Origin of the sequence: Gardnerella massiliensis, assembly GCF_003408845.1 — a bacterium.
Lineage (GTDB): Bacteria > Actinomycetota > Actinomycetes > Actinomycetales > Bifidobacteriaceae > Bifidobacterium > Bifidobacterium vaginale_H.
In genome coordinates this window covers 1-57671 of the sequence record NZ_LRTV01000008.1, presented here as the reverse complement: position 1 = coordinate 57671, position 57671 = coordinate 1, and the positions used below count along the sequence as shown (strand labels likewise).

Genomic DNA, 57671 nt, shown 5'->3' with positions numbered 1-57671 from the left:
GGTCCTCTCGTACTATGGGCAGGTCTCCTCAACATTCCAACGAGCGCAGAGGATAGAGACCAAACTGTCTCACGACGTTCTGAACCCAGCTCGCGTGCCGCTTTAATCGGCGAACAGCCGAACCCTTGGGACCTGCTCCAGCCCCAGGATGCGACGAGCCGACATCGAGGTGCCAAACCATCCCGTCGATATGGACTCTTGGGAATGATCAGCCTGTTATCCCCGGGGTACCTTTTATCCGTTGAGCGATGCCACGTCCGTACGCCGGCACCGGATCACTATCTCCGACTTTCGTCCCTGCTCGACCCGTCAGTCTCACAGTCAAGCCCGCTTGTGCGATTACACTCAACACCCGATTGCCAACCGGGCTGAGCGGACCATTGAGCGCCTCCGTTACTCTTTAGGAGGCAACCGCCCCAGTTAAACTACCCGCCAGGCACTGTCCCTAACACGGATAACGTGCTGAGGTTAGACGCCAGATATGGAAAGAGCGGTATTTCACTATTCGACTCCACGCAAGCTAGCGCCCACGCTTCACAGCCTCCCGCCTATGCTACACGATCCACACCTAACGACAATACCAAGGTATAGTAAAGGTCCCGGGGTCTTTTCGTCCTTCTGCGCTTAACGAGCATCTTTACTCGTACTGCAATTTCGCCGGGCTCCTGGCCGAGACAGTGGGGAAGTCGTTACGCCATTCGTGCAGGTCGGAACTTACCCGACAAGGAATTTCGCTACCTTAGGATGGTTATAGTTACCACCGCCGTTTACCGGGGCTTAAATTCACCGCTTCACCGAAGCTAACGGATCCTCTTAACCTTCCGGCACCGGGCAGGCGTCAGAGCGTATACAGCGGCTTACGCCTTCGCACGCTCCTGTGTTTTTGGTAAACAGTCGCTACCCCCTAGCTTGTGCCACCCCCAACAGCTCAACAGCGTAAAACCATATCACCATCAAGGGTCTCCCTTATGCCGAAGGCACGGGAGTAATTTGCCGAGTTCCTTGGCCAGGATTCGCCCGATCGCTTCGGTATACTCTACCAGACCACCAGTGTCGGTTTAGGGTACGAGCGGAATCACACCTCACGTTGAAGCTTTTCTCGGCAAGCAGGATCACCGGAATCAGCCTTACAGCCTACCCATCACGCCTCAGCTTAACATCCCCCGGATTTACCTAGGAGACAGCCCACACGCTTAGCCACGGAAAACCACCTCCGCAGCCGGCTACCTACCCGCGTCACTCCCACGCTAACCTACTACCAATACAGTCCCAACACAAACAAGCCAACAACCCCGAAAGGAAGCCAACTCGCAAATGAAGGTTAGTACTCTCAGATTCAGTTCGAACGGTGTAACACCGGTACGGGAATATCAACCCGTTCATCCATTCGACTACGCCTGTCGGCCTCGCCTTAGGACTCGACTCACCCGGGGACGACGAACGTGGCCCCGGAACCCTTAGTCATTCAGCGGACGGGATTCACACCCGTCTCTCGCTACTCATGTCTGCATTCTCACTCCCGTACAGTCCACGACAAGTTCACACTGCCGCTTCACCCCATACAGGACGCTCTCCTACCCCGCATGAACAAAATTCATGCAGTCGCGTCTTCGGTGGCGTGCTTAAGCCCCGCTACATTGTCGGCGCGGAACCACTAGACCAGTGAGCTGTTACGCACTCTTTCAAGGATGGCTGCTTCTAAGCCAACCTCCTGGCTGTCTATGCGACTCCACATCCTTTCCCACTTAGCACGCGCTTCGGGACCTTAGACGACGATCAGGGCTGTTTCCCTTTTGACGACGGAGCTTATCCCCCGCCGACTCACTGCCGTGATAAACCTAACAGGTATTCGGAGTTTGGCTGCTATTGGTACCCGGTATGGGCCCGCAAGCATCCAGTAGCTCTACCCCCTGTAAGCAATAACACGACGCTGCACCTAAATGCATTTCGGAGAGAACCAGCTATCACGGAATTTGATTGGCCTTTCACCCCTAACCCCAAGTCATCCCCCCAGTTTTCAACCTAGGTGGGTTCGGTCCTCCACACGGTCTTACCCGCGCTTCAACCTGCTCAGGGCTAGATCATCCCGCTTCGGGTCCAGGACATGCGACTCAAACGCCTTTTAAAACTCGCTTTCGCTACGGCTCCCCCACCCGGGTTAGCCTCGCCACATACCACTGACTCGCAGACTCATTTTTCGATAGGCACGCCGTCACCCCACAAAGAAGGCTCCGACGGATTGTAAGCGCACGGTTTCAGGAACTATTTCACTCCCCTCCCGGGGTGCTTTTCACCTTTCCCTCACGGTACTAGTACACTATCGGTCAGACAGGAATACTTAGGCTTACCCAACGGTCTGGGCAGATTCACGCGGGATTCCACGAGGCCCGCGCTACTTGGGAATAAACATAAAGAGACATCGCACGACAAGCTACGGGGCCATCACCCTCTACGGCTGGGAATTCAATCCCATTCACCTAGCACGACATTTTATCACTCTCCTCAACCCCGTCAGAGGCTGAACAGTCAATCCCACGACCCCGAATGCGCAACACCTGACGGTTATCACACGCACCCGGTTTAGCCTGATCCGCTTTCGCTCGCCACTACTCACGGAGTATCCTTTCCTGCAGGTACTGAGATGTTTCACTTCCCTGCGTACCCCCCACAAAAACTGTGGTGACCACCCATAACAGTGGCCGGGTCTCCCCATTCGGAAATCCTCGGATCAAAGCCCACTCGGCAGCTCCCCGAGGCATATCGCAGCCCGTCACGTCCTTCATCGGTCCTGTCTACCAAGGCATCCACCATACGCCCTTACCAGTGACAAACACTAAAGTAAGAACCCATCAGCAAAATTCTCTAGACAAAAAATCATCACACTAAACGATCACAAAACGATCAAGCGACTCCAACAAAAGGAGCCGGTTGAAATTGATAAAAGCAAAAAAATCGAAACAAAAAGTTTCGCATTTTACTCGCGTCCACTATCCAGTTCTCAAACCACCACAACACCAAGAACCCAAGCCAAAAACAATAAAAGCCTCAACCTGAAATCCAAGGGCCAGGACCGCAACCCCCAAAAAAATGGAGGGGTGGCAATCCGGGAACCCAAAAGCATGCCCAACAAACTCATTTAAAAACATTAACTATTGATTTCCACACCAGTAACCACACTCAACCGAGCGTGCACAAAAACTCCGTAGAAAGGAGGTGATCCAGCCGCACCTTCCGGTACGGCTACCTTGTTACGACTTAGTCCCAATCACGAGCCTCACCTTAGACGGCTCCCTCCAAAAAGGTCAGGCCACCGGCTTCGGGTGCTGCCCACTTTCATGACTTGACGGGCGGTGTGTACAAGGCCCGGGAACGCATTCACCGCGACGTTGCTGATTCGCGATTACTAGCGACTCCGCCTTCACGTAGTCGAGTTGCAGACTACGATCCGAACTGAGACCAGTTTTAAGGGATTAGCTCCATGTCACCATGTCGCAACCCGTTGTACTGGCCATTGTAGCATGCGTGAAGCCCTGGACGTAAGGGGCATGATGATCTGACGTCATCCCCACCTTCCTCCGAGTTAACCCCGGCGGTCCCCCGTGAGTTCCCGGCATAACCCGCTGGCAACACAGGGCAAGGGTTGCGCTCGTTGCGGGACTTAACCCAACATCTCACGACACGAGCTGACGACGACCATGCACCACCTGTGAACCTGCCCCGAAGGGAAACCACATCTCTGCAGTCGACAGGCACATGTCAAGCCCAGGTAAGGTTCTTCGCGTTGCATCGAATTAATCCGCATGCTCCGCCGCTTGTGCGGGCCCCCGTCAATTTCTTTGAGTTTTAGCCTTGCGGCCGTACTCCCCAGGCGGGACGCTTAACGCGTTAGCTCCGACACGGAACCCGTGGAATGGGCCCCACATCCAGCGTCCACCGTTTACGGCGTGGACTACCAGGGTATCTAATCCTGTTCGCTCCCCACGCTTTCGCTTCTCAGCGTCAGTAACAGCCCAGAGACCTGCCTTCGCCATTGGTGTTCTTCCCGATATCTACACATTCCACCGTTACACCGGGAATTCCAGTCTCCCCTACTGCACTCTAGCCCGCCCGTACCCGGCGCAGACCCACCGTTAAGCGATGGGCTTTCACACCAGACGCGACGAACCGCCTACAAGCTCTTTACGCCCAATAATTCCGGATAACGCTTGCGCCCTACGTATTACCGCGGCTGCTGGCACGTAGTTAGCCGGCGCTTATTCGAAAGGTACACTCACCCGAAAGCTTGCTCCCAATCAAAAGCGGTTTACAACCCGAAGGCCTTCATCCCGCACGCGGCGTCGCTGCGTCAGGGTTTCCCCCATTGCGCAATATTCCCCACTGCTGCCTCCCGTAGGAGTCTGGGCCGTATCTCAGTCCCAATGTGGCCGTCCGCCCTCTCAGGCCGGCTACCCGTCGAAGCCTAGGTGGGCCATTACCCCGCCTACAAGCTGATAGGACGCGACCCCATCCCATGCCACTAAACACTTTCCCAACAAGACATGCGTCAAGTTGGAGCATCCAGCATTACCACCCGTTTCCAAGAGCTATTCTGGAGCATGGGGCAGGTTGGTCACGCATTACTCACCCGTTCGCCACTCTCACCAACCAGCAAGCTGGTCAGATCCCGTTCGACTTGCATGTGTTAAGCACGCCGCCAGCGTTCATCCTGAGCCAGAATCGAACCCTCCACGAAAAAATTCAATGAAGAGCCAAAATAAGGCTCCAAAAAATAAGAAAAAGACGAGACATTCTTTAAGGAAAGAACATCCCAACAAAAACCTCACCACCATTTAACCATCTCTCAGGCACCCCACAATCTGTGAGGCAGGCAATGAACTGGCAATAATTAACTAATAAGTAGTACAGACACGCTCTTGAGTTCTCAAACCACCACCACACCAGCCGGCCCATCAACCTCAACCGAGGAGAACCAGCCGCGCTGAGCAGCAAGAGATAAACTTACACCAACCCACGCTAAAACGCAAACCCACCAAAAACAAACACCCCAAAACCATTGAAAACAAGCCAAAACACCGGCGTGTCGAAAACAGTAAAAAACCAGAGAAAAAACCAACAACAAACCAACAACCCAACCCAAAACCAACAAAAAATAACCAAAAACAACCCCAAAAACACAAAACCCGGGAGTGTCGCACTAATCTCACAACCCACACCCCCAAACAAAACAACAACAAAGACACAATCAAAGTAAAATCAAAACAAAAAAGACACAACCAATACAGGAATAAAGTAAAAAACGAAATAAAAGCGGAAAAACAAAAACCACAGAAGATATATATATAAACAATTAATAAGAAACTAAAAATGCGACGTTAAATAAATCGAAACAAACTTACGCTATAAACTTACGCAACAAACCAAAATAACAAATCTGCGCTATAAACTTACGCAACAAACCAAAACAATAAACCAAAACAACAAGCTTACGCGTCAACGGATAATCCGAAGCACTTCGCCAACGCCTCAATATCAGGCTCGCCATACTTCTCAACCAACTGCATCCACCGCAATGCATTATCTTCACCAAATCGCGCAGCCTTGCGACGGTAAGAATCCACAGTTAAGAATCGCGGAGGAATCGACTTGCTGTTGTACTTATCCGCAACCATCACAATCTCTTGCTCAAGAGTACGAGGCATATAATCAGCCGCCGGCAAAGGAAGATTCTGCGAAAGAACCTGCTCACGCGTTAAACCAACCCCAGTATGATTACGCGCAAACTGAGCAATATCCTCACTAAAACCGCGTTCAACTAAATAGTTATAACCACGCAACCCATGCAAAATGTAGTGTGGACCATCAAAGCGCAATTCCCCAGCAAACTTATTAGACCCGTCCTTCTCAAGCACAAAATAAGTGCCAATATCATGAATCAAACCGCCAACCAAAGCCGCATACTCGTCAACATATTGGCACGGAGCGGAACCGCCTGTAACCGAAGGCAACGTAAGATACGCCTCACCGATAAGTTCGCTCATACACTTCTGTGCAAGCTGAGCGCGCTCACGCAAAGCAGCACCCATAGGATTAGCGCAAGATTTGGCATTTAATAACATATTGCAGTGATGCGCAATCTGCCAAGAAATAGTTGCAATAACAGCACAATGCCCATGAATAACATCGTAAGCGGCGCGAGAAGGCGCAGTATCGCGATGCAACTGCTCAACCTGCTCAAAATCAGGAATATCAGCAAGTTTTATTGCATCGCAATGAGTTAACGACAATGATTCATTCATCACCGCGTCACCACTAACAGCGCCACCACACACCGCGTTATCACTCATATTAGCCAGCTATCCTGTGCAATCCTGTTTCGCTTATTAGCGAGTCTCGCCAAGACCAGCAGCCTCGTCACCACCAGCAGCCTGCGCCGGTTCTTCCGCACGTTCAGCATCTTCCACGGCTTGCACAACAGCGTGAGTTACGTTCGCTGCATCAAGACTTACTTCCGCCTCACGAAGTTCACGAGATTGAGAAGATTGCGAAGACTCACGAGACTGCGAAGACTGAGCATCACCCGCCTTCGCCGGCAACTTCAACGATACAGGATTAATTTTACCCGTATTCACCAGTTGTTCGTCAGCAAGTAGCACGTTCGCAGCGGCAATATCGCGCGCGTTCATTACCGCAGTCTGCTCCGCATCAGTTGGTCGAGTATCACTCACCATATCAACAGGCGTTTCTGCTGCCGAAGCGCCTTGCAAAGATTGCACAGCACGAGGGCTACATTCCTCCCTTTGCAAACGCGGAGGTCTACGCGTAGAAACAAACAGTGGCTGCACTTCCACAATCGGATTGTACGGCGCCAAACCAAACCACTTAACCGGAGTTCCCGCAATATGTCGAATCGCATACTTCATTTTCAGCGATAATGCGCCACGCACAGAAATATTCGACTCCGGCATCAAAGCCTTGTGCAACAGCACGTAACGAATCGGACCAATATCCGGATCCGCATCCACCTTAGGATACACCGATTTTTGTCGCGGAAGCTCACCCGTGTGCGACAAATCATGCATAATTTGGTGCAAATAAGCTGGTATAGAAGGCGACACCTTAAATCCAAGCTTGATTTTTACGCGGAACAAATAATCCGTACCAAAATTTTCCACGCAATACTCTCGCGTAAACGGCGCGTCATCAGTCTCTACTGACACAGCCCACCAAGCGCGTGCACGCTTAGGATGGTCTGCAAAGATTGAGAAGAAAATACCAGTATCAAGACGCTTCATTTCACGATCGGACGTTAAGTACACAATATTGTCGGCAAAATAAGGGATACGGAAATCTCCGTGCAACTTGTCAAGTACCGGAAGAAAATCTTTCGGTTTCATGTGCAAACGTTGCGAACGCTCAATTTTTGTGCCATCTTTCCACGTAACCATAATTGTCAAAATGGAAAAACCAAGCAGCATCGTAAACCAGCCGCCGTGCATAAACTTTGCCATAGAAGCGACAAAGAACATGAATTCAATCATGAGGAACACTATGGCAAATATTAACGCTCCAAGACGCTTCTTTTGATACCACATGTGTACGGTAAGCAAAATAGTCGTTGCCAGCATGGTAAGCGTCAAAGCCAAACCGTATGCGCCGGAAATGTGTTCGGAATCACGGAACACGGCAAGAACAGTAAGCGTTGCAACGCAAAGTACTACGTTTACTACAGGAATATAAAGCTGTCCGCGTGTGCGCGCTGGATATCGTACCTGCAAGTGCGGCATCCAGTTGAGGCTAGTTGCTTCCGAAACCATGGTATAAGCGCCAGTAATCAAAGCTTGAGAGGCGATAATACCCGCAGTAACAGAAAGAATAACAGCCACATAGCGTACGTTAGGCTCAAGCATTTGGAAGAACGGATTTAATCCTTCAAGCGACCATAATGCTTTATCGTTCTGGTGCTGCAACATCCAGGCGCCCTGGCCGAAATAGTTGAGTACTAAAGCAACTTTAATAAACGGCCACGTTGCGTACACGTTTCCGCGACCAACATGACCCATATCGGAGTACAAAGCTTCAGCACCGGTTGTGGAAAGGAAGATAACGCCCATCACTGCTAAGCCCTGCACATTGTGTGGGCTAAACAGGAATTTCAAACCGTAGATTGGATTAAGCGCCTCAAATATCGTCCAATCTTGGCCAATATTGACAATGCCAACTAACGCAAGGAAGGCGAACCAAATCATCACAACGATGCCGAATACTTTACCAATGCGTTCAGTACCGCGTTGTTGCACAGAAAAAAGCAGCACGATGATAATAATCGTAATCATCAGCGCTAAATTCTCATTTTCTAAGAACACTGGTCGGAATGCTTCGATAGTGCGCAAACCTTCCACTGCGGAAGAAATGGAAACTGCTGGAGTTAGCACAGAATCTGCCAAAAACGCAGCGCCACCAATCATGGCAGGTATGGCAAGCCACGCACCTTTTCTGCGCAAAAGCGAGTACAGTGCAAAAATTCCGCCTTCGCCCTTGTTGTCAGTTCGCATGGCAACAAACACGTATTTTACTGTAGTGATAAGCGTAATTGACCAAAAAAGCAGCGACAGCATACCGTAGACGGCTTCACTGTTGATATTTTGCAATCCGCCTTGCCCCGCCAAAAAAGTTTGTGCGGTATACAAAGGCGAGGTACCAATATCGCCGTACACGACGCCAAGTGCCACAATTGCCATACCGAGCGTGAAACGATCAGAGCTAGTCTGTACTTTTGCCCACCATCGTCCTAACGGTCCTCGAACAGCGCTAGCAACAAGTTTTTCCGCTTCTTTCACTTCTTGCGCTTGCTGTTGAGCTATAACTTCACGCTCTTCTCGGGTTGTTGTTTTATGCGAGACTTTCGGTGCCTTCGTAAAGGACGCTGCTCGCAATATAGCAGCCTTAGAGCCTTTTTCGGAATCTTTCGCGCCGTTGCGAGGATCCTTAGCGCCATCGGTTGACGGCGCAGCAATGCGTGACTTCGTCATGCTGAATTGTTCCTCCATAGGTAAGGTTTCTTCTTGCTGCCAACAAGAAGCCGCATAAACCTTGTCCCTTCACAGTTTTATTTCCGTACTTGGATATTGTATACAATAATAGCTATATCGTGCAAAAATCTTACGAAATCGTTGAAAAATAAGGGTTCCGATTAGGCGTAATTTTGGAATCCGTACTTTTAGAATCCGTAATTTTAGAATCCGTAAATTTTGCGCGTATTTTCACGCGTCACTTTAGCTGCGTGTTCTAAAGATACGTCCAGAACTTCCGCAAGTGTTTCCAAAGTGTACGGCACCATATAAGGTGCGTTTGGCCTTCCGCGGTAAGGCATTGGCGTTAAGTATGGTGCGTCGGTTTCGACAGTTATGTGACTTTCGCCTATAACTTGTGCAGATTTACGCAACGCTTCGTTGCCTTTGTAGCCTATGGTCCCGGAAAAACTTGCGTACCAGCCGTGTTCTTTTAATATTTCGGCTAAATCCGTGCCGCCTGCGTAGCTGTGAAATACTGTTCGTTCCGGAGCGCCATCCTGCAATAAAATTTTCACTATATCTTCGTGTGCGTCGCGATCGTGTATTTGCAAGGGTAAGTTTAATTCTTTTGCGAGCGCAATATGGTCGCGGAAGGCTTCGCGTTGTGCGGATCGTGCCGCTTCTCCTGTGCGAAAGTAGTCTAAGCCGGTTTCGCCAATTGCTACTACTTCTTTCGGATGCGTCACAGCTAGCGAGCGCAGGTGTTGCATTGCTTCGTCAAATGGTATGTCGTGGTACGGCTTGTAGGTTATTGGCAGCCCGTCTGGGCCTTGCGCGCCTCTGTGCCCGTGCAATACTGCTTCGTTTGGGTGTATTGCGATTGCTGCGCGAACTGAATCCGCATGCGAAGAAGCAAACGCAATAGTTGGTTCCCAATCTGGGTATTCGCAGCCAACTTCTAACATGTGGGAAACGCCGGCGGATTTTGCTTGCTCAACCAGATCGTCCGGAGTTGGCTCGACTATTAAGTCGCGCCCTTTTTCTGCTAATTCTTGATTGAGATTATGCGCAAAGTCGACGACGCTGAGCATATGCGTGTGGTCGTCCGCAATTGTTACGCCGTTTTTTACTAGATTTTCCCATACTGCAGATTGCGTGGTTAAAACCGGCGCCCAATTATGTTCGCGATGATGTTTACTCATACGTACTAGTTTAGTCAATCAATTGCGTTTTGATTTACAATCTCACTCAATCGATTGGCGAATTGCAGCATATTGCGATTCTACAAGACGATAGTAGGCACCTTTTGTGGCCATGAGTTCTGCGTGCGTACCGCGTTCTATTATTTGCCCGTGGTCAATTACGCAGATTAAGTTGGCTTTTTCAATAGTTGATAATCTGTGCGCGATTACGAATGACGTGCGATTTTTAAGTAGCTGAGCTAATCCAGCTTGTAGTGCTTCTTCCGTACGCGTGTCAATATTGCTGGTTGCTTCGTCGAGAATCAGGATTCGCGGGTCCGCAAGTAGCACTCGCGCAAACGATATAAGTTGCCTTTGTCCTGCGGAAAGTGTTGCACCTCGCTCCTCAATTTCTGTATCGTATCCATTTGGTAAGTCTTCAATAAATTCGTGCGCGTGAACAGTTCGAGCTGCAGCCTCGATTTCTTCGTCAGTTGCGTCAAGTTTTCCGTAACGAATGTTTTCGCGCACAGTTCCGCTGAAAATAAAGCTGTCTTGCAGCATTACGCCCATTTGTTTGCGAAGTGAGTTTAAGGTTACTGAGCGCACATCGTGCCCGTCGATGGTAATGGATCCTTCTGAAACATCGTAGAATCTGGATAGAAGGTTTACTAGCGTCGTTTTTCCGGCGCCCGTCGGCCCCACTAAAGCAACTGTTTGCCCAGGCTGCACATGCAAATCAACCAGGTTTAAAATCGGCCTTCCGCCTTCTTCATAACGGAATACAACGTCGTTTACGTCGACTTTTCCACGAATTTGCGGCAATTCTTTAGCGTCCGGCTTATCTACAATATTTGGCTTAATTCTCAAAGTTTCAAAAATTCGCTCAAGATATACCGAACAAGTTACCAATTGCGTGTAAAAGTTTCCAATATTTACTACCGGATCCCAGAAGGTAGTCGAATACCATACGAACGCTATAAGCGTGCCTGTGCTCACGTTCATTCCGCCTAGGTTCGACACTCCAACGTAGTAGAGCAGCGATATTGCTGCGGTTTCAATGATTGAAGCTCCCGGCCAAAGCAGCATTTGAACCCTAACGTTTCGCATCCAAGCGCTTCTTACTTCTGATTGCTGTTCTTGGAAAGTTTTGTATGCCACGGATTCTCTAGCAAAAGTTTGCGTTGTTTTTACGCCTGCGATTGATTCGTGCAAGTACGCGTTTAAATTACTTTGCTTATTCGATAGTTTTTTAGACGCTTTTCGTTGCAAAATTTGCAAAGTGCGCGTCCAAATTATAAATATTGGGAATAGCACCAGGCTCCACAACGCCATTCGCCAATCTATAACGAACATTGTTATTAGTGTAATAATCAGCACAAAAACGTCGGAGAATACGTTAATAAATCCCGAAGAAAGCGTGTCCGAAAGCGTGTTTATGTAGTTTACTATGCGAATCAGAATCTTTCCGTGCGGACGCGAATCAAAATAATCAAAAGATAGCGATTGCACGTGCGTAAAAATATCGCGACGCATATCTCTAATCATCATTTGGCCGAGGCGCGTAATTGCAAGCGTTCTGTACGCTAATCCCAGCTCGTACAGCACAATAAGCACCATAAAAACCGCAATAATTGCGTACAGGTACGTGTAGTTTTTATGCGGCAATACTACGTCGATTAGCATTTTTGTGATCATTGGCATTGCCGTCATAATTATGCTGCCGCTTATAACTACCAGAATTACGAGCAGGAGTTTAGTTGCGTACGGTTTCATGTATTTTTTAACGCGCATAAGCTCATGCACGTTCACATGCTCTTCTTGTTCTTCGTCTTCGCGATAAGTGTTTCGTTGCGCCATGCCTACTCCCCCTTCGTTTCGAATCCTGCGGACTTGCCGCTTTGCAATCCCAGCTGCTTTCTGTAAATCTCCCAGTACCTTCCGTGCGCTGCCACAAGTTCTGCGTGCGTGCCACGTTCGACGATTTTGCCGTGATCTAGCACAACAATCATGTCTGCATCTTTTACGGATGAGATTCTGTGCGCAATAGTGATTACGGTGCGCGTGCCGTCGAGTTTCTTTAGCTCCTGCTGAATATGTTCTTCTGTTTCCATGTCTACAGCCGAAGTTGTGTCGTCCATAATTAAGATTGCTGGGTTATTTGCTAAAGCGCGAGCTAAGCTAAGCCTCTGTTTTTGCCCTCCGGAAAGTCCGACTCCGCGCTCTCCTACTACTGTTTCGTAGCCTTCTGGCATACTCATAATAAAATCGTCAGCTGCTGCAATTCTTGCCATTCTGCGAATCGTATCGTCTAATTCTTTGCAATTTTCTTTATTTTGAAGCAAACCAAAGCCAATATTTCCTGCAATCGTGTCCGAAAATAGGAAAGTTTCCTGCGCTACTATGCTGACTTCGTTTCTTAAAGTTTCTAGCGGCCATTCGCGCACGTCTTTTCCGTCGATTAAAACGCGCCCACTCGATGGATCGTAGAATCTTGCGATAAGACTTACAAGAGTTGATTTTCCAGCTCCCGTTTCGCCAAGAATGCCCAGTTTGCTTCCGGCAGGAACGCGTAAATCAATATTTTTTAAGATTGGCGAGTCTTGATCGTCCGGGAATGCAAAATCAACATGCTCAAAAGTGATTTCGCCTTTGATTTTTACGCTTGCGTCCGCTTCTTTTGGAAGATTAATATGCGATTCTTGCGTAAGAAGCTTGCGAATATTAACGCATCCTGCATTAAAACGCTGCCAGTCGTTAATAAGCCAGCCAACCATTCTAACAGGCATATTAAGCATCCAAAGGAAGCTGTTAAAAGTAACGAATGTGCCTAATGTCATGCTGCCGTTTAGCACGAGCCATCCGCCGAAGCCTACGGTTATAAGCTCTAGCACAAATCCCATGCCGTCTAGCCACGGCATGTATTTTTGCGTGTTTTTTGCAAGCGTAATATTTCGTTTAAAGTAGTCTTCGTTACATTCGTCGAATTTTTTGGTTTCGTAAGCCTCGCGCACGAAGGCTTTTACCACGCGGTTTCCTTCAATATTTTCTTCTACCATTGAGTTCATGCGTGCGAAAGATTCGCGAATTGCAAGGAATTTTGGCCTAGCTTTTTTGCCCATAATTCTTGCGAGCAGGAACAAGAATGGCGTTATTGACATAAGCGCTAAAGCAAGCTGCCATTGGATTGAAAACATTATTACTAACGCAAGCACAAACATTACTAAGCAATCCAGCGCCATATAAGACACCCAGCTTAGAATATGGCGAATCGCATCCGTATCCGACGTCATTCGGCTCATAATATCGCCTGTGCGCGTGTGATTAAAGTACGTAAAATCTAAAGAGTGCAACTTTTCATACTCGTCGCTTACGAGGCGGTACACAGCGTTTTGGCCGAATCTTTCCATTTGAAGCTGGTAAATATATCTTGAGCCTACGCGAATAATCATCATTGCAACCATGAGAACGCATACGCTTATAAGTAGATTATGCTGTTTGCCAATAATGATTTTGTCGACTATAAAACCCGAAAGCAATGGCATTGTCATTGCCATTGTGTCGTTAATTGTAAAAAGTATAAGCGATACGCCTACTCTCCACATATCTGGCTTGCAATATTGCAATACCCAGCGCACGTTATTCGCGTCTTTGCGTTGATTTGGGTTGACATACATGCGCCGAGTGCTCCTTTGTTTACTATTTTGCTTTTTGAAACTCAATCTTAAATTTATAGTTTAATCGACAGCTCTTGTTTGGCGTGGCGCGAGTTTCGTAGCGAGCGCTTATTCCTCACGGCATAGCCGTTCGGCTGATTTGGCATGTGAAGCACACCGTGCTTCACAATTGAGCCAAATCACGCTTTGAAGGAGCTTGAAATCCTGTTGATTTCAAGCTCAGTCAAAGCACAAAAGCATGTGGCGTGCAGCCAAAAGACCACACGCCACATGCTGTAAGTTAAGCAATCAGCTTAGTAAACTTGCGCGAGTTATCGCTACAAATTTACTCACTTCTGCCAACCAATGTTTTCAACAAAAACGTTAGCATATCCAGCAGGACCGCCGTTAGCGAAGCCCTTCTTGTATGCCTGATAGGTTGGAGGAGCAGAAACTGGGAGTGTACCATACTCGGCGAAAGCCATGGACTCACCCTTGTTGGCCAATGCAGTCTGTTCCTTGTAATCGTAAGTCTTACCAACCTTGGCAAGCAGGGCATCAATCTTCTTGCTGCCAGTGCCAGTAAAGTTGGAATCGCTCTTAGAACCGTAGACCTGGGAAGCGGCTGCCAAGAAGCTCAATGGAGATGGGGAAACCCAAGCCATTGGAAGCACCTGGAAGTCGAAGGAGCTTACAGTCTTAGAGAACTTAGATGCAGGCTTGTTTACAGTCTTGCACTTCATGCCAGCCTTCTTCATCATGGCCTGGAATGCGTTAGCAAGAGCTGCCTGAGTGGAGTCGTCGCCGAAGAAGGTGAATGAGAACTGAACAGTCTTACCATTCTTAGCGTAGTAGCCGTCCTTACCCATCTTGTAGCCAGCAGCTTCAAGAGTCTTCTTAGCGTTTTCTACGTTGAACTTACCATCAGCTGGAAGGTTGTTCTTGTAGCCAGCCTGGAACATGGAGAGAAGCTCAGAACCTGGCTGCTCGCTCTTCCAGTTCATGCCCTGGAACTGAATCTTGTTGTAGGTAGCAACGTCGAATGCCTGAACAACAGCCTTACGAACTGCCTTATCCTTGAATGCGCCAGCCTTTGCGTTTAAGTTAATAACACGAATCTTGGTGCTGTAGCCGTAACGGAGCTGAGCGCCCTTAACGCTACGAGCGGCCTTGATCTTATCCTTGGTGGAGATGGAATCCACGGAATCGATTTCGCCGTTCTGGAAGGCGTTCATTGCAGCGGTATCTTCCATACGCTTTACAACAACCTTGTCAAGCTTTGCCTTCTTGCCCCACCACTTTGGATTGCGCACGAAAACAACCTGGTCTTCGGTTGCAGACTGAATCTCGAATGGACCTGCACCCCACTCGTTGTGAGGATTATTTACCCAACCCTGGTTGAATACCGTTGGATCAGTTGCCTTTGGATGAACCAATGGAGCGAAAAGCAATTCCCAAGTTGCGCATGGCTTATCGTACTTAACGATTACTTGCTTAGGAGTTGCACCCTGCTCAACGGACTCAATGCAGTCATAGCCTTCGTGAGATGGCACAGAGTAGGCTTCGTTCTTGCCATTCATGGCTTCCCAAGTAGCCTTGAAAGCAGTGTAATCGATGTCTGTACCATCGTTCCACTTAGCCTTTGGGTTCAAATTGTACTGAACCACGAGTGGCTTGTCGCTAACCTTCTTAACGGAAGTGATGTAGTCAGGGTTGTACTTAACCTTCTCGCCCTTAACAGTGTCGTAATAAGAAAGCGATGGCTGGTAGAAGCCCCACAAAGTACCCATGTAAGCAGTGTTGCCATCGTTAGAAGCGTAGTTCCAGTTTGGACCCATGTCGGAAAGCGAGAACGTATAAGTACCGCCATCCTTAATATTTTCACGAGGCTGTGGGTTGTCGTAGCGCTTGTCAACCTTAGGCATTGGAAGAGCGCCAGTGTAGGAAGTATCCACACCTGCGGCTGGTTCTTCTGTCATACCTGCCTTATTGCCAGCGGCATTGTTGTTGTTAGAAGCAGTAGGAGCACCACCGCAAGCGCCGAGCAGCATTGCAACAGAAAGTGCAGCTGCAGCAAATACGGTTAATTTACCTGCATTAGTTTTTTTCATGATTCCTCTCATTCCCCGGATGATGTCCGTCTTCCGGTATGTTGTATGAGTATATACAACTCTATGACATTCGACAAATTGTTTTCACAAAATATTAATTTTTTCTTTTTTGACTTTATTAAAATTGGGCAAAAAAGAATAATTTATTATCAAGAATGAGCAAAACAGAAAATTTTTTAGTTTATTTTCGCTGAAAAACAAAATATCTTACGTTTTTTAATTTTATGTTACGCAACAAAAATCGCGCATGTTGTAATAAACATGCGCGATAATGCAACGTTATTCAATCAGAAACAACCCGCAAAACTCAGGCTGCAACCAAGCAATAACTACTTAACATCGTCAAACGTATCTTCTTCCGAAAGAATAATGCGCTTACGGTTCTTCTCAATCGTAGGATCTGGAATTGGCACAGCACTAATCAAAGCCTGCGTGTACGGATGCTTAGGATTGTCAAACACCTCATCCGTTTCGCCAGCTTCAACAATTCGACCGTGATACATAACAGCAATACGACTAGAAATGTGACGAACCACAGCCATGTTGTGAGCAACGAACAAGTAAGCAACACCCAACTTATCCTGCAAATCTTCAAGCAAGTTGATAATGCCAGCTTGGATGGAAACATCCAAAGCCGAAACAGGCTCGTCGAGAAGCAACAGCTTAGGATTCACAGCCAAAGCACGAGCAATAGCAATACGCTGACGCTGACCGCCCGAGAACTGCGTTGGGAATCGATCAACCTGATCTGGATTCAACTCAACCAACTGCATAAGTTCAGCAATACGCTGACGAATTTCCTCTTTCGTCTTATGCTGAACCAACAAAGGCTCTGCCAAAATATCGTAAACAAGCATACGAGGATCAAGCGAGCTCATAGGGTCCTGGAACACGTACTGAATCTTAGAACGAAGCTCACGACGCTGCTCGCGCGTCAACTTATCGTTAAGCTCGGTACCAAAAACGGTAATAGAACCAGCTTCTGGCTTCTTTAAGCTCATAATTTCCATCAAAGTCGTGGACTTACCAGAACCGGACTCACCAACCAAAGCAACGGTCTCGCCTTCGCGAATCTCAAGGTCAATGCCATCTACAGCACGAACCTCGCCGATCTTTCGTCGCAAGAAACCGCCACCTGTAATCGGGAAGGTCTTAACTAATCCCTTAACATCCAAAACAACTTTACGCTGCTCGCGAGGAATGCCCTCGAACATAGGCTTAATCGGTTTTTCAGTCTCAGCATGAAGCAAAGCGCGAACCGTTTCACTTTCAGCTTCAAGCCCAATCATGGTACTGTCGTCGCCACTGTTCTCCTTAGCAATCAACATATCCATAGTCGGCTTAGAGATTGGGGTCAAACGACGAGTGCGCTTCTGATCGACGCGAGGGACAGCACCCAACAAACCAATCGTATAAGGCTGAGTTGGATTAGCAAAAATCTCTTCAACGCTATTATGCTCAACCAAATGGCCTGCATACATGACAATAACCTCATCGGCAACGCCAGCAATCACACCTAAATCGTGAGTAATGAAGATCATTGCAGCACCGGTTTCGCGCTGAGCTTTCTTCAACACATCCAAAACCTGAGCCTGAATAGTCACATCCAAGGCGGTAGTAGGCTCATCAGCAATAATAATATCCGGATTGTTAGCAATCGCCATAGCAATCATTACGCGCTGACGCATACCGCCGGAAAACTCGTGAGGAAAAGCCTTCAAACGCTCAGCTGGCTTAGTAATACCAACCAAATTAAGCAATTCAATAGAACGCTCACGAATCCGCTCTTCACTCATATCCGGGTTATGAGTTACCAAAGCTTCCTTCAACTGATCGCCAATAGAAAACACTGGCGTCAAAGCAGAAAGAGGATCCTGGAAGACCATAGCAATATTCTTGCCACGAATCTTACTCATCTCAAGATCAGTTTTAGTAAGAAGCTCCTCGCCCTTATACTTAACCGAACCTTTAACGCTAGCGTTCTTATCTAGCAAGCCCATCACAGCCAAAGAAGTAACCGACTTACCGGAACCGGACTCGCCAACGATGCCAATCGTTTTGCCGCGGTACAAATCAAAATTCATGCCACGCACAGCGTGCACAATGCCAGCTTCAGAAGCAAAGCTAACTTGCAAGTCGCGTACAGAAAGCAACGGTTCGTTGTTTTGATCTTCCATCGTGGCATCTTCCTTCATTGCGTCATTCACCATATCAGTCATGTTTATACCTCCAACAAGCCTTACTCGGCCTTACCAGCAGACCTAGAATATGGATCAATCGCATCGCGAAGACCATCACCAATAAGCTGCACAGAGAAAGTCAAAACAACTAACACGGCAGATGGAACCAAAAGAACCCACGGAGAGGTCATAACACTACTCTGGCCAACATTGAGCAACGTACCCAACGAAGTATCCGGAGCCTTAATACCAAGACCCAAGAAGCTCAAAGCAGTTTCACCATTAATAGCACCAATAACACCGAGCACCGTGTTAATAATCAACACAGAACCCAGGTTTGGAACCAAGTGGCGCACAATAATACGGAAGGAAGAAACGCCCTCGAACTTAGCTGCACGCACATATTCGCGTTCGCGCAAGCTTAGCGTCAGCGTACGAAGCGTACGAGCATAACCAATCCAACCAAAGGAAGTCATACCAAACGCAAGCCATAACCAATCGTTGCCGTTAGTCGAAGAGCTCACGATTAAAGCAATAAGCAAGAAGGAAGGAACAATAAGAAGCATGTCCAAAATCCACATGCCAACCTGCTCAAACCAACCTTCAAAGTAGGAAATAGCAGTACCAACCAAAGCTGCAATAATCGTAATAGAAATTGAGCTAACAATACCGATAGAAAGAGAACGACCTAAGCCGCGCACAACCATCGCATACATGTCAGAACCGCCAGGCGTGGTTCCAAGCCAATGTTCAGCGGAAGGAGGAGTGGCAAGAGCCGTAAAATCAGGCTCGTCATAACCCCACTTGCTAACCTTGGCACCAAATAGTGCGAAAAGAATAAGAATAACCAGCAAAACCAAGCCCACAACCGCCGACGGACGACGGAAGAAACGACGCGTGTACAACGTCAGTTTGCCAGTACGCTTAAAGTTGCCCCAAGCTCCAGCAGTAGCCTTTTTATCTGCAGCAGACTCTTGAGGTTTTGAAGATACATTTTTCATAGTCATATCAATGTCACCTACACTGTTCTGCAATTAGTTCAAACGAATACGCGGATCAAGCCAAGCAGAGAAGATATCTGCAAGCAAGGCACCTACCAAAGTGCACACAGCACCGAATGCAGCAATAGCAACAGAACCATTGATATCGTTATTGGAAATAGTCTGCACAAAGTAACTACCCAAACCGTTAATTGCGAACACGGTTTCAGTAATAACTGCGCCAGTAAACACGCCTGCAATGGAGAAGGCAACATCAACAGCAGTTGGAATTAACGAAGTACGCAAGGCGTGACGACGAATTGCCAAATTCAAAGGCAAACCCTTCGCGCGAGCAGTGCGCACATAATCAGCATTCATAGTATCAAGCAAGTACGTGCGCTGCGTCAAATGATATCCAACCATGCCAGGAACTGTCATAACAATCGTTGGCAAAATCAAATGCTGCAAGAAATCAAAAATAAAGGCAAATGGGTTAGAACCTTGATACGAGTGCAAACCGGTGACGTAGAACAAGCGCGAACCAGCAGCATTGTTAATACTGATGGCTGCGAGAACAATCAACAAACCAAACACAGCAGCCGGAACAACAAGCAAGAAAGTAGCAATAGAGTTAAGCACGCGATCCTGCCACTTATATTGGCGGATAGCAGTGTAAACGCCGACGCTAACACCGAAAACGATACCAAGAACAGTTGCACAAGTTACCAATTGAACCGATGCACCAATACGGGTCGCAATTGCTGGACCGACTGGAGCCTGCTCAGGGCTTAAACCCCAATCCCAGCGAGTAAGAACGCCAGTAAGCCAACGGCAGTAACGCGTAAACACAGGAGTCTGGTCATTAATATTTGCCAAATCCAACGAACGATTGATTGATGCAATAGGTGGATGCGGATGCCGAGACATATAATTTGAACGCGGGTCCATAAACGCACTTGCCAAGAAATACGTCATGGAAACGGATACAAATAACATCACAACATAATTCAGGCATCGTTTAACGATGTATCGTATCATTGTGACTCTTTTCTACGCCTAACCATTGTTTACCTCCAATCGGTACCACAAACCTGGCGATTTATAGCAGTACCGTCTTAGTCCATCGTTCCCCTTCAAAAGGGCGCGCTTGGATTGACCCTCATCAACCCGGGACACATAATTAGTATATTTTTAGCCAAGCTATGTACAAACGCCCAAACAGAAAATATTTTTGTAACATGTTTTTTGGCAAAACTAATACTATATTGCACACTTGTGCAAGCGGTAAGTACGTTATAAACATAGTACGAAAACGCATAATATCAAGGATTCTGCGGCATAACATTTCGCAAAAACACAAATTATATTTAACAAAATTTTTATTTTTCAAACTAAAAATACGCATTATTTCTAAATATAATAAATTCAGAATATAATTACAAAAACAAAATATTTAACGGAAAAATTACACTTTTATAAAAATATTTAATATTATTCTTATAAATGCCGGAAATAGGCACAAACAAGAAACACGCACATGACATTGCAACAGCTACAATGACTGTTATTCGTATTACAAACCGTAAAGGAGATAAAGAAGACCCATGGCCGAAAACGTAAAAGCCGTAACCCTCGAACACGTACAAACATATTCCAAGCACTTCAACGAACAACGAGCTAATCTCCTTGCCGCAAACGCAGCGGTTAGCAATGGTGTACTTAAAGCTGCCACCAGCTACCAAGGTAAGCGCGCCTTGCCACGCGATTTCTCCGTGGAATTAAAGCAAGGAAGCATCACCAACCAACAGCACTCCGGCCGCTGCTGGATGTTCGCATCTCTTAACACTTTGCGTTACGAATTAATGCACAAGTGGAACTTGGAAGACTTTGAGTTTTCAGAAAGCTATCTGTTCTTCTGGGACAAGATTGAAAAAGCAAACGCTTATTTGGAAAACGTGTTGGCAACTTTGGACGAGCCAATTGATAGTCGAGTTTTTGAATGCATTAACTACGGCCCAATCGACGACGGCGGTTGGTGGCAGATGTTCGTCAACTTGGTAAACAAGTACGGACTCGTACCAAAGAGCGTGTACCCAGATTCACAGAACGCAACCGATTCCGATGCCTTCGTGCAGTACATCAATACCAAGTTGCGCGAGTTTGCATGCGAGTTGCGCGAAGCTCATAAGAACGGCTCCTCTTTGGAAGAATTGCGCGAAATGAAAGTCCGCGATTTGGAAACCGTTTATCGCATGACAACTATTGCGCTCGGCGAGCCTCCAGCAAAGTTCGACTTCTTCGCACGCACTAAAGACGATGACGACAAGAAGGACGAAAAGAAGGAAGAAAATAAGGGCGGCGAACAAGCTGGCGAAGAAAAGAAGGACGAAAAGCCAAAGACTGGCAAAGATGAGCGTCCAATGATTCGCGAATACGGCATCACTCCACTCGAGTTTGTCAAGAAATATGTGCCAGTTGACGTAAACGATTTCGTAACGTTGTGCAACTCCCCTATGAAGCGAACTCCTTTCAACAAGCTCTATCAACTCAAGTACAGCACCAATGTTGCTGAAACTGATGAGCTGGAATTTGTGAACGTTCCTCTCGAAGTGTTCCGCAAAGCAGCCGTAGCGCAGCTCAGCGACGGTCACCCAATTTGGTTTGCATGCGATTGCACGCAATTCTCCTTGCGTGACAGCGGCTTCTTCGATCCTGCAGTTGTGCGCGTAGACCAGCTCTTTGACGTCGAATTCACGTTTGATAAGGCAAAGGGATTGGAATACATGGATTGCTTAGGCAACCACGCCATGACCTTCACCGGCGTAAACCTCAACGAAGCTGGCGAGCCAGATCGCTGGAAGATTGAGAACAGCTGGGGCAAGGAAAACGGCGACGACGGATACTACGTTGGTTCTGCAGAATGGTTCGACCGCTACGTTACCGAAGTAATCATCAATAAGAAGTACCTCGATGAAGCAACTCTTGCCGTCTTAGAGCAAGAACCAGTGATGCTTGATCCGTGGGCTCCGCTTTCAAGGCGTTGCAACTAAATTTAAGTATTACGTAACTATGTAAGTATTACGTAACTATATAAGCGCAGATTGCTTTTTGCAGTCTGCGCTTTTTGTTTGCGCTTTTGTTTGCGCTTTTGTTTGCGCTTTTTGGAACATTTGCGGGAGCTTTAACTGGGTTTTGTAGCTGTTTTGGCTGGTGTTTGGCTGCGCGACGTAAATAGTTACTCTTATGAGCCTCGAAAGTTTTCAGCATCGCAGGCGCGACGACCTGCTTTCGCGCAGCATTGCGCGCGCGAAAGCAACTCGGAGCGTGAGCTTGCTCAAGTTGAAAGCACGGTGTGCTTTCAACGCAAGCTCAGTAGCGAGCGCGTTACCCGCGCGAGCGTGTCTTTTCTCAGCACGGACGCTAGTGTTCTCTAGGCAATAAATACTCAACGTCCGCGGAGCAATACTGTTAAAGCCCACTAATCAACAAATACTCACTGTTCGCAGAAGCAATACTGCAAAGCTACAGGAACATTTGCGGGAGATTTTTCTCCGGCGTTTGTTGCTGTTTTGGCGGTTTTGTGGAACATTTGCCGGAAAATTCCTCGGGTTTGCGCGACGACCTGCTTGAGCGCAGCACAGCGCGCGCTCAAGCAGGTCGTCGCGCAAACTATAAAAAGAAGCCCGGCGGGGAAGAAAACCCGCCGGGGCAGAGAGAAAGAGAGAAGAAGGTTTCAATTATGGGGTTCGCGAACGAACCTCGCTAATGGCGAACCATTAACATTTGTTAGTATAGCTAAACATTCGTTCAAAGAAAAGAGGTTTTTCCTTAAAATTTCCTTAAAATATTTTCCAATAAGAAAACAACCGCTATTTTTACTATACTACGACAATTTAGCTAAATTTTTCAACCTATTCCCCACTATTTTCCAAAGATTTTTTTGCCGCAGCTAAACGTTCAGCTTCAGCACGCTGACGTTCAGCCAACGCAGAAGCAAAACGCTCAAGCTCTTCATCCACAGCTTCCTTAGGAATCTTCGCAAAAATAGGCGTTGGCTTCGGCACAGGCGTGCCAGCAACCAACTCTTCACTCTCCCAAGGATGCACCGTCTCACCCAAACGATAATCACCAGTAATAATCGGATACTTAAAGTCCGGATTATCCAAATCCTCTACTTCCTCAATACGAGGTAACGGGGAGAACACACCAGTACCACCAAGCGCTTCCCAGACCTTTTGCGCAGAATGAGGCAAGAATGGAGCAAGCAAGTGATTAGCATCCGACACAGCTTGGGCCGCAACATGCAGTACGGTTCCTAGGCGCGCTTCATCATCCTTAATCTTCCAAGGCTCGGTAGCGGAAATATATTTATTAATATCCGCAACCACACGCATAGCTTCAGTAAGAGCATTCTTCTGATGGTGACGCTCAATCAAACCGCCAACCAAAGCAAAAGCGTCAGAAGTCTGATCGAGCAAAGCACGATCCATAGCAGTCATCGAATCTTCATCAAGTGGAGGAATAACACCAAAATTCTTGTTAATAAGATTTGCTACGCGGTTGACAAGATTACCCCAACTTGCGGCAAGCTCCTCATTATTGTGACGAGCAAACTCAGACCAAGTAAAATCGGCGTCGGAATTTTCCGGACCTGCAATAGAAATGTAATAGCGAACCGCATCCACAGGGTAACGAGCCAAAATATCCTTCACATAAATCACAATGCCACGCGAAGAACTAAACTTCTTACCTTCCATAGTCATGAACTCAGAAGCCACAACCTGCTCCGGCATATTAAGCGGGCCATAAACGCCTGCCTCGCCGCCCTTAGAGCCTGCTCCGTTATAGGCGAGCATTTCCGAAGGCCAAATCTGAGAATGGAAAGTAATATTATCTTTACCCATAAAGTAGTAGCCAGGAGACTTAGGATCACACCACCAGTCGCGCCAAGCATCCGGCTTACCTTGGCGACGCGCCCATTCGATAGACGCAGACAAGTAACCGATTACCGCATCAAACCACACGTACAAACGCTTATTTGGATTATCAACCCAACCTTCCACAGGAACCGGAATACCCCAGTCGATATCGCGCGTAATAGCACGCGGTTTTACTTCCTTAAACAAACCAAGCGAGAAATTAATAACGTTTGTGCGCCAGCCGTCACGAGAACGAAGCCAATTAACATTTGCTTCAGCCAACGCCGGCAAATCGAGGAAATAATGCTCAGTTTCTTCAAAACGAGGCGTTTCACCATTAATCTTAGAAATTGGGTTAATCAATTCATCAGGATCAAGCTCATTGCCACACGCATCACACTGGTCGCCGCGAGCGCCATCCGCGCCACACAACGGGCATGTACCTTCGATATAGCGATCCGGCAAAGTGCGTCCAGTGGAAGGAGAAATAGCAACCTTCTGCGTACCCTTATAAATATAACCGTTCTTCAAACACTGTCGGAACATCTCCTGCACAACATGTTCGTGATTTGCGGTAGTTGTGCGCGTAAACAAATCGTAGCTCAAGCCCAAATCGCACAAATCTTTAGTAATCACGCGATTATAACGGTTCGCAAGCTCCTGCGCACTCACACCTTCTTTATCTGCCTCAACCAAAATCGGCGTGCCGTGTTCATCCGTACCCGACACCATTAATACGTCATTGCCTTTCATGCGCTCGTAGCGCGCATACACGTCTGAAGGAACTCCAAATCCAGCAACGTGACCAATATGACGAGGGCCGTTAGCATACGGCCAAGCAACATTCACCAAAATATGACTCATAGCCCAATATTATCTTGTTCAGCGCGGACAGTGCTAGTACTTGCATACACATATCCACAACTTTTTAACGCACTATGGCGCACGCAAAACTCTCAAGTTAATCTCATCTCTATGCACAAACAAGACACTTCGCAAACGCAACAACAATAGACCTCACCCCAAGGTCAGCGAAGTCAAATATACCGAGAAAGAAGGTGAGTTATGCAACACAACCAGATGCTACACGCCGCGTCCGCTCTGCCAGCAGCATACAACCCCCTGCCAGCAGCACACAACCCTCTGCCCGCAACACACGCGTTGACAACACCCCAGGAACACTACGCTATTCGCACCAACGCAAATCTCCAGATCAGCGCAACTTTGGAAGACGTCAATAAATCTAGCAACAATGAATTCCCAACATTACTTGGCAACAGTCAACTTCCAGGACCTATGTGCATGAAAAAACTTTCTCAATTGGGAGTATTCAACCAGCTGAGCACGCAAAGCGGATATACGCAATCCCTGGCACTTTCCACCAAAGGGCGAGGCAAAATTATAAGTAATCTCATACCAGAGGAGAGTATTGTCTGTTCATTTACTGCAGCCTGGGTATGGTTAGGCGGAACGTTCCCGGTAAATATCGATATTATTAACTACAGCAATTGTCGAAGGAAGCCGCACGATCACGCAATACGCTCATTTCGCAGACAGCTTAGTGACGAAGATTATGTTGTTATTGGAGACGTTCGAGTAACTACTCCAGAACGTACTATTTGCGATTTAGCGTATACGCCATGCGAAAACGAATATTACGAACCGTATCGAAAAAGTGTTGCACACTCATTAATAGAGCGCTACTGCATCGATTTGAATAATTGCATACGGATTCTTAACGCAAACCCCTACTTCCCTGGTTCCGTTCGCGCACGCGAGTGGATACATCATCTTAAAGAAGAAATGAGGACAACATGACAAAACCGACGCAAGCAGTGCAGCCGACGCCACCACCGCAACCTCCAATAATACTTACGCCACAAGTTGCTATAAATCCAGACACGCCAACGAAAATACTATGGCATATTGCGAAACATATTCCAGAGTTGCGTCGATGGGTTATTGCAAATCCCGCCGCCGACGCCAAATTATTAGAATACATTGCGCAACAAGGCGGTCCAGATGTGCGATATAGTTTCGACATACTATTTGCAGCGTACGATTATTGCCAACGTTAAGTAAAGGTTAGTTTAACTTTCGTTTCGCTGATATTCGTCTTAATGCAGAGTGTTACCTTTTTGCAAAACACGTTACTCTTGTACGTTACTCTTGTACGTTACTCTACTCTTGTACATCACCTTTGCGCTTCAGCACTGCTTCATACACTTGCTTGCGATGAGCGAAAGAACCGTCCGCAAATGGATGCTCCCGTACTACTTTAGTAATCGCTTCTTTAATGCGTAAGCCTTCCGTTTCGGCGCAATTAATTGCAAGCTCGGCAAGCGCTTCCACACTTAAATCGGTACTTTCTTCCCGCACTTCATCATCGTTAGCGCCACCAATAACCAGCACTATTTCGCCGCGAGGAGGATCCTCCAAAACGCCGTCACGAATACTCTGCACGCTTCCGCGACGAATCTCCTCAAAATCTTTGGTGAGTTCACGGCACAATGCCATTGGACGATTAGGGCCGAGCACAGCTAGCACGTCCTCCATAGCTTCCGCGATACGGTGTGGAGCCTCATAGAACACAATCGTTCGACGCTCTGCGCGCAACGAACGCAAATGCTGCTGACGCTCACCAGATTTGCGTGGCAAGAAGCCTTCGTAGCAGAAGCGGTCAGTTGGGAGCCCGGAAAGTGCGAGCGCATCCAGAACAGCGCTAGGACCTGGAGCACAGGTAACAGGAAGACCGCGCTCGATTGCGCGACGAACAATAGCTAAGCCGGGATCATTAATAGTCGGCATTCCAGCGTCGGAAACTACAAGAACTTTAGCACCTTGCTCCACTTCATCGAGTAGGCCGTCCGCCTTATTGCGCTCGTTGTGATCGTGGTAAGCGACAACTCGCCCAACGACGTGAACGCCAAGACGGTTTGCTAAATCGTAGAGGCGGCGCGTATCTTCAGCCGCCACAATATCCGCCGTTTCAAGGAGATTGATTAGTCGCGCAGAAGCGTCACCCATATTGCCAATAGGAGTTGCTGCGAGAAAGACTTTGCCGCATTCACTGCGATTTTCTGAAGTATTATTTTTAGTTTCTTCAGATTCAATCTCGCTCATTTTTACTCCTAGCCAACTACTGATATGCGTTATACGCACCATATACGCTTATTACTTTACAGCCGAGTATATTACTACATTTGCAAAATATCTGCCCGCAAAGAGCACACGGCTCCCGCGGTTAACGCGCTCGCAACGAAACTCGCGTTGGAAGTCCACTGGACTTCCAACCTAAGCGAGTTTCCGCTCCGAATTGCTTTCGCGCGCTACGCCCTAAACGCGAAAGCAGGTCGTCGCGCCCGCAAAGCTCAACAGCTTAAGCGGGCAGATTTACAAAGTGCAATTAAAAGCACAATTAAAGTGCGATTGAGTCAAACGCACCAAATAAATCATACGATTTTTGGCATAGGAGTTGTGAGAGAAGAAGTAAGATTCACTTGCACAACGCCAGCACCAGCGTGAACTTCCACCTTCTTTAAGGTAACAGTATGCTCCTCAAACGGCTTGTGATCGTCGTCAGTCATAGTCGCAGGAGACTTAACTGCCACCAACGCAAGGCTGTTAAAATCAACGCCAGCATTTGCACACAAATCAGCAGCTGCAGATAATGAATCCTCAAAACCATCTTTTTCAATCACACGCTCAGACGGAACGCCATACGCTTCTTCACACAGCAACTTAACGCGATCCAAAAGCGCTTGACCTCTGCGACTTTCTGGCACTTGCGTTTCAGCATCAGCACTAATTACCGACACAAAATCGTCAAGCTGATCCGCCAAACCATCGCCGCCATCGCGGAACAAATTGCCAACAATCGGCTCGCGGAAGCCCAACGTCTTAGCCTGCTCCAACAATTCAGGCACTTGATCATCCTCACCTTCCCACAAATTAATCAACGGGAAAGTAGGAATATTAAGCGACTCAAGACGAGCAACATGGAACGGATAACGCCAAGCCAAAGTTTCGTCATCGCGCCAAGTCGTCGCGCGCGTAACAACCACAGCCGCAGCCGGCCATGCAGCACCAAACTCGCGAGAAGCAATATCCAACCACTTTTGAGCGCCAGCATCCGTGCCATATCCTGCTTCAACAACTACAACATCGTGCTCAGCGCAAGCCATTTCAACGCTTACCAAACTTGGAATACCAAGCGAAACGTTTGCGAACGGGCCGCAGTGCACATAAATCGGAGAGCCGTTAATAGTTTCCGTTTTTGCAGGCTTTACAGCATCGGCGAGAATATTTGTAATACGCCACAAGTCAACAAAGTCGCCAAACTTAACAGGCTTACCATCCTTCGTGCCAGCAATCATAGCGGCGACACGCTCGGAAATTTCATCCATACTGCGAGACAACACCACAATTTGCATAAGCTCGCAAGTTGGCGTCAACACCACACGCTCAGGAACAGTACCCTTGCCAAAATCAACGGCAATACTGCGCAACGAACGCGAAGGAACCTCACTTACACGAGGCACCAAAATGGTATCAAGCAAGCCATCATCAATCGCCTTTTCAGCGAACGAAACTAGTAAATTCTGAGCACAGGCAATAGCAGCCATCTCGCCACACAAGCCCCAGTCAATCAGCTCAGGGTGTGCAAGCGAAGACTTACCGCCGCCACTTGCGCCACCTTTAGAACCAGCTGCCGTAATGCCCATGCTTGGCTGACGAAGAACCGCAGCCGCATCTACACCACGCTCACGCAACGCATCCACCAAAGCAATAGTGGTGGTTGTTTTGCCCTCGCCGCGAGATGCTTTAAGGGGAGTATCCGCAGTAACCAGAAGCACTTTGCCATGCTTTCGAGGCTCCTCAGGATGCTGCTTCAAATAATTTAGATACCCAAAAGCATCAATTTTTTTAACCAAACCGAAAGTCGTAGTGTATGAATCAAGAATGCTCATGTACCCCTCTTTCATAGGCATGCTAAGCACAACAATGCGTGCAAATAACGTAAAACGACAAGATTTATACTATACGATTGCTCGCTCGCAGCATAGTCACCACGCGCAATATCTATGCGTGTTATTACTAACTTCTATAGCGAAATAACAAAAGGTAACAAAAGTGCCTCCCTTATGAAATAAAAAGTTCATTTCACGAGGGAGGCTCTTAAGGAAGGCACTTAATTATTAAAAAATTTAACTTTAGTGATCAGAACGATTAAAACCATTCTTCATACGCATGCTGGTAATGTACAGCACAGTGTCGAGCAAAGAATCGGTTTCTTTCTTCAACTTTGCTGCCATATCGTCGTTCGCTTCAGCCAAAGCCTCACGAACTTTTTCGTTACGAAGCTCCGCAATAATCGCTTCAGGATCGCGAACTAAATCATCGTAATCCTCATCGCCTTCGCGCTCTGGCTCGTAATCCCTCAAAGAAACGCCAAGAAGATCTGCCACCGTAGCATCCGTGTTCTTAACCATTGCGTGACCAAGGGAGCCAACAGTTTCCTGGTAGCGCTCGATTGCGTTGGCAGTGTCGTTAAATGCAGCATCCGCAAGAGCCGCAATAATACGATTCTCCCAGTAGAAGTTTTCGCTTGTTACGCGAGTAGTGGTGTCTTCCAAATACTTTGGAGTGCGATTTACGTTTGGATAGAACGGAATCAAAGAGTTGAAAGGATTAGATCCGTAGGTAATCCACTGAATTGCGCGCATTGCTTCCGGCGCGTAAGGGCGGATTTGCATTACAGCAAGCTCGCTTTGACGGTTGATACCAATCGGACGCAACATGTGGCGAGTGTGTTCGTCACCAAGCTTGCCGTAAGGATCGTATTCAGTGCCCTGGTAGTGAGAGCTGAGTACGTACTTAATATCCTCAATCGTCACCTTACGTTCTGGCTGACGCGCCCAAGGAATGTCGTTGCTGTCCGGACGATGATCAGCATCTTTACCGTCCCACACTTCGTCATAAGGATTCAAGAAGCGCTCCATGAACCATGCGCGAGGCGTGTTGTACACGTGATCGGCATCCGAATGAGAACCGAAAGCGTCGCGAGGATTGAACGGAGAAGCGTTTTCAACCGACAAATCCAAATGATTTTCTTCAATAAACTCAAGCAAATCAGCCGAGCAGATATGCTCTTCCTGATCGCCAAAAGCATCGTCTAAATCAAACTCGTCAATTCCAAGCTGGTTTGGCATCACAACATAAGCCTCATCCGGCACACGCTTAGCAATCCAATGATGGCCGCCAACGGTTTCGAACCACCAAATCTCGTTCACGTCAGAAAAAGCAACACCGTTCATCTCGTAAGTGCCATACTTTTCAAGCAACGCACCCAAGCGCTCAACGCCTTCGCGAGCGCTACGAATATAAGGCAAAACAAGCGTTAGGAAATCTTCCTCACCAATTCCGCCTGGAACTTCCGGCTTGTAGTCAGCATCGCCAACTTTGCCTTGTGCTTTCTGCAATTCAACCATCGGATCAGCGCCTAGCACACGCTCGTTGGAAGTAAGCGTTTCGGTTGCGCTCATTGCGACGTTTGCTTCGTTAACGCCAGCTTCTCCCCAAATTCCTTCGCGCAAGTCCGCGTTTGGCACGCTAGTGTACTGCATTGGATTGTCTGGCAACTCAACCGTTACGTGGCTAAGAACAGACTTGTAAACGCGCGGCTGATCTTCCGGCTTTACTACCACTAAACGTTTTGGATTAAATTCGCCATTCGCGGAATCTTCGTTACGCGCGATAAGCGTGGACCCGTCGTAGCTTGCGCCGCGTCCGACGAGAATTGTTGTGCATGCCATATTTGCATCCTCTTTGTTGAAATTGTTTATTTATTCTTACCGATTGATTCTATCGCCGATGGCGAAAGTTATGCGCGGCCAGTTAAGAACATGCCGCCAGCGTCGACAACAGTTCCACTATTTCGTACTTCGCGCAATAATTCATTCATATAAAATCCTTGCTGAAGATGCGGCAATGGACGTTCACTTCCGAACACTTCAAGCATGTACTCGTGGTCTTTATCTGGCGGCTGTGGGCCGTTATAACGCGTAGTTACCGACGGATCCGTGCAACCGACAAATCTACTTGCCTGCGAATTTCGACCTTGTAACGCTTCCGGAATCATAGCCGACATTGTTCTGGAAAAATCTGCCGGAATTTGCAACGCGTGAGAATCGTTAAAATCGAACATTAACGCCTCTACCGGAACGTTGGCAACCGTCCAATGAATCCATTCAAAACCGCATACCGGTATGGCATCGTCGTCAACAAATCGCCAATGCAAATAATGCGCGCGAGGATCAAGATTATCGATATAAAACGGGAAGGAAACTACCGGCACTCCGCCAATTTTGTTCTGCTCCGGTGCAGCTTTGGAGTATTCATCAGGCACGATAGTGAAATCTGTAGAAATATTCATACTGTAAGTATCTACTATCTCAATGACTATCCGCAACTAGCAAGTATCGAAATCAAACAAACCTAATGGTAACCACGATCACAATAGCAATCGCAATCACAATCACAATCAGTACACAATCACAACAAAGAGCACAACAACGCCTCAAATACAAGCGTTGCGTTACCGTTACTAGCTAAACGTCGCCTTGCGGTAGCAATACTATCCACGCACAACAGCGCGTGAGAAGAAGTAAGCCCTTGCGCTAATTGCACAATCCCAGACTGAAACTCTTGGTTAATAAACGGCGCAACCTCCTGCGCGTTGTTGAGCACTATAAGAACGTCGCGATATACGCTAGCTATAGCACTCAGAGAACGGCTGAGGACATCGCGACTTACGCGCGTAACTTTGCGCTTTACGTCATCTTTTTTGCCGATCGCATTGTAAGCAGTACGTAACTTAGGCGGTACACGATCACTTTGAGACAAACCGTTAATGCGACGAAACTCTTGCTGCTGAATCTCAACATTTCGTTGCACTTCGTCCTCTGCTTGCGCCGTCGCTTCCTCAATCAGCATGGCCGCAAGTAGCACAGCGTCACTAGCGTCGTGCATACGCAATAAGCCAGCAACCAACTCGTCTCGCCTACTCAACGCACGTTCATCAGTCGCATAAAGCAATGCTGTGGCAACATCCCCCTGAGAAAGTCTAGCCGAACGACTAGCAAGCTTATTATCTGCACCAGTTTTCGCAGCAACATACTCCGCTACCGCTTGAGTGTCAGGAGTAGTTAATTGCACACGTTGCGTGCGTGAACGAATTGTTGGAAGCACCTGTTGCGCGTCTGAAGCGCACAAAAGCCATATCGTATGCTCGCTTGGCTCCTCAATCTCTTTAAGCAGAACGTTAGTACTTCGTTCAAGCATGCGTTCAACATCTTCAATAATGATAATTCGCCACGGCGCAATACTTGGCATTTGCTCCGACAAGCCGATTACTTCGCGCACAGCCTCAACGCTTAGGGTCACTCCATCCGTACGCAACGTACGAACATCCGGGTGAGAACCGGCAAGCACTTCGCGAGCCTCTTTGCTGAGCTGACTATCCTCACTTTCGCCATGATCTGGACTTTCAAGAGCCGCAGCAAAAGCGTGCGCAACTTGGGATGTGCCGACGCCAGCAGCGCCACAAATAAGCCAAGATTGCGGTATATCACTAGGACTTGCACACGCAACTTTTCGCAACCGCTCAACAACCTGCGTCTGCCCAACCACAGCATCCCACACGCTCATCACTTCACCCCCTAAATTTGTCCAGCATTACTACCTACATATCCGAGTGCTTCGTAATTAACAGCAACAAGAAGCAACAAGTTCTTTGTTATCGACAGTAGTTTTAGCGCGAGCAACAGATGCAACATGCGAAGATATAGCGGATTTACCATCACAATCTTCTATAGAACTATTATCATCCACATGCTCTAACAAATCCCTTACATCCTGTTCAATTATGCTCAATAAGCTTGGTATAGGTAATTCTGCATCCAAAATTTTAAATCTTGATGGATCTTTATCCACCAATTTCAAAAATTCACAACGTGTACGCCTGGCAAAATCAATTCCCGCAGATTCCATGCGGTCCTGCCTACGATGCAGCAAACGCTCAAAAGCTGCTTCCGACTGCATGTCCAGTAAATACGTGCGATCAGGCCACAAAGAATCCGTAGCCCACTCGCTCAATTCGCACACATCGTCCATTGCCAATCCTCGCCCACCAACCTGGTATGCCAGCGAAGAGTCAATATAACGATCCGTAATTACCACCGCACCGCGATTAAGCGCAGGACGAATTACTTCTGCCACGTGCTGAGCGCGATCGGCCGCAAATAACAGTGCTTCAGTCCTAGAAGCCACAAAAGATCCGTGCAGCAATATTTTGCGCAGGGACTTGCCCAGTTCCGTTCCGCCAGGCTCGCGCGTCACCACTACTTCACGACCCAACGACTGCAAATAGTCTCGAAGAGCCTTAACTTGCGTAGTTTTACCAACACCATCGATACCTTCAAATGAAATGAATAATCCACCATTCTTAGTATTGGAACTTCTACGACTGCGTTTATTATGGCGTTCACAGTTTTTAGAGAAGACACTATATTCAAATTCCATGTTTAATCCCTAGTCTCCTACCCGTTTAGTAGTTGACTTAGCAGTTTCTTTCTTTGCTGTCATCTTTTTGTAGTCGTCTTTTTTGTAGTCGTCTTTTTTGCGGCAGCTGACTTTGTAGCTGACTTTGCAGTCGGCTTTGCAGCGCTTTTAGTCGTACGCTTCTTACGCTTTACAGGACCTGCAGCACGCTTTTGCGCTAACAGCTCAAACGCAACCTGCGGATCAACTGACTCAGGCGTGTACTGTTTTGGCAAAGTGCGATTCGTTTCGCCGTCGGTAATATAAGCGCCATAGAAACCATCTTTAATTACCACCGGCTTACCAGTTTCCGGATCCGCACCAAGCTCACGAAGTGGCGGCTTAGCTGCACCTCTAGTACGCTTACCGTACTTTGGTTGCGCAAACAAAGCTTGAGCTTCTTCTAAAGTCGTACTAAAAATAGCGTCTTCACTTGCAAGCGAACGCGTCTCCGGCTTGGATTCTACCGTTTCTCCCGCAGCAGTGTCCACAGCAGCATAAGTTTTGGTTAAATACGGGCCGTAACGTCCGTTACTTGCTTCAATTCGTGCAAGTTTTACTACGCCTTCGGAATCAACTTCCTCATACTCACCCACCAAACGCGGCAAGTTCAAAAGTCGCAAAGCATCTTGCAAACTTAAAGTTGCAGGATCCATAGTCTTAAACAAAGACGCCATTTTTGGACGTGGCTTAGTCGTTTTTGCTTCAGTTTTAGAAGATTTAGCAGACTTGGAAGTCTTATCGGAAGGGTTTTCAGATTCGTTTTCGGAATCATCCTGCGCTTCTACCAACGCCACGTACGGGCCAAAACGACCGTTTCGCACTTCCACAGTACCGCCAGTTTCCGGATCGGTACCAAGAACGCGCGGACCTTCCGCATTATTCTCGAGCAACTCATGAGCCACGGCAACAGTAAGCTCATCTGGAGCCAACGTTTCCGGCAGCGAAGCGTGACGAGGATTACCTTCCGCATCTAAATGCTCAGTATCTTCCAAATATGGGCCGTAGCGACCAACGCGCACATGCAACCCATCGCCTATATCAATCGTATTGATTTCGCGCGCGTCAATTTCACCAAGTTCCGCAACCTGCTGCTGCAATCCACTCTGAGCATCGTCAGAAGATTGAGCAGAACCATCGCCAGAACCAAAATAGAATCTAGTCAACCAATCGCGACCAGTTTCTTCACCATGCGCAATCCTGTCCAGGCCATTTTCCATATCTGCAGTAAACGCGTAGTCAACATACTTTGGGAAATTAGCTTCCAACAGCTTAATCACAGCGAAAGCGAGCCAAGAAGGAATTAACGCACGCCCACGCTCGTACACATATCCGCGATCAATAATCGTCGAAATAATACTCGCGTACGTAGAAGGTCGGCCAATTTCCTTAGCTTCCAACGTTTTTACTAACGACGCTTCCGTATAACGTGCAGGAGGCTGCGTTTCGTGATCGTGAGCTGTAACTTCGCGAGCAGCAAGCACATCGCCAGCTTCCATCGGAGGTAGCGCTTTAGTATCCTCACCCTCAGAGGCGGCAGTTCCGAACACTTTCATAAAACCGGCAAACGTAATTACTGTGCCAGAAGCTTGGAATAATGCGGTACCAAACTCCCCAGCCTCAGCATTCAGCTTCACCGTCGCAGTAAAACCGGTAGCGTCAGCCATTTGGGAAGCAAGAGTGCGCTGCCAAATAAGCGTATACAACTTCAGCTGATCTGCAGGAAGTTTGTCAGCGAGACTTGCAGGATTTTGGAAATGCGCTCCAGCTGGACGAATACACTCATGAGCTTCCTGAGCGCCGGCAGTGGTGGTTGCATACTGCTTAGGAGAATCAGCAACGTACTCAGCGCCAAAAGCTTCACGCGCAGCAGCACGCGCAGCCTCAATTGCTTCTTTAGAAAGCGTTACCGAATCCGTACGCATGTAAGTAATGTAGCCGTTTTCGTACAAAGATTGCGCCGCACGCATAGTTTGACGAGAGCTCATTGACAAACGATTTCCAGCCGTCTGCTGCAAAGTTGACGTAGTAAAAGGCGGCAAAGGACGACGACGATACGGCTTAGTTTCCATATCTTTCACTACAAAATCTACATTCTGCAGCGATTTTGCAAGATTGTCAGCAAACGTAGCGTCTATATGTAGGGCAGATTGAGACTCACCTTTAGGAGTAATTAATTCGCCATTTGCGTTGAAATCCTTAGAACCAGCCAAACGCTGACCGTTCAGCTCGCTCATGCGCGCTTCAAACTCAACGTCCTTACCTTCAGCACTAGGAGCACTCAAAGTGGCACTAATATCCCAATAAGACGCCTTAGTAAACGCCATTCGCTCGCGTTCGCGCTCAACAATAAGTCGAGTAGCAACAGACTGCACGCGTCCAGCCGAAAGTCCCGGACCAACTTTGCGCCACAACACTGGCGAAAGTTCGTAACCGTACAATCGATCAAGCACACGCCTCGTTTCCTGAGCATCAACCATATTGTCGTCAACGTCACGCGTGTTACTTAACGAAGATTGAATAGCATCTTTCGTAATTTCGTGGAAAACCATGCGCTTAACCGGCACTTTTGGTTTCAAAGCTTCCACCAAATGCCAAGCAATAGCCTCACCTTCGCGATCCTCATCAGTTGCCAGATACAGTTCGTCAGCTTTGGCGAGCGCATCCTTCAAATCAGCAACCGTTTTCTTTTTATCCGCCCCAACCACATAGTACGGAGCAAAACCATGATCGACATCTACACCAAACTTGCCGAACGCTGCTTTGCGTGAAGCCGGCACCTGGCTTGGCTGAGCGAGGTCGCGAATATGCCCCACCGACGCCATCACGGTGTATCCATTACCCAAATACCCGCCAATCTTTCGCGCCTTCGTGGGAGACTCCACAATGACAAGCTTATGTTCCGCTGCCATATTCGCTCCTTTCTTCAAACAATCAAACATATAAGCGTAAACTTTGTACGTTTCACGCTAACTGTATCGCAAATATATGCTATACGTCTATCAAATTCCACCTCGGTGGATAAAAGCAGATAGAGTAGACATATTGGTGCAAAACGCACAATATTACACGTAACACAACACGCCGTTAGCTGGTTTGTTATACAACATTTTTACGCAAGTATTCACTAAGCAGCTGGCGGCGGAGTCGGTGGCGCACCAACTAAACCGAGCCTACTTAATGGAGCCGCTGTCGCATGGCGCATAACCATGATAACACCATACACCAGTAGGGTTATTCCAATAATCACCCAGTACGTAGCAATATACGACACATTCGACGCCCAACGAGCAGCAACGGAAACTCCCGGCATAATCTGCCATATAAGATACGCAGAATATAAGCAAGACAACACGCCTAAAGTAATCATGGAGCTGCCAACAATCTGTACGCCCATTGAAGAACACCGGTGTTCTGGATTATCCATACCACTCGAACGAGTACATGCCAACACACCCAGCGTAACAGCTCCCACAATAAGCACAGACATAAGCACATCTGCCGACCGGTGCCAATGACCCGCAATTAACGAAAGCTCAACCAGCACGTTCACAACCGCAGACAAAAGAGCCACCCACGCACGCCACCTACGCGACACTGCGCAAACAAGAAGTGCGCACGCTGCGGAAATAAGCAGAGCATGCCCAGAAGGTGCGGAATTTGCAGCCAAATATTCAATATGCACAAGTAACGGACGCGGCAAAATCTTTTTCAACGGCTCCGCTGCGGCAGAAACAACAATAATTGCAGCACACTGTCCAAGCAGCCACCAACGTTTGCGCACGCAGACAATTACCAACGCAACTACCGCAAGAATAATACCAAGCGCAACAACCGTTATCGAATTACATATCGAACGCAAGAGAAAAGCAAGCCAAGATGGCACACCTTGGGTACCAAAACCGTCAATAAGCATTTCTTCGTAACTTTGTCCGGCAACTGTTCTCACCGTCATAAACCACAAAGCTACCGCCGACGTCAAAAAGCCAATTGCGAGAACAACGCACCATAGTATGGTAGACAATCGCGGACGTTTCATAAGCGGATCGACTTGCGCTACTTCATCGTCTGCGGAAGAAAAATCTTGCGCTAGCGAATTGGCGACTTTTTGCGCAGTATTCGCACCTAACGCACTATTTGTTACTAACGCAGTATCCACCTGCGAAAGAACGGGATTAGTGGCATCAGAGCTTACTGTACCGTCGTCGGAGGCAACAGCACTATTCGAATCCAATGACTCAAAATCGGTAGAACGAAAAGTGGCAGCACGAAAAGCAGGAGTATCGTGCCTTTTAGTTTGGGACGCAGTATGCTCATCGAATAGTGGCGTCACATTGTCGCTGTTAGACGAGTCAGGAGCATCAGAAGATGGCGCCGCAACAGGCGTAAACGGGGCAATCGGCTGCGACTGCAGAGAGTCAGAGCCTTCCCGAACGCTACTATCGTGTTTCATGGCTTGTTGCAAAGTTTCACCTAACAATGCTGCCTCATGCTTCTCAGCAGCACGTTGAGAATGTTCAGCATCAGGATCGAATTGCGTTCCTGTCAATTCTTCGCTCATACCTTAGACTTTACGACAGCCTCTGCGACAGCGCTAGTTGTAAACGAAATAAAATCGCGGATATAAAGAAACCCCCGCGCACCCACCAGAGGCCACTTACCCTTGCTGCATTCCTGCCCTGGGGGGATTGGGTGACATAGCGCCACGCGGAGGCTTTACCTATATTACACGATATTCGCTACATGTCGAGAACAAGACACGTCTAGAACAAATTGAGTTAAGCGCGCCAAACGCTTTTACCATGCTCTTTTGCCGACTCCACGTCTGCCGCAAGTTGCGAAGCATCCGCTTCAACTTCGCCGGCAATATAACGCTCGACCAGCTCTCGCGCCTCACTATCTTCATGCTGTACAGCTGGAGATTTCATAAAGTAGGAGCTTGGAGCCAAAATCGGCCCCGACAAATGGCGATCCAACGCGATTTTTGCCGCGCGAACTGCGTCAATAACAATGCCGGCAGAATTTGGAGAATCCCAAACTTCGAGCTTGTATTCCAAGTTCAACGGAACATCGCCAAACGTAGTACCTTCCAAACGCACAAAAGCAAACTTACGGTCGTCCAGCCATGCCACGTAATCTGATGGGCCAATATGAACGTTATGCTCATCCATTTCGTGAGGAACAATTGACGTCACTGCACGCGTCTTAGAAATCTTCTTAGACTCAAGCCTGGAACGCTGAAGCATATTCATGAAGTCCATATTGCCGCCAACATTCAGCTGATAGGTGCGATCCAAACGAACTCCACGATCCTCAAAAAGACGCGCCATCACACGGTGCGTAATGGTTGCGCCCACTTGACTTTTGATATCGTCGCCAATAATCGGCACGCCAGCATCACGGAACTTTTGCGCCCACTCAGGATCAGAAGCAATAAATACTGGAAGACAATTTACAAAAGCGCAGCCAGCTTCCATCGCAGCCGTAGCATAAGCCTTATCTGCTTCTTCGGATCCAACCGGAAGATAAGAAACCAAAACGTCCACTTTCTTATCCCGCAAAACTTGAGCTATGTCAACCGGCTCAACCTCAGACTCATCAATCATCTCACGATAATAGTCGCCCAAACCGTCGTAAGTAGGCCCACGCATAACCTGTACGCCCAAATTTGGTACGTCTGCAAAACGAATAGTGTTATTTTGCGAAGCGCCAATTGCTTCACTTAAATCGTGACCAACCTTCAACGAATCAACATCAAACGCTGCTACAAACTCAATATCGCGCACACGATACTGACCGAACACAGCGTGCATCAACCCTGGAATTTTCTCACCGTCATCAGCGTTTTTGTAACATTCAACGCCCTGAACCAGCGACGAAGCGCAATTACCTACACCGGCAATGGCAACGCGGATGCTCATATAGACTCCTTGCCTGCAAAAAATCAGCGGCATTACATTATGTCGCACTCATACACACTTCATCATACTATGCTCTAACCAATATAAAACAATATAAAACATTTCTAGTTGCTTCCACACGACTCTGCTCTGCCTTCGTCAAAATAAAAGAATAAAAAAACAGTTTTGTGAAAAATTCAATACCGGGCGCTACGGTGGAAAGTATGGTTGTACACAATACTGGGCGGCGAGCGTCTACTTCACGATCCAACACGCCAAGAAGCGTTTCGTCTCAATCGCAGAAACGTACGGACACGTCAGCAGCGACACCGTCGCGTAGGCGCAACACGTCCGACTACGATGCAAATTACGACGCAAATTACGACCCAGATTCGTCACCAATTTCAAATTACCGGAGGAATTCCCAAAGAAACTCCAGAAGGAACTCTAGTGGCTCAGGCACACGAAAAGAACGCTCTCTTAACTACACGCGTCAGCAACGCCGCAGAACTTGGCGCGGTAGGCACCCCATTCTTTTCTGGATGCTTATAGCAATACTCGTTCCCCCGCTGTTAGGTGCGCTTGTTTTCGCTTACATGTACGCAACTACAGACATACCTGCCCCAGACAAAGTTGCTATGGCAGATAAAACGAAAGTGTATTATGCGGATGGCAAAACAGAATTAGGTTCTTTCGCCGAGCAAAATCGCGAAATTATTAACTGTTCAGTGCTACCAGATTACGTCGGTAAAGCAATTGTTGCTTCAGAAAATCGTTCCTTCTACCACGACGGCGGCATAGACTTTAAGGGTATCGGCCGTGCGCTTATTCATAACGTTACGAAACGCGGGCGCTGGGGCGGCTCTACAATCACCCAACAGTACGCAGAACGCTACTATCTTGGCGAAACAAAATCGTACCTAGGCAAACTTCACGAAGCTGTGCTAGCGCTGAAAATTGCACAAACGCAAGATAAAAATACGGTTCTGTGCAATTATATGAACACTATTTATTTGGGACGTGGCGCGTACGGCATTCAAGCGGCAGCGAAGGCTTATTTTGGCGTTGAAGCCAAAGATTTGACGCTACCGCAAGCAGCACTGTTAGCTGGTATTATTCCGGCTCCAAGCAGCTGGGATCCGGCTATTGGTCCTAAGGAAGCAGGAATTCGTTTCAAACGCGTATTACGCATCATGAAACAGGACGGATATATTACCGCCGCACAAGCAGCGAGCGCAACTCTGCCAAAAACTATTGTGCAAACCGCGCAAAACGTGTACGCAGGACCTCAAGGCTACCTGCTTCACATGGTTCGCGACGAGCTTACCCGCAACGGTGCCTTTACGCAAGAAGATCTTGACAGCGGCGGGTATCGCATTATTACAACTATTGATAAAGCTAAACAAGACTTGATGTTCCACGTCGCAAGTCCTTCGCAAGGCGGCCGCGGTATCGTGCCGGAAGGTCTGCAAGTTGGCGGCATATCAATTAACGCCAAGGACGGTTCAATTATTTCGGTTTACGCTGGTGACGACTACCTTAAAAAGCAGCTTAATAACGCAACGCAAGCACTGTATGAGCCTGGATCAACTATGAAACCGTTCGCATTATTGGGGGCAATCCAGGCCGGCACTAGCTTGAATACGCAATTTAATGGCAATTCGCCACGCAAGTTTGAGGGCATTGATACGCCGGTAGGAAACTTCTCTAATCGAAGCTTTGGTATGGTGAATTTGTATAGTGCTACGGCCAATTCTGTAAATACTGTGTACATGGATTTGCAGCAAAAGCTGGGCGCCCGTTCGGTAGCGCACATTGCTGTTACTGCCGGCTTGAGTCCGAAACGTGTTAACGGCAAGAATCCGTTTACCGTATTAGGCAATGATCCCGTACACGTGAGCGAGATTGCGCGCGCGTACGCAACGTTTGCCAATCAAGGCAAGCGTCCGGAATTGCATATTGTTGCGAGTGTGAAAAATCCGGATGGTAAGGAATTTTATCGTGCCCCAACTGCCGGAAAGCAAGTGTTCTCTCCAACTGATACTGCTCTCGCCACTCAAGCAATGATTGGGGTCGTGCAGCACGGCACTGCTGCCGAAGCGCGCGCGGTTGGCCGTCCGATTGCTGGTAAGTCTGGCACGGCTAACGACATGACTGCCGGCAGTTTTGTGGGTTATACTCCGAATGTGGTTACTGCTTTTGCAATTTGGAACCCAGATGCTAACGGCAGCCCGCAGGTGATTAAACCGTTCCATGGTTACTTTGGCGGCGGCGACTATCCTGTGCACATGTTTACTCGCTACATGAAGCAAGCGTTGGCAGGGACGCCCGTTGTTAAGTTCCCTGAAGTTAAGGACAACGGCAAGATAGGCGGCCAAGATGGTACGTGGGGATTGGGAGAGCCACGCACCTATGAGCACAGCGATAGCAGCGAGGACGCAGATAACAAACGCAAGTCTGAAGGGGAAGCGCACGCTGACGGCCCGTCATCTAGCGATAATACTGCTTTAGACGGGTCCAACGGTGGAAGTGACAATTCTAGTAGTGCCGGCGGTGGTTCTTCCGCAGGTGGAGAGACAGGCCAATCTGGAACTGACCGTTCCTCTTATTCTTCCGACAGAAGGTAACGCAAAATAACGCAAGGAATATAATTACTTGGCAGTCTACGTAATACTGCGTAGCGTAGCGTTACGTTACGTTACGCTACGCTAGATTACGTTGCTTTGCATTACGTTAGATTACGTTACGTTATTTATGGCGTTACTTTATTTGCAGCGTTGCGCAACCAAGTCTTCAAGCGACGCAACTGTTACTCCCGCATAACCATCCAGTTCCGCATGCTGCTTACTATCGCTCACATCCGCACGCGAGAAACCAGTTTGCGCAATCACTGTTGCACCTGAAGCAACGGCTGCGGCAAGCCCCGACGCGGAATCTTCTATAGCAATACAATGCGCCATGCCTTCAGCAATCTCCTCGTCACTGCCGTGGATACCAACCATTTTCCCAGCGGCAAGATACGGCTCCGCACTCGGTTTAGGCTTAAAACCGTCGTCGCCACACACATAGCCGGCAAAACTTCCTTCCGGCGCATGCTTCACAATATTTTCAACCAAGCATCTCGGTGAATTACTCACTAAAATCGAGGGGATACCCGCTTTAGCAAGATTTTCCAGCACATCCAGCACGCCCGGCACCCACGGCACATGTTCGGCTTCGCGAGCAGCAACGTAGTCAACCATTCCCTTGCCGACTTCTTCTACAGTAAGGCGAGTGCCAGAAGGAATCATTTTGTTTGCTACAGTTTCTAAAGATCCCCCGGAACATTCCCAAGCTAAATCTTCATCCCAATATCCGCCATATTTTTTTACTAAATAAAACTCGGATTCGTGCCAATAAGGTTCTGAATCGATGAGCGTACCGTCCATATCCCAAAAAACTGCTTTCAGTACACCCTTACCACTCTGAGGCGTTGGGCACGCGCAATTCATGTCCTTCGTCTGTTCAGTCATTCAATATCCTTTGTGTTGTTGAAATTGTTTCGCTATCGTTTCGCGCTTGCTATCACACGCTCCAAGCTCTCCACACCACTACCGATTTTTCTCCAGGCTTGCTGCCATCTACGGAATGCTCATACGCTGCGGACGAGTACGACGACGGCAAAGCTCGCCTTTCTGTCCGTATATCTCTCCTCCAACGGCGCGCATTTCTCGAACGTTGCATTTCCACAATATCCCCATCTGTGTTGGCAGTGAAAATATTCCGTTCAGAAGATTCTGCAACTTCCGTAAGATGACGAACCTGACGTTTAAGCTGCCTATTTTCTTCCTGCAACGCCAGAATTTGCATAATTCCTGCTAAATTAATGCCCTCTTCTTGGCTTAAACGCTGAGTTTGTACGATTCTACCTACGTCTCGCAGCGAGTATCTGCGAGCGCCACCTTCCGTACGCTGCGGCATGATTAAACGTAACCTGTCGTATTGTCGTAGTGTCTGTGGGTGCGTGTTGGTGAGGCGCGCTACGTGGCTGACGGTAAATATTGGCAAATCAAGTGTAAATCCTACTTCATCTGCGCCGTCGAGCGTAGCAGTACCACGCACCAAAGCAACTGCACACATTTCGTACAGTGCTTTAGTTTCACGCGTTATTGGTGTCATAGCACGCCTTCCCTGTTGTCTAGTAATAACCAGTTGAGCCGTTTAGTAAGTATCGGCTAACTATTCAATAAGTTGTGTAATTTTATAGTACTTTATGAAGATTTTCCTATTTTCTTATTTTCTTATTGTTCCCAACTTGCGTTGGTTCGTTGCCGATTTGCGCTAGTTTGTTGCTATCTTACTGCCGCAGCTTTGTGACTTCCTTTATATAATCATCACCAGCTGTTTTGTCAAATTCTTTTGCAGCATGCTTAAGAAGCATAGTCGAGCGCTTTGGTATATGAATTTGCACTATTCCAACAAAATCACCGTTTCTACCCGGCACTCCAGCACCTTCAACGCGCACTTCGTCTCCACTAGAGGATCCAGCTGGCACTTTACATGTCACAGGCTCTCCGTCTACGTTGGAAAGCGTAATTTTCGCACCATGTACTGCTTCACTGAGGGTGAGCGGCAAATTGGTAACTACATCGTAGTCACGCAACGTAAAACGGTCGGACGGTTCTACGTGCACTTGCAGGTACATGTCTCCCGCTTCCCCGCCAAACTTGCCCGGCTTACCTTTTGCTTTCAAACGAATTTTTTGACCGTTTTTTACTCCGGCTGGAATATGCGTTTTGAAGCTTTCTCCGCCTGAACGTAACGAAACGGTTGCACCTTTGAAAGATTGCTTAAAAGTGAGCGTAATTGGCGTAGTGATGTCGTCGCCTCGCTCAGGAGTGTTCGCTTGCTGAGCGTCGGCATACCCACCTTCGAAACCGCCTGCACTCTGGTATCCGTTTGGGAATCCTCCCGAGAATCCGGAGCTTTGTGGTTGTCCGGCAGCGCCAAACATAGAGAAGATATCACTCATATTTGGCCCTGCTCCGCTGGATGTAAAGCGAATACGCGAACCTTTTCCGCCCATTCCACCCATTCCGGAGCCGCCGTTAAACATGGAGAAGATATCGGAGAAGCTCGACGCATCGAAGCCGCCCGCACCTCCAGCACCTCCAGCGAAACGAGCGCCACCGGCACCAAATTGGCGAATCGCATCGTAACGTTGGCGAGTTTGTTTATCTTTGAGCACGTCGTAAGCTTCAGAAACATCCTTAAACTTTTCTTCGGCTTCCTTTGTTTTATTCAAATCCGGATGATATTTGCGAGCTAATTTGCGATAGGCCTTAGTAATAGTCGCTTCGTCAGCGTCTTTGGAGACACCGAGAACTTTGTAAAAATCCTTAGCTAACCATTCATTTTCAGCCATGTGTGCCTCCTTCCTGTACCAGCACATTGGCATACGAGCTTAACGTTGAGCCGCTGAACTATAGTGCGGCATAATACAACCTACTCGTGCCGCAGGTTTAAGCAGCACGAGTAAGTTTCGTAAGTAGTTTGTTTACAAGCTTTACAAGATTCAGATTAAAGCTAGGTAAATCAGGCGTTGTTTGGAGACGCAACCACCACGCGGGCTGCGCGAATAACACGCTCACCAATGCGATACCCCGCTTCAACTACTGCGTCCACGGTTTCTTTCGTGGCGTCAGGGTCTGGTCGGTGCAAAATTGCATCGTGCTTTGTTGGGTCGAAGTCTTCGCCTTTTACACCAAACTTTTCCACGCCAAATCTTGCAAAAGCCTTGTCAATCTTGGTTGCTACAGCCTTGAACGAGTCATCCATTTCGCTATGTTCTCGAATGCGATCAATATCATCCAATGCCGGCAACAGTGCGTCAAGAACATCGATTACGCCTTGCTCGCGGAATCGAGTTTGTTCTTTTACTGAACGCTTGCGGAAATTGATAAATTCTGCACGTTCGCGCTGTAACGCTTCTAAATATTCCGCCGCTTCTTTTTTGGCTTTGCCAAGAGGAGTCAAGGAATCTTCTTCGGCATTATGCGCATCGCTGGAATCATTCTTTTCTTGCGACTTAAGCGAGCTGGATTCACCATTGCTTGCTGAAGATTTTTCAGACTCAGCATCTGCGCTAGCGGCTGCGTCGTGAGCTTCCGCACTTTTCACTTCATGCGTTGCATTTGCAGGCTCAGCAGCTGAATCTGTGCTGGCAGAATCTGCCGAATCTCCGGCAGCCGAAGAGTTGTCTTCAAAGCTGCTGTTTTTAAGAGATTCGGCATTATCCATGCCGCTCAAGTAGTCGTTGGCGTTAAACTCGGACATTACTTGTTGTCCTTATCGTCCTTGTCGTCGTCCACCACTTCGGCGTCAACTACGTCATCATCCTTAGCTGCAGATTCAGCGCCCTGAGCGCCGGCACCTGCCGCAGCACCCTGAGCACCAGCACCTTGAGCGCCAGCACCATTCTGGGCGTACAACTGCTGACCAATCTTCTGAGCAGCCGTCATCAATTCGCTCTGAGCAGACTTAATCTTCTCAACGTCGTCACCCTTCAAAGCTTCCTTCAAAGCGTTCACCTTGTCGGTAACTTCCTTGGAGATTTCGTCAGAAATCTTGTCTTTATTGTCGTTTACGAGCTTCTCAGTTTGGTAAGCGAAGGATTCAGCCTGGTTGCGAACTTCAGCTTCTTCCTTACGCTTCTTGTCTTCAGCTTCGTGAGCTTCAGCTTCCTTCACCATGCGATCGATTTCGTCCTTTGGAAGGCCGGAACCGCCGGTAATAGTCATGGACTGTTCCTTACCAGTACCCTTATCCTTGGCGGAAACGTGCACAATGCCGTTAGCGTCAATATCGAAGGTGACTTCAATCTGTGGGACGCCACGAGGAGCTGGAGCAATACCAGTTAATTCAAAGGTGCCAAGAGGCTTGTTGTCGCGAGCAAACTCACGTTCGCCTTGGTAAACCTGAATCAACACGGATGGCTGATTGTCTTCAGCAGTGGAGAAGACTTCCGAGCGCTTCGTTGGAATAGCAGTATTGCGATCGATGAGCTTCGTCATAATGCCGCCCTTGGTTTCAATACCCAAGGAAAGTGGAGTTACGTCGATAAGCAAAACATCCTTGCGGTCGCCCTTAATAACGCCCGACTGCACAGCTGCACCAACAGCCACAACCTCATCCGGGTTCACGGACTGGTTAGCTTCCTTACCACCGGTAAGTTCCTTTACCAAATCCTTCACAGCTGGCATACGAGTAGAACCACCAACAAGTACCACGTGATCAATCTGGCTTACAGAGATGCCTGCGTCAGAAAGAACGTTGTTAAATGGCGTACGGCAGCGACCGAGCAAGTCGGAAGTCATTTCCTCAAAGTGAGCACGAGTCAAAGTCTCGTCCAAATGCACTGGAGTGCCGTCAGGAGTCATTGCCAAGTACTGCATAGAAATCGAGGTAGAAGTAGAAGAGCTAAGCTCCTTCTTCGCCTGCTCAGCAGCTTCCTTCAAGCGCTGCAAAGCAATCTTATCCTTGCTTAAATCAACGCCATACTTGTTCTTAACTTCGCCAACAAGCCAGTCGATAATCTTCTGATCCCAGTCGTCACCACCCAAGTGATTGTCGCCGTTAGTTGCCTGCACCTGAATCGTGGAGAAACCGTCGTCGTCCTTACCAATCTCAAGCAAAGACACGTCGAAAGTACCGCCACCCAAGTCGAATACCAAAATGCGCTCGTCTTCCTTGCCTTTTTCAAGACCGTAAGCCAAAGCTGCAGCAGTTGGTTCGTTAATAATACGAAGTACGTTCAAGCCTGCAATCTTACCTGCGTCCTTAGTTGCCTGACGCTGAGCATCGTTGAAGTATGCTGGGCAGGTAATAACGGCGTCGGTTACTGGCTCACCCAAGTAAGCTTCAGCATCGCGCTTCAACTTCATCAAAACCTGCGCGGAAATCTCCTGTGGGGTCCACTTCTTGCCGTCGATTTCAACAGTCCAATCAGTGCCCATGTGGCGCTTTACAGAGCTAATCGTGCGGTCGACGTTTGTTACGGCCTGGCGCTTAGCAACTTCACCAACCAAGATTTCGCCAGACTTGCTGAATGCCACCACAGATGGCGTGGTACGTGCGCCTTCAGCGTTTACGATAACAGTTGGGCTGCCACCTTCAAGAGTAGCAATGCAAGAGTTAGTTGTACCCAAATCAATACCTACTGCGCGTCCCATAATTTCTCCTTAACTCAGTATTGCACGCTTTGTGCAATCACGTTTCCTTCAAGTTATGTAGTTCGTAAGCCTAGCTTTTATTAGCTTCCGCATTGGAAACTAGGTAAAGCATCAGCTTTTTTGCTTTCCAAAACTTGAGCCTACTACACTCAACTTATAAAAGTCAACTTTTATTCCCAAAAATTACAAAAAACTTTATACAACCAGACTCAAGTTTTGTAAAAAAAGCATAATTTAAGGAAAAATTCACGCACTGAACTTAAAATGACGCAAAGAATTATTAAGTGCATTGTAACGCGCCAAAACTCCAATAAGCGGATTACCAATGCCAGTTATAAGCTTAATTACTTCAGTCGCCATCATTGCACCCACAATAGCTGCCGTCGCGCCCAATACTGCCGATTTTGGCACAGTTTCTTTCGGAGGAGGGCAAGGATACAAGTCTCGCAAGCAAGGCCCTTTTCCCGGCACAAAAACGCTTACCTGTCCTTCATAATAAAGCACCGAACCGTACACTTCCGGCGTTCCTGCGCCCCACGCGGCATCCGCAATCAAAAAACGAGTATCAAAATTATCACAACCGTCAATTATTACGTCGTGATTTTTTACAAGTTGACTTGCGTTATTTTTATTGAACCTTGAAATAAGGTTGATTTTCAACCCAGGAGACAATGCTTGCAAACGTTGTTTAGCGCACTGCGCTTTAGATTTGCCGCACTGATTGACAGTATATAAAGTTTGCCTTTGCAAGTTGGAAATTTCTACAACGTCGTCGTCACAAATCGTGATTTCACCAACTCCGGCAGCAGCGAGCGAAAGCAGGCACGGAGAACCAAGCCCTCCGGCCCCAACCATGCAAATTTTCGCATCACGCAGTAATTTCTGATGTTCCACCGTAAAGCCCGGCAGGAGCAAGTGGCGAGAAGTGCGTTCCGTCTCAAGCTCCTGCACATCGCTATACGAATCGTTGCAAAACGTATTGTTCACAGCACAGAATCCGCCCAAGCGCGACCTTCAACAGGCGAAGAAGCAAGCGCGTGATTTCGCATTGGAATACGTCCAGCGTCGTGAGCAAGCTTTCCAGCAGTTACAGCTGCAGCCATTGCGCGACCCATAGTTACAGGGTCCGGGCAGCGAGTTACAGCGCTTGCAAGAAGCACGCCGGAGCAGCCGATTTCAAAAGCTTTAACAACGTCGGAAGCTGTGCCAACGCCGGCATCCAAAATCACAGGAACGCCAGCTTCCTTGCATTCGCGCACGATCAACTCAATATTTCGAGGGTTCAAAATACCAAGGCCGGTTCCAATTGGAGCGCCGCCAGGCATCACAGCCTTCACACCAAGCGAAACCAAACGACGAGCCACAATCGGGTCGTCATTCGTGTAGCACAGTACGTCAAAGCCTTCCTCAACCAGCTTTTCTGCAGCAAGCAACACTTCGCGAGTATCTGGAAGCAAAGTATCGTCGTCTGCAATAACTTCGAGCTTGATCCAGTCGGTTCCAAGAGATTCACGAGCCATTTTTGCCGTGAGCACAGCGTCATGCGCTGTCTTGCATCCTGCAGTATTTGGCAAAACGTTAATATTATGGCGCTGAAGCATTCCGTAAATATCTACGCCAGTCTTTGCGTGACGACGCAAAGCAACAGTTGCCACTTCCGCACCCGAAGCTACAAGCGTCTTTTCCATAATGTCAATGCTCGTCATGCCGCCAGTGCCAAGCAAAAGCCTTGAGTGTAAAGTTTTGCCGCAAAGCTGCCAAGTATCGACACTTTCTTCTGCATTATTTTCAGAATTATTTTCTGCCATTTTAAGCCTTTTATTTAAAATTTAATATTTTGTAAACGTCAGCCACCTTGAACTGCGCTGAGAATCTCGATTTGATTACCATCGCAGATCACAGTCGACGCCCACTGATTGTGTGAAAGCACATCGTCGCCAATTGCAACAGCTATGCCAGGACCAGCGTCAGAGCCGTAACGTTGAGCAATAAGCTCAGAAACAGTTAGCCCATCTTGAACTTCAATAGTTTCACCATTGACGACGATTTGCATAATTCAACCTTTATTAACGTCTATTAAAATTGCGTAACTAGAAACTTGCGTAACTAGAAACGTGCGTTACAAGAAACTTGCGTAACTAGAAGCGAGCAGGATCGCAGCTTTCCAAGAAGCCCTTTTCCTTCTCAGTCAACTCTTGCTCAAGCACAAGCTTTGTAGTCAAAGAAGAACCCAAAGCGGTGAGCAAAATACCGTGACGGAAGTAGCCAGTGGAAATCGTAGTATGCGTCTTAGGATCAATACCAATGAACGGCAAATCGTCTGGAGTTCCAGGGCGGCCGCCAGCGGTAACCTCAGTAATCGAGCATTCCTGAATGCCAGGAAGCACGCTTGCAGCATCGCGAAGCAAGTCGAGCACGCCGCCAACCTTTGGAATATCGCGGTCGTCTTCGCGAGAAGTAGCGCCGAGCACAAGCTCGCCTGTTTCCTTAGCGCGAGGGACCAAATAAACTGGACGGTCATGCACAAAACCACGAACCACAGAGCTCAAAATTGGGCGCAGAGGCTCTGGAATAGTCATGCGAATCATATCGCCCCACACAGCGCGAAGCTTAAGCTGCGGAAGCATATCCTTAGCACCCAAGCCGGATGCCAAAACTGTGTCCGGTCCTAAATCATCTGGAGTCGAAGCGCGACGCTCAATAACAACACCGCGCTTTTCAAGTGCATCAATCATAGCTGCAGTGAAAAGACGAGGATTGATTTGATGGTCGTCCGGCACGCTTACAGCGCCAGCAATAGTTGGCGAAAGAGCAGGCTCAATTTCACGAAGCTTACTAACAGAAATATGCTCAGCTCTACGGCCGTAACGATGCTGCAAGTTTAGCAACTCGTTTACATGCTCGTTATCTGCAGCGTCGCCGCCAATTACGTAAGAGCCGCACTCTAAGTAGCCGGTTGGCTTATCGGTGTACTTTGCAACCGAATCAACCAATTCCTTATACATGGTTGCAGACTCGAACATAAGTGGATACAACGCTTCTTGCTGATATTGCATTTCTGCTGTAGGAGCTAGCATGCCGGCAGCATGGTGAGAAGCGCCCGAGACTGGATCCGGATCAATAATGCTGACTTTTACGCCAGCTTCCGTAAGTCTCCACGCTGTTGCTAAACCGATAATACCTGCACCAATAATACGAATATTTCGCATATATACTCCTTCCCTACGGCGGCATTACCCGCATCAGGTTTCCGGTCGGCTTCCGCCCTCTCAGCCTGTATAGAACAAGCTCCCGGGAGCATAGTTTGTGTTTCAAACTATGCACTTACAGCAAAATATTGCGGCCTTTTACAGCACTTTCACGCACGTATGCATACTTGCTTTGAAAATAGCCAGCAATTTTCGCGAATTTAATTTTGTAAATTTATATCACGCAGCTGCAAAATGGAAACGACATTGCTGACTTTTCACATCGCAACTAATGCAAAATTTTAACACTTTTATGAAGAACAGGCGCTAATTATCATAAAAAATAGGGCTTTATTTGTTTAATTTCGTATTAATTACGTTTAATTACCTACCACACTAATTACACTAATAAAAAACGTGCCGGCGTGAACTCATGGGAGAAAGTTCACACCAGCACGTTGGCTGCAATGTTAATTACATAAAGTAACTAACGCTTATTTGCGATTCTTGCGACGTCGTGCAACAAAACCTGCAATACCTAATCTAGCAAGGGTCGCAGCAAGACCTGCGAATGCCGAAATGTTTGCACCGGTATCCGCAATCTTGCCACCGTTAGACTTTCCTTCGTTGCCAGCAAGCCGCTTTGACAGAGCATCCTTTGCGTTTCGCAAAGCGTTAAGTGCTTCGTCAACCTGAGCTTGTGTGGCGTTAGGGTCAGAAAGCACCTGCTTAGCGTGGTCGAGCGCGTTCTGGTAGTTCTTGGCTTCCGGCGTATTAGCAACAGTGACATACGAGTGCGTGTATGCATTTTCGCCGTTGCCGATAGTGCTCACGGAATTATCTACTTCAACTTTCAGGGCAGATTTGTCAACGGTTTCTACTCTTTCAACGGAACCGGTTCCGAACCCATTAGCAGAACCGTTATTATAGACGCCGCTATAGCCGCCGCCACTATAATTGCCGCCACCGTTATAATTGCCGTCGCCATTTTCGTTCGCGTCACTATCGTCGCCAAAGTCACCCAAATCACCAAGGTCGTCGAAGTCAAAATCGTCACCACTGTTGTAGTTGTCAATAATTCGCTGCCTTGCTTCCTTAAGCTTTCGCAACGCATCATCAACCTGCTTTTGGGTAGCCTTCGGATCGTTCAGCACGCGCTTAGCTTCAGTCAATGCACTCTTGTACGCTGCCACATACGGGTTTTCTTCGCCGTCTAAACCAATAGATACTAACGCACCATTGAATTCTGGCGAAGCTGTGAAGGATCCATCCTTGTCATATTCCTTCTGCAGCTCTTCCTTATTGGTCTTGTACTTCTTTGCAATTAGGTCTCTTGTTTCCCTCAGCTTGCTTAACGCGTCGTCAACTTGCTTTTGGGTTGCATTCGGGTCGTTCAGCACGCGCTTAGCTTCATCCAACGCCTTCTTGTACGCCGCCACATCCGGGTTGTTCCCGTTATTGTCTCCTGCGTTCAACGCATTCGTGTACTCAAGCGTCTTGCTAAACGGCTCATCCTTGTCGTATGCTCGCTGCAAATCATCCAAGACGGTCTTATACTTATCAGCAATAAGGTCCTTGGCATGCTTCAACTTGCGCAACGCTTCGTCGACTTGCTTCTGCGTAGCATTCGGGTCGTTCAACAAGCGATTAGCTTCATCCAACGCCTTCTTGTACTCCGCTACATCCGGGTTTTCATTGTCTCCCGCACGATCAACTGCGTTCTGGAATTCAGTGGTCTTGGTGAAGTCGCCGTCTTTCCCGGCTTCGTCACGCAATTCCTTCGTTCTTGTAGCGTACTTTTGCAAATCTTCGCGCGCTTTCTGCAACTTCTTCAGAGCGTCGTCGATTTGTGCTTGCGTTGGTTTTTCACTGAGAGGCACATCTTTGCCGTTGTGCTTTGCGATGAGCTCACGAGCTTTTGCTAACGCCTTGTCGTACTCATGCTTTGCTTTTTGAGCATCTTCAGAAGCATTAGGGTCAGCAGCGTTTTTGTATGCAGGATCCTTCGTGCTGTCTATCTTTGTGGAGTCGTCGAGCTTAGTGATGTCGGTTTTGTACTCGTCTTGTATCTTCTTGCGAGCTTCATCCAACTTTTTCTTAACTTCGTCGACTTGCTTTTGTGTAGCCTTAGGGTCGTTCGCAACTTTCTTGGCTTCTTCTAACGCTTCGTCGTAGGCTTTCTTTGCAGGCGTCTCAGCGTTATCCGTTACCTTGGTTTCGTCATTTTTGTAACCAGTGTCGGAAGCGTTCTTGTAAGAAGGATCTTTCTTAGTGTCCGAATCGGTGTCGATAGACTTCTTCAAAGCATCCGTCTTAGTTGCGTACTTTTGCAGCTCCTTGCGCGCTTTATCGAGATTCTCCAAAGCTTTGTCAACGTCGCTTTGCAAAGCGCGACCATCAGCATGCTTTTGCACGCCGTCAAGGAAGTCTTTGTCGTCGACATTCTTATCCGTATTCTTCTTATCGTTAGGTATTACGTTTCCGTTTTCGTCAACGTCTTTATCTAACTTATTTCCGAGTACTTTCTTAGCTTCTTCAAGCGCGTCGTCGTAGGCTTTCTTTGCTTGCTTTGCTTCGTCAGAAGCATTTTCGTCCGAAACGTTTGCGTACGCAGGATCATCTTGCGTAGCTTTATCGTCATCTACTGAAGCCTTAAGCTTAGTAGCGTCGGTATTGTACTTTTCGATTACTTCGCGAGCTTTGTCAAGAGCTTTCTTTGCAGCCTCAATCTCCCTCGTATCAATATTGGCGTGAGGATCCTCCGCAAGCTTATTCTTAATAGCTTTCGCTTTTTCGTAAGCTTCATTGTAATCCTTGAATGCTTGCGCCGCGTCCGCGTCCCCAGCATTCGCCTTATCTTTAGCGTTGAAGTACGCAGGAAGCTTATTGCCGGCAAAGTTGTCTGCAACAGTCTTAGTAATATCCGTCGGATCGCTAGAAAGCTTATGCAAGTCGCCTTCTGCTTTCTTGAGCTTATCAAGCGCGTCGTCAACTTGCTTTTGCGTTGCCTTTGGATCCTTAAGAACGTTATTGGCGTTTTCAAGCGCCTTGTCATAAGCGTCCGCGTATCCTAATGCAGTATTCTTATCAACTCCGTTTAATTCTTCACCGTCCGCCATCTTCTTAGCGTTGCGGTAGAACACGCTTGCAGATTCAAGATCGTCAGCTTTGTCATTATCGTGACTCTGCTGTACTTGAGCGTCAAGAAGCTTCTTGTTGGTTTCGCGCTTATCGAGCGCTTCCTTTGCTTCCTTAAGCTTGTCTGCAGCAGTATCAGAGTCAGTCTGCGTTGCGTTAGGATCTTTAGCTAATTCAGCAGCTTTCTTTACAGCATCGTCGTAAGCTTTACGCTCGTCGTCAGTAGCGTTCTGGTAGCGAGGATCAGCATCCGCTATACCGTTTTCCTCACTGCCAGTATCAATTCCGCTATTAGTATTGACTGATTCGTTAAGCTTGTCTTTGTCTGTTGCGAATTCGTCAAGAGCTTTGCGAGCCTTATCGAGAGTATCTCTTGCTGCATCAACTTGCTTTTGTGTAGCGTTAGGATTTGCTACCAGCTTTTGCGCTTCTGCTAAAGCATCGTCGTAAGCTTTCTTAGCTTCTTTAGCTTTCGCATTCTTATCATTATCCGGCTTGCCGTCAGGAGTCTTAAACGAGTCACCGTCCAAATTCTTGTATTTGTCGGTTGCTTGCGTTCCGCTATTAGCGTCGTCACCATGCTCCTTAACGGACTCTTGCAAAGGATTCTTATCGGTTGGATCACCGTCAAGATCCTTACGAGCTTTATCGAGCTTAAGCGTAACGTTATCAATTTTTGCTTGAAGTTCCGGATTCTTCTTAATATCTTCGTCGCTCTTCTTTTGAGCTTCTTCAGATACTTTCTTAGCTTCAGCTAAAGCGTCGTCGTAAGCTTTTTGAAGTTCCGGAGTAGCGTTGTAATACGTTGGATCCGTAGGAGTTCCGTCTGGCAAAGTCTTGTTCTTGTCAACGGAAGCGATTAAGTCCTGCTTCTTGTTCTTTGTTTGAGGAACGAACAGAATATTAATTGCTTTAGATGTATTGTAAACGTTCTTACCTTTGTCATATACATACATGTAGTAATACGGATGGTAAGGGTCCACGAACAAACGCGCCTTATATACTTTTCCTTCCTTTGCTGCAACTGTTACCGACTCACTGTCGTTGTCGAAGCTGTACTTTCCAGCCTTTGACTCGGACTCGCTCATCTTTTCTCCAGAATTTGCTACAGCAAGACCTGGCTCATTAAGGCCCTTTGGAGTTTGAGAAAGTATATCGAGAACACCAGTTGGCTCACCGTTTTCATCCATGAAGAAATTAACGTGAGAATATGCACGCTTACCGCCTGTGCCTTCACGACTAAAGTTAAAGCGGTCGGAGCCATCGAGGTTTCGCAAGCCTTTAGAAGCTAAATCTCCCTTAGGAGTTGCCTTGAGCATCCTAATCAGATCGTTAGTATTAAACTCGCTTCCGAGCGAAGAATCGTAACGATAAATAAGCGTCTTGTGATCTTCACTCCATTCCAAGCCTTCGTCACTGTCGCGGCCATCGAGCTTTGTTTTGTCGAAGTTCACGTCGTAATCTTTACGCAAATCAACAGAACGCGTAATCTTATTATTTCGAATATCCGACTTAAACGAACCAACAGCTTTGTCTGTACTAATCTTAACGGTAATAGTGTTTTCGCTCTGTCCGTTTGAAATACCCTCATTAGATTTACCGGTTTTCGTAAGATTACCCTTAAGATACTCAAGAGTAATCTGATCCACGCTAGTAAGACCGAGCTTACTGTTGTTCTTATTCGCGTCGAAAATAGCTTGCTTAATTCGAGCAACATCAGCACTCGAGTACGCAATCGGATTATAAACAGGCACAGCGTTTTCACCAGAAGGTAGCTCAATATCTCCATCTTGCAAGTGCAAGCGCTTCTTCATAACCAGCGTATCTTTGCTAATAACAGGAGGATTCTGCTGGAATAGATTATCGAAGTTGATTGTAGCGTTACCTTCGTTGTCTACGCTAACTTTACTTGCGTCAATATGATTCTTTTCAGCAACGCGCTTTGCAATAGCATTCCTGTCGTCAGCAGTAAGATTATTTGGATTTTCTACTTCCAACTTTTCGATGCGATCGTCGTAACGAACTACAGTAAGCGGTATTGCTGGGGACTTCATGCCAAGATCCGTCACCATGTAGGTATTAAGCGTGTTCGAACCAAGTGCGTAGTCGTCGCCATTTTTAGTGTTGATTTTGGAGAACATGTCGTCGTCGTATGCGCCCATACTTTCAGGAATTTTTGCGTCCACTGTGTCCGGAGTGTTGTTCACAGTACTATCGTCAACGCGCAAGCCAACACCATTTGACCGGCTTTGAGAAACAAGCTGGTCAGCAACGCTCATATTGTCTACATTATCTCCAGCTTTGTGATCAGTTGGAAGATTCACTGCTTCGTGAAGCATTTTGCGCACAGTGTCTGCAGAAAGTCGCTCGTTATACTTTAATACGATTGACTTTGCTACCTTTGGCGGCACAAGCGTTGCAGCACGGAAGTTGTTAGATGTTGCGTTGTGTTGCAAATCACCTTCGTTATAGTAAAGGAAGATTGAGCGGTTTGCGCAATAACCTTGGCCTGTTTTAATTCCTGCATCCCTAAACGGCTGCTTCATAATCAAATCTGCGCTGCCGTCAGGATTCTTCTTTAACTCGTAAATTCCAGAATACGTCTGATGCATTGAATCTACGCGATCAGAATCATACTCAATTAAGCCCGTATATGCAGCTTCCTCATCAGTATTAATGCCGTCTCTTGAATCTGGCAAAATCACAACGCGAACAATCTTCTTGCCATCTTCTGGCTTTGGAAGGTGATACACAACTTCTTGCTTTGCAAGATCAGTGTCAAAAGTATTGTTTGGAGTTGCCCAACCGTAAATATTTGGCATTGACTTGGAGAAGTCTACTTCGTTAGGCTTCTTTTCTTCGCCCGCTCTGTCTTCTTTAATAGATTGATCTTCTTCGTTTGATTTAGCTTCATCGCTGGCGGCACTTTGATTTGCGTTTTGTGTATTATCGCTATCTTCTGGCAAATCCAAATCACTTAAGTCTAAATCATCATTGAATAAGTCTAAGTCTTGAGATTCTTTGCCGGACTGATTGTCAGTTGCATCTGTGTCAGACTGATTGCCAATGACGTCTACATCGATATCATAAATATCTTCCGCAGACTGTTGCTTTTCCGCTGAAGAGTGAGAATCAAGAGCGTTTGTTTCCGCAGCCATCGCAGGCGCTGTTCCGAAAGCGAGTGAAGCGCCAACTATCACTCCTGCGGCACCAACTGTCAACGCTGTAACTTTGCGAGCATCAACAGTTTTTGCAAGAGCTTGGTTAATTGTGGCGTCCAAACTCACTTTACGCGCATGCTTCATAGATCTTCTACTCATGTTTCCTCCTTGCAACTGTTACAAAACCAGTGATTTCTTTAGTTTTGAGATTTAATATCCGTCTCTGTTATGGTTACTGCTATTAATTTTTCAACGTCAATGTAGAAATTTCAGCATCCAAAACTCAACGCACATTGACAATGTTCCTTTATAAGCCAATAGCTGTATCTATATGAATAAATACAGCTAGCCCGTTAAGACATTATATCATTAGAAAAATATTTTGTGGAGAGATTAAACAACTGTTTAATGAAAGAAAAAATATACCCCCCCCCCC

General features: G+C 47.5%; 34 protein-coding genes, 2 rRNA genes, 1 other RNA gene and 1 riboswitch (1 of these 38 running past the window's edge). Of the genes, 4 read left to right on the top strand and 33 right to left on the bottom strand.

What is annotated here, in order from left to right; genetic code table 11:
• From AXE77_RS04955 to AXE77_RS04900, 12 genes are all read right to left on the bottom strand, one after another.
• Positions 1 to 2831: ribosomal RNA gene (locus tag AXE77_RS04955) — 23S ribosomal RNA — on the bottom strand (it extends 231 nt beyond the left edge of the window).
• A 375-nt stretch (positions 2832 to 3206) separates the two neighbouring features.
• Positions 3207 to 4732 (bottom strand): 16S ribosomal RNA (locus tag AXE77_RS04950).
• The 16S and 23S rRNA genes sit together here, the layout of an rRNA operon.
• A 189-nt stretch (positions 4733 to 4921) precedes the next feature.
• Positions 4922 to 5068, bottom strand: coding sequence for a hypothetical protein (locus AXE77_RS06880; protein ID WP_162720529.1), 147 nt, complete (start codon positions 5066 to 5068; stop codon positions 4922 to 4924).
• A 415-nt stretch (positions 5069 to 5483) separates the two neighbouring features.
• Positions 5484 to 6296 (bottom strand): HD domain-containing protein, encoded by an 813-nt coding sequence (locus AXE77_RS04940; protein WP_116712421.1) that lies wholly within the window; start codon positions 6294 to 6296, stop codon positions 5484 to 5486.
• Between the two features lie 84 nt (positions 6297 to 6380).
• Positions 6381 to 9029, bottom strand: a complete 2649-nt coding sequence (locus AXE77_RS04935; RefSeq protein ID WP_116712398.1) for a KUP/HAK/KT family potassium transporter — start codon at positions 9027 to 9029, stop codon at positions 6381 to 6383.
• A 203-nt stretch (positions 9030 to 9232) separates the two neighbouring features.
• A complete protein-coding gene (locus AXE77_RS04930; protein ID WP_116712397.1) occupies positions 9233 to 10213 on the bottom strand; it encodes a TatD family hydrolase in 981 nt (326 codons plus the stop codon).
• 42 nt (positions 10214 to 10255) lie between these two features.
• Complete coding sequence (locus AXE77_RS04925) at positions 10256 to 12052, bottom strand: ABC transporter ATP-binding protein (RefSeq protein ID WP_116712396.1); 1797 nt, start codon at positions 12050 to 12052, stop codon at positions 10256 to 10258.
• A gap of 2 nt (positions 12053 to 12054) precedes the next feature.
• The gene (locus tag AXE77_RS04920; RefSeq protein ID WP_116712395.1) at positions 12055 to 13869 is read right to left on the bottom strand and encodes an ABC transporter ATP-binding protein; all 1815 of its coding nucleotides are present in this window, start codon (positions 13867 to 13869) and stop codon (positions 12055 to 12057) included.
• Between the two features lie 329 nt (positions 13870 to 14198).
• A complete protein-coding gene (locus AXE77_RS04915) occupies positions 14199 to 15959 on the bottom strand; it encodes an ABC transporter family substrate-binding protein (RefSeq protein WP_165846077.1) in 1761 nt (586 codons plus the stop codon).
• Between the two features lie 329 nt (positions 15960 to 16288).
• Positions 16289 to 18178: an ABC transporter ATP-binding protein gene (locus AXE77_RS04910; RefSeq protein WP_116712393.1), complete on the bottom strand. Its 1890-nt coding sequence runs from the start codon at positions 18176 to 18178 to the stop codon at positions 16289 to 16291.
• A gap of 20 nt (positions 18179 to 18198) precedes the next feature.
• Positions 18199 to 19146, bottom strand: a complete 948-nt coding sequence (locus AXE77_RS04905; protein ID WP_116712392.1) for an ABC transporter permease — start codon at positions 19144 to 19146, stop codon at positions 18199 to 18201.
• A gap of 27 nt (positions 19147 to 19173) precedes the next feature.
• Complete coding sequence (locus AXE77_RS04900) at positions 19174 to 20157, bottom strand: ABC transporter permease (protein ID WP_165846076.1); 984 nt, start codon at positions 20155 to 20157, stop codon at positions 19174 to 19176.
• A gap of 566 nt (positions 20158 to 20723) precedes the next feature.
• Between AXE77_RS04900 and AXE77_RS04895 the strand changes: the two genes are divergently transcribed.
• Entirely contained in the window at positions 20724 to 22169 is a 1446-nt protein-coding gene (locus AXE77_RS04895) for a C1 family peptidase (protein ID WP_116712390.1), read from the top strand.
• An 861-nt stretch (positions 22170 to 23030) separates the two neighbouring features.
• Here the strand turns inward: AXE77_RS04895 and metG are convergent.
• Positions 23031 to 24902, bottom strand: coding sequence for a methionine--tRNA ligase (gene metG, locus AXE77_RS04875; RefSeq protein ID WP_116712387.1), 1872 nt, complete (start codon positions 24900 to 24902; stop codon positions 23031 to 23033).
• Between the two features lie 201 nt (positions 24903 to 25103).
• On the opposite strand from metG, the gene AXE77_RS04870 reads away from it, so the two are divergent.
• Positions 25104 to 25856: a hypothetical protein gene (locus tag AXE77_RS04870; RefSeq protein ID WP_240612658.1), complete on the top strand. Its 753-nt coding sequence runs from the start codon at positions 25104 to 25106 to the stop codon at positions 25854 to 25856.
• Positions 25853 to 26116: a variant leucine-rich repeat-containing protein gene (locus tag AXE77_RS04865; protein WP_116712386.1), complete on the top strand. Its 264-nt coding sequence runs from the start codon at positions 25853 to 25855 to the stop codon at positions 26114 to 26116. Before AXE77_RS04870 ends, AXE77_RS04865 begins: the two co-directional genes overlap by 4 nt.
• 103 nt (positions 26117 to 26219) lie before the next feature.
• Here the strand turns inward: AXE77_RS04865 and rsmI are convergent, their stop codons facing one another.
• The 10 genes from rsmI to AXE77_RS04810 form a co-directional block, all read right to left on the bottom strand.
• Positions 26220 to 27161: a 16S rRNA (cytidine(1402)-2'-O)-methyltransferase gene (gene rsmI / locus AXE77_RS04860; protein WP_116712385.1), complete on the bottom strand. Its 942-nt coding sequence runs from the start codon at positions 27159 to 27161 to the stop codon at positions 26220 to 26222.
• A gap of 329 nt (positions 27162 to 27490) precedes the next feature.
• Entirely contained in the window at positions 27491 to 29008 is a 1518-nt protein-coding gene (locus tag AXE77_RS04850; RefSeq protein WP_165846081.1) for a formate--tetrahydrofolate ligase, read from the bottom strand.
• Between the two features lie 243 nt (positions 29009 to 29251).
• Positions 29252 to 30853 carry a C69 family dipeptidase gene (locus AXE77_RS04845; RefSeq protein WP_116712382.1) on the bottom strand — a complete coding sequence of 534 codons (1602 nt, stop codon included), beginning with the start codon at positions 30851 to 30853 and terminating at the stop codon, positions 29252 to 29254.
• Positions 30854 to 30921: 68 nt separating this feature from the next.
• Positions 30922 to 31473: a YbhB/YbcL family Raf kinase inhibitor-like protein gene (locus tag AXE77_RS04840; RefSeq protein ID WP_116712381.1), complete on the bottom strand. Its 552-nt coding sequence runs from the start codon at positions 31471 to 31473 to the stop codon at positions 30922 to 30924.
• Between the two features lie 119 nt (positions 31474 to 31592).
• Complete coding sequence (locus AXE77_RS04835) at positions 31593 to 32747, bottom strand: DNA polymerase III subunit delta' (RefSeq protein ID WP_116712380.1); 1155 nt, start codon at positions 32745 to 32747, stop codon at positions 31593 to 31595.
• Positions 32748 to 32804: 57 nt separating this feature from the next.
• Complete coding sequence (tmk, locus tag AXE77_RS04830) at positions 32805 to 33620, bottom strand: dTMP kinase (RefSeq protein ID WP_116712379.1); 816 nt, start codon at positions 33618 to 33620, stop codon at positions 32805 to 32807.
• A 59-nt stretch (positions 33621 to 33679) separates the two neighbouring features.
• Positions 33680 to 36550 (bottom strand): type I DNA topoisomerase, encoded by a 2871-nt coding sequence (topA, locus tag AXE77_RS04825; RefSeq protein ID WP_116712378.1) that lies wholly within the window; start codon positions 36548 to 36550, stop codon positions 33680 to 33682.
• Between the two features lie 215 nt (positions 36551 to 36765).
• Entirely contained in the window at positions 36766 to 38199 is a 1434-nt protein-coding gene (locus tag AXE77_RS04820) for a phosphatase PAP2 family protein (RefSeq protein ID WP_116712377.1), read from the bottom strand.
• Between the two features lie 62 nt (positions 38200 to 38261).
• Positions 38262 to 38358, bottom strand: an RNA gene (gene ffs, locus AXE77_RS04815) — signal recognition particle sRNA small type.
• A 58-nt stretch (positions 38359 to 38416) separates the two neighbouring features.
• On the bottom strand, positions 38417 to 39559 hold the full coding sequence (locus tag AXE77_RS04810; RefSeq protein WP_116712376.1) for an inositol-3-phosphate synthase: 1143 nt from the start codon (positions 39557 to 39559) through the stop codon (positions 38417 to 38419).
• 203 nt (positions 39560 to 39762) lie between these two features.
• Between AXE77_RS04810 and AXE77_RS04805 the strand changes: the two genes are divergently transcribed.
• Positions 39763 to 42165 (top strand): transglycosylase domain-containing protein, encoded by a 2403-nt coding sequence (locus tag AXE77_RS04805; RefSeq protein WP_165846080.1) that lies wholly within the window; start codon positions 39763 to 39765, stop codon positions 42163 to 42165.
• 138 nt (positions 42166 to 42303) lie between these two features.
• Here AXE77_RS04805 and AXE77_RS04800 read toward each other — a convergent pair whose 3' ends face one another.
• The 10 genes from AXE77_RS04800 to AXE77_RS04755 all read right to left on the bottom strand — a co-directional run bounded on the left by AXE77_RS04800 (position 42304) and on the right by AXE77_RS04755 (position 57394).
• Entirely contained in the window at positions 42304 to 43050 is a 747-nt protein-coding gene (locus AXE77_RS04800) for an HAD family hydrolase (RefSeq protein WP_430886653.1), read from the bottom strand.
• Positions 43051 to 43102: 52 nt separating this feature from the next.
• Positions 43103 to 43696 (bottom strand): heat shock protein transcriptional repressor HspR, encoded by a 594-nt coding sequence (locus AXE77_RS04795; protein ID WP_116712375.1) that lies wholly within the window; start codon positions 43694 to 43696, stop codon positions 43103 to 43105.
• Positions 43697 to 43874: 178 nt separating this feature from the next.
• Entirely contained in the window at positions 43875 to 44942 is a 1068-nt protein-coding gene (locus tag AXE77_RS04790; RefSeq protein WP_165846075.1) for a DnaJ C-terminal domain-containing protein, read from the bottom strand.
• A 170-nt stretch (positions 44943 to 45112) separates the two neighbouring features.
• Positions 45113 to 45853, bottom strand: a complete 741-nt coding sequence (gene grpE / locus AXE77_RS04785) for a nucleotide exchange factor GrpE (protein ID WP_116712373.1) — start codon at positions 45851 to 45853, stop codon at positions 45113 to 45115.
• The gene (gene dnaK / locus AXE77_RS04780; protein ID WP_116712372.1) at positions 45853 to 47748 is read right to left on the bottom strand and encodes a molecular chaperone DnaK; all 1896 of its coding nucleotides are present in this window, start codon (positions 47746 to 47748) and stop codon (positions 45853 to 45855) included. Before dnaK ends, grpE begins: the two co-directional genes overlap by 1 nt.
• Before the next feature lie 246 nt (positions 47749 to 47994).
• Entirely contained in the window at positions 47995 to 48735 is a 741-nt protein-coding gene (locus AXE77_RS04775; RefSeq protein WP_116712371.1) for a HesA/MoeB/ThiF family protein, read from the bottom strand.
• The gene (locus tag AXE77_RS04770) at positions 48732 to 49556 is read right to left on the bottom strand and encodes a thiazole synthase (RefSeq protein WP_165846074.1); all 825 of its coding nucleotides are present in this window, start codon (positions 49554 to 49556) and stop codon (positions 48732 to 48734) included. The genes AXE77_RS04775 and AXE77_RS04770 overlap by 4 nt, the downstream gene beginning before the upstream one ends.
• Positions 49557 to 49594: 38 nt before the next feature.
• Entirely contained in the window at positions 49595 to 49801 is a 207-nt protein-coding gene (gene thiS / locus AXE77_RS04765) for a sulfur carrier protein ThiS (protein ID WP_116712369.1), read from the bottom strand.
• Positions 49802 to 49886: 85 nt separating this feature from the next.
• Positions 49887 to 50957: a glycine oxidase ThiO gene (thiO, locus tag AXE77_RS04760; protein WP_004129299.1), complete on the bottom strand. Its 1071-nt coding sequence runs from the start codon at positions 50955 to 50957 to the stop codon at positions 49887 to 49889.
• A riboswitch (TPP riboswitch) is annotated at positions 50949 to 51053 on the bottom strand. Its footprint overlaps the gene before it by 9 nt.
• 377 nt (positions 51054 to 51430) lie before the next feature.
• A complete protein-coding gene (locus AXE77_RS04755; protein WP_116712368.1) occupies positions 51431 to 57394 on the bottom strand; it encodes an FIVAR domain-containing protein in 5964 nt (1987 codons plus the stop codon).
• Positions 57395 to 57671 lie beyond the last annotated feature (277 nt).

Coding starts and splice junctions, on each gene's coding strand:
- AXE77_RS04940 (WP_116712421.1), bottom strand. CDS start 6,296: ATGAATGAATCATTGTCGTTAACTCATTGCGATGCAATAAAACTTGCT.
- AXE77_RS04935 (WP_116712398.1), bottom strand. CDS start 9,029: ATGACGAAGTCACGCATTGCTGCGCCGTCAACCGATGGCGCTAAGGAT.
- AXE77_RS04930 (WP_116712397.1), bottom strand. CDS start 10,213: ATGAGTAAACATCATCGCGAACATAATTGGGCGCCGGTTTTAACCACG.
- AXE77_RS04925 (WP_116712396.1), bottom strand. CDS start 12,052: ATGGCGCAACGAAACACTTATCGCGAAGACGAAGAACAAGAAGAGCAT.
- AXE77_RS04920 (WP_116712395.1), bottom strand. CDS start 13,869: ATGTATGTCAACCCAAATCAACGCAAAGACGCGAATAACGTGCGCTGG.
- AXE77_RS04915 (WP_165846077.1), bottom strand. CDS start 15,959: ATGAAAAAAACTAATGCAGGTAAATTAACCGTATTTGCTGCAGCTGCA.
- AXE77_RS04910 (WP_116712393.1), bottom strand. CDS start 18,178: ATGACTGATATGGTGAATGACGCAATGAAGGAAGATGCCACGATGGAA.
- AXE77_RS04905 (WP_116712392.1), bottom strand. CDS start 19,146: ATGACTATGAAAAATGTATCTTCAAAACCTCAAGAGTCTGCTGCAGAT.
- AXE77_RS04900 (WP_165846076.1), bottom strand. CDS start 20,157: ATGATACGATACATCGTTAAACGATGCCTGAATTATGTTGTGATGTTA.
- AXE77_RS04895 (WP_116712390.1), top strand. CDS start 20,724: ATGGCCGAAAACGTAAAAGCCGTAACCCTCGAACACGTACAAACATAT.
- metG (WP_116712387.1), bottom strand. CDS start 24,902: ATGAGTCATATTTTGGTGAATGTTGCTTGGCCGTATGCTAACGGCCCT.
- AXE77_RS04870 (WP_240612658.1), top strand. CDS start 25,104: ATGCAACACAACCAGATGCTACACGCCGCGTCCGCTCTGCCAGCAGCA.
- AXE77_RS04865 (WP_116712386.1), top strand. CDS start 25,853: ATGACAAAACCGACGCAAGCAGTGCAGCCGACGCCACCACCGCAACCT.
- rsmI (WP_116712385.1), bottom strand. CDS start 27,161: ATGAGCGAGATTGAATCTGAAGAAACTAAAAATAATACTTCAGAAAAT.
- AXE77_RS04850 (WP_165846081.1), bottom strand. CDS start 29,008: ATGAGCATTCTTGATTCATACACTACGACTTTCGGTTTGGTTAAAAAA.
- AXE77_RS04845 (WP_116712382.1), bottom strand. CDS start 30,853: ATGGCATGCACAACAATTCTCGTCGGACGCGGCGCAAGCTACGACGGG.
- AXE77_RS04840 (WP_116712381.1), bottom strand. CDS start 31,473: ATGAATATTTCTACAGATTTCACTATCGTGCCTGATGAATACTCCAAA.
- AXE77_RS04835 (WP_116712380.1), bottom strand. CDS start 32,747: ATGAGCGTGTGGGATGCTGTGGTTGGGCAGACGCAGGTTGTTGAGCGG.
- tmk (WP_116712379.1), bottom strand. CDS start 33,620: ATGGAATTTGAATATAGTGTCTTCTCTAAAAACTGTGAACGCCATAAT.
- topA (WP_116712378.1), bottom strand. CDS start 36,550: ATGGCAGCGGAACATAAGCTTGTCATTGTGGAGTCTCCCACGAAGGCG.
- AXE77_RS04820 (WP_116712377.1), bottom strand. CDS start 38,199: ATGAGCGAAGAATTGACAGGAACGCAATTCGATCCTGATGCTGAACAT.
- AXE77_RS04810 (WP_116712376.1), bottom strand. CDS start 39,559: ATGAGCATCCGCGTTGCCATTGCCGGTGTAGGTAATTGCGCTTCGTCG.
- AXE77_RS04805 (WP_165846080.1), top strand. CDS start 39,763: ATGGTTGTACACAATACTGGGCGGCGAGCGTCTACTTCACGATCCAAC.
- AXE77_RS04800 (WP_430886653.1), bottom strand. CDS start 43,050: ATGACTGAACAGACGAAGGACATGAATTGCGCGTGCCCAACGCCTCAG.
- AXE77_RS04795 (WP_116712375.1), bottom strand. CDS start 43,696: ATGACACCAATAACGCGTGAAACTAAAGCACTGTACGAAATGTGTGCA.
- AXE77_RS04790 (WP_165846075.1), bottom strand. CDS start 44,942: ATGGCTGAAAATGAATGGTTAGCTAAGGATTTTTACAAAGTTCTCGGT.
- grpE (WP_116712373.1), bottom strand. CDS start 45,853: ATGTCCGAGTTTAACGCCAACGACTACTTGAGCGGCATGGATAATGCC.
- dnaK (WP_116712372.1), bottom strand. CDS start 47,748: ATGGGACGCGCAGTAGGTATTGATTTGGGTACAACTAACTCTTGCATT.
- AXE77_RS04770 (WP_165846074.1), bottom strand. CDS start 49,556: ATGGCAGAAAATAATTCTGAAAATAATGCAGAAGAAAGTGTCGATACT.
- thiS (WP_116712369.1), bottom strand. CDS start 49,801: ATGCAAATCGTCGTCAATGGTGAAACTATTGAAGTTCAAGATGGGCTA.
- thiO (WP_004129299.1), bottom strand. CDS start 50,957: ATGCGAAATATTCGTATTATTGGTGCAGGTATTATCGGTTTAGCAACA.
- AXE77_RS04755 (WP_116712368.1), bottom strand. CDS start 57,394: ATGAGTAGAAGATCTATGAAGCATGCGCGTAAAGTGAGTTTGGACGCC.